Below are 55,057 nucleotides of genomic sequence, written 5' to 3'. Positions count from 1 at the left end.
GCGACGTTCACCACGGAGAGCTACAAGGAGTCCCTGCAAAGCGCGCTCGACCAGGCGGGGCTGTGACGCTGACCGCGACGACGTTCGCCAGCCCGGCGCTGATCGCGACGGTCCCGGCGCCCGTGCGGCGCGTCGAGGAGTGCATGGGGACCGTATTCTCGCTCGACATCCGCGGCGGCGGCGTGACACCCGAGGCGGTTCAGGCCGCGATCCGCTGGTTGCACTGGGCCGACGCGACGTTCTCCACGTACCAGCCGGGCAGCGTCGTCTCCCGGCTGAGCCGGGGCGAACTGACTCCCGCCGAGTGCCCGGCCGAGGTCCGCGAGGTGCTGGGCCTGGTCCGCGAGGCGTCCGAGGCCAGCGACGGTTACTTCACCGAGGCGCCGCACGGCTTCCTCGACCCGACCGGCATCGTGAAGGGCTGGGCGATCGAGCGGACCAGCGACCTGCTCGCCGCGGCCGGATCGACCAGCCACGTCGTGAACGGCGGCGGTGACGTCCAAGTGGTCGGCGAGGCGGCCGCAGAGCGCCCGTGGCGGGTCGGAATCGCCCACCCGCTCCGTTCCCGCAGGCTGGTCGCGGTCGTCAGCGTCCGGGACGCCGCGGTGGCCACGTCGGGCACCGCCGAGCGGGGGCGGCACATCGTCGACCCGCACCGGGGTACGCCCGCCGACGCCCTGGCGAGCGTGACGGTCGTGGGCCCGCGACTGGCTTGGGTCGACGCCTGCGCGACGGCGGCATTCGCGATGGGCCCCGACCGTGGCCTCGCGTGGATCGAGGAGCTCCCGGACGTCGAGGCCCTCGCTGTCCTGCCGAACGGCCGCACCCGCCACACGACGGGCTTCACCCACTGGGGCGAGCTGACGTAGTACGCCGGAAGCCGGCGACGAGGACGACGAACACCACCGAGTGCAAGCCGAGCAGGACGCCCTTGTCGGCGGCAGCGACGCCGGACGCCATTGCCGGGACCGACGACAGCAGGAACACGACGGCCGCGACGACACCCCAGATCAGGAACGGTCGGCGGGTCATGCGGGTGCGCCCCCGCCGCTTCGGCGAACCGGCGAAAGCGGTTCGTTCGGGAGTGGGAACCGGCTTCGACCTTGGTCGGTATCGCCGCGCCGATCGCGAACCTAGCCTGACCTCATGACCGCCACAGCCTGCGCCGACGCCGGGCAGGTCCGGAGTCGTGGACGCGGCTCCGGACTGCTCGTCCAGGCCATCGTCCTAGTCGTGATGGCCCTCCTGGTCGGCGCGACGATCTACGGCCTCCCCGAGGAAGCCCACCGCCACCTGCTCGTTCTCGACGTCCTCGTCGGCGTGCTCGGCTTGGCGCTGATGCCGGTTCTGGTGCGTTGGCCGGTACCGGCTGCGACCGTCCTGACCGTGCTCGCCGTGATCTCGCCGGCCGCGACCCCTACCGCGTCCGCCGCGGCGCTGCAGGTCGCGCAGTGCCGCCCGTTCCGGCTGGCCGCGGTGATCGGTACCGCCGGGGTCGCTGCGCACGCCGTCCAGGGTGCGTGGCGTCCGAGCGCCAGCCTGTCCTACCCGTGGTGGCTGGTGATGATCACGGTCGCGTACGCCGCGCTGGTCGGCTGGGGAACCGTGGGCCGGATCCGCCGGGAGCTGGTGGCGTCACTCCGGGAGCGGGCGCGCCGCGCCGAGGCCGACCAGGAGCGGCGGGTGGCCGAGGCGCGGCTGGCCGAGCGCACCCGGATCGCCCGCGAGATGCACGACGTGCTCGCCCACCGGCTGTCGCTGCTGGCCACCTACGCCGGTGCGCTCGAATATCGTCCGGACGCGGCGCCGGAGAAGCTGTCGGCCGCGGCCGGTGTGGTGCGAACCGGGGTCCACGAAGCCCTGGACGAGTTGCGTCAGGTGATCAGCGTGCTGCGTGAGGACGACGACACGGGCACGCGTCCGCAGCCGACCCTCGGTGACCTGGACCGGCTGGTCGGCGAGTCGCGGGACGCCGGTACTCCGGTCGCTCTCGACAACCGCGTCGGCACCGGGGAACCGCCGGCGGCCGTGAGCCGCACCGCCTACCGCATCGTCCAGGAGGGCCTGACGAACGCGCGGAAGCACGCGCCCGGAGCGCCGGTGACGGTCGTGCTCGACGGCGCGCCGGGGGAGGGGCTGCGGATCGAGCTGCGGAACCCGGTGCCGGTGCCGGCGGGCGCCGCTGTGGTGCCGGGGGCCGCTGTGGTGCCGGGCGCCGGTACGGGCCTTCTCGGCCTGACCGAGCGGGTCGGCCTGGCGCGCGGAGAGATCGAGCACGGGCTGTCCCCGAGCGGCGACTTCCGGCTGCGGGTGCGGCTGCCGTGGCCGACCTGACGCCTGCGCGCCCGCTCCGGGTGCTCATCGTCGACGACGACGCGATGGTGCGGGCCGGCCTGACGCTGATGCTGGACGGCGTCGAGAAGAACGGCCGGTCGGTCGCGGTCGTCGGGGCAGTCGGCGACGGCGTCGAGGTGCCGGAGGCGGTGAGCGCGCACTCCCCGGACGTCGTCCTGATGGACATCCGGATGCCGGGCGTGGACGGCGTGACCGCTACCCGGCGGCTGCGACGTCGTCCCGAGGCGCCGGAAGTGATCGTCCTGACCACGTTCGACACCGACGAGCACGTGCTGCAGGCGTTGCGGGCCGGGGCGGGCGGCTTCCTGCTCAAGGACACCCCGCCCGACCAGCTGGTGGACGCCATCCTCCGGGTCGCGGCCGGCGACCCGATCCTCTCGCCGCAGGTCACCCGCAAGCTCATCGACCGGGTCGCGGTGGAGGCCGGGGCGTTCGAGCGCGCGCGGGCGGCGCTGGAGACCCTCAGCCCCCGGGAGCGCGACATCGTGCTCGGGGTGGCGACCGGCCGGACGAACGCGCAGATCGCCGCCGAGCTGTTTCTCAGCGTGGCGACCGTGAAGTCGCACCTGACCCGGGTGATGGTGAAGCTCGGGCTCGACAACCGGACCCAGGTCGCGCTGCTAGCCCACGACGCGGGGCTGGCGTGAGACGGCTCTGACGTACCGTTCGCCAGTCGCGCGCACCAGCTCGATGAACTCGGGCGGACCGATCACCTCGAACTCGCCCCCGAGCCAGCCCAGCGACGCGACCGGCCACTCGAGGTAGTCGCTCCGGATGGCCACCCGGCAGACCCCGGGTTCGGTCTCGGTCACGTCGGCCTCGCGTCCGAACGCCATCCGGACGGCGTTCTCCGGCGCGTTCACGACGACCTCGATCGTGTACCGGTGCGGACGCTCGTTCAGCCGCCGCTTGACGAACGCGGCCGCGTCGTCCGCAGGCAGTTCGCGCTGCCGGAACCGGGCGCCGGTCGGCCGCGGGTCGACCAGCCGGTCGACGCGGAACGTCCGCCAGTCGCCGCGCTCGGTGTCCCACGCCACCAAATACCAGCGGCGGCCGAGCGAGACCAGCCGGTGCGGCTCCACCAGCCGCGTCGTGCGCTCCGCACCGCGCGCGGTGTAGTCGAACCGCAGCCGCTCGTCGTCCCGGCACGCGCTGGCGATCACCGCGAGCGCCTGTGCGTCCACCACCGGTCCACTGGTGAAGACCCCCGGCACGGTGTAGGAGCGCAGTGCCTCGACCCGGCGCCGGAGCCGCGGCGGCATCACCTGGATCACCTTCGTCAACGCGCGGACCGACGTCTCCTCGATCCCCTCGACCGCACCACCGGCCGCGGTACGCAGCCCCACCGCGATCGCCACCGCTTCCTCGTCGTCCAGCAGCAGCGGCGGCATCACGGTCCCCGACCGGAGTTGGTATCCGCCCGCCACCCCCCGGCTCGCGTCGACCGGGTAGCCCAGCTCGCGCAGCCGGTCGACGTCCCGGCGCAGGGTGCGCTCGCTGACCCCCAGGCGGTCGGCTAGATCGCCGCCTGGCCAGTACCGATGCGTCTGCAGCAGCGACAGCAGCCGCAGAGTCCGCTCACTTGTGTTCGCCATGAATTCAAGATTCCTCGAATTGAGGTCAGAAACTGGCCGGAATCATTTCTACCGTAGATCTCATGACGACGACGATGATCCACACCAGCGATCTGACCAGGAATTTCGTGGTCAAGAAGAAGACGGTGGAAGCGGTCCGCGGACTGAACCTCGAGGTTCGCCCCGGCGAGCTCGTCGCGCTGCTCGGCCCGAACGGGGCCGGCAAGTCGACCACGCTCCGGATGCTCACGACGCTGCTCAGCCCGACTTCGGGCACCGCATCGGTCGCGGGCTTCGACGTTGCGCGCGACCAGCGGGAAGTGCGGAAGCGGATCGGTTACATCGGCCAGGGCAACGGCGCCGGGCACAGCCAGCGCGGCCGGGACGAGCTGATCAGCCAGGGCCGCTCCTACGGACTCGACCGGGCCGCTGCGCGGCGTCGCGCGAACGAGTTGATCGAGTCGCTCGGGCTGGAGGCGGTCGCCGACCGGATCGTCTCCTCGCTCTCCGGCGGACAGCGGCGCCGGCTCGACATCGCGATGGGCCTGATCCACACGCCGCCGCTGCTCTTCCTCGACGAGCCGTCCACCGGCCTCGACCCGCAGAACCGGGTGAACCTGCAGGAGCACATCCGGCGGCTGCACGACGAGCACGGCACGACGATCGTCCTGACCACGCACTACCTGGAGGAAGCCGACCAGCTCGCGGAGCGGATCGTGGTCATCGACCACGGGCTGCTGATCGCCGACGACAGCCCGGAGCGGCTGAAGTCCGAGCACGTGGGTGACCGGATCGCGCTCGCGTTCGACACCGAGGCCTCCGCGACGCGAGGCGTCGAGCGGTGCGTGAACCTGATCGCCGGCGCCCGGATCGAGCGGCAGGGCGCGGAGCTCACGATCCGGGTTCCGGAGGGCACCCACCTGGTGCCGAAGCTGCTCCGCTGCCTGGACGAGGCCGACGCGACCGTGATCAGCGTCGAGGTCAAGCGGCCGACGCTCGACGACGTCTTCCTCGAACTGACCGGACGGAGCCTGCGCGAGGGCACCGTCACCACCGACACCACCAGCACCGAGCAGGAGGTCGTGGCATGAGCACCCTCGTCCGGGACACCACCGTGGTCTTCAGCCGCGAGCTGCGTCCGCAGCTACGCAACCCGTTCTCGCTGATCTTCACGATGGTCCAGCCGGTGTTCTTCCTGGCGCTGTTCGCGCCGCTGCTGCCGGACGCCGTCGGCGGAGGTTCGCCGCTGCAGTGGTTCGTGCCCGGCATCGTCGTGATGTCGTGCCTGTTCGGGACGTCGATCACCGGGTCGAATCTGCAGCTGGAGATGCAGACCGGGTCGCACGAGCGGATGCTGGTCTCGCCGTTGAGCCGGTCGTCGCTGCTGATCGGGCGGGCGCTCAAGGAGATCGTCCCGATGCTCGCGCAGACCGTGATCCTGATCCTGGCGACGATTCCGTTCGGCTTCCGGCTGCACCCGGTCGGGGTCGTGGTCGGGTTGTTGATCCTGTCGGTGTTCTGCGTCGGGCTCGGTGCGCTCTCCTACGCGTTGGCGCTGGTCAGCGAGGGCCAAGAGTGGATCTTCTGGACGGTGCAGCAGACGCTGCTCTTCCCGCTGCTGCTGATCGCGGGCATCCTGCTCCCGATCGACAACGGCCCGGGCTGGCTCAAAGCGCTCTCGCACGTGAACCCGCTGACCTATCTGGTCGACGCCGAGCGCGTGCTGTTCGCCGGCGAGGTCTGGTCGGGCACGGTCGCGGCCGGACTGGTCGCGTCGGTCGTGACCGGCGTCTTCGGCCTCTGGGTCGGCGTCCGAGCAGTCAACCGCAACGCGTCCTGAACCAGGCACACGACGGCCCGCCACCCGCGAGGGTGGCGGGCCGCGCCTTTACGGCCAGGCCACCGCCGGGATGCAGTCGGTGAGTCCGCCCTTGAAGTCGTCGTTGTCGATCAGCTCGCCGTCCGGTGTCTTCATGCACTTCGCCGAGCTGGTCGTCAGCTGTCTCCCGTCGGCGTCGTAGGCCCGCACCGTGACCTTCGTCGGCTTCGTGCGCGGCACGCCTGCTTCCTCGCCCGGCGCGCTCGTCTCCTCGGCCGCAGCGCTCGTCTCTGCGGTCGCGAGGAAGGTCCCGTTCTGCAGCTGAGCCTCGCTGACGTCGTCCGCCACCTGCACGGTCACCCGCGCGACCTCGTCGGTCGCCCGCCCGCCGACCAACACGGTCGTCGTGGCGATCCCGTCCGCGATCATGGTGCTCTGCTCGTGGTAGTCGACCCGGTAGGCGCCCGGGAGCCAGTGCAGCGACCCCACGCCACCGCCGCCGGCGTTGTACGCCATCACGTCGCCGCCGATCCGGCAGTAGATGTACATCGAGTCGGCGTAGATCAGCGCGACGCCGTCGGACGGCGTCCCGAGCAGGTTGTAGAGCCGCGCGCCCTTCGTCCGTGCCCGGTCCTCGGGCGGGCCGCCGTAGGCGTACGAGTCCACGCACCCCGGCACGATCGACTCCATCTGACCGGTCGGCTGCTCCACCGAGGGCGTCGGCGACGCCTGGGCGCTCGGCGTCACCGACGCGCTCGGCGGGTCGGACGCGACCGGCGTCACCTCGTCCCGGTCGGTGCTTCGGAGGACACCGACCACGGTGCCGAGCGTCACCACGACGGCCGCCGCCGCGGCGGCAGGCACCAGCCAGCGTCGCCGGGCGGTCCGCGGCCCGTTGACGATCTGGTCGACCAGCGCGGCCTCGATGTCGCGCGCCCGGTGGGGCGGCAGGTCCCGCTCCGGAGGAAGCTGGAGAGTCATTGGTGCTCCTCGAGTGTTGGGCTGGGCAGCTCGGCGGCGAGTCGGGCGCGGGCGCGGCTCACCCTGGCCCGGACGCTGCTCTCCGCGAGGCCGAGCGCGAGGGCTGCGTCCGCGTAGGAGACGCCGGACCAGAGACAGAGGGCCAGCGCTTCGCGCTCGGCCCGCGGTAACCGGCCGACGACCCGGAGCACCTCGGCCATCCGACGCTCGTCGTCGAGGCGCGCGGCGACGTCGTCCGCGTGGTCGACCTCGGGTGGATCAGCCGACAACCGCCCGACCAGCGCCAGCCGCCGACGGAGTGAGCGCTGCTGGTGCTGGCTGACGTTGGTGGCGACCGCCAGGAGCCAGGGCAGCGCCGAGTCGCGGGCGAGCCGGACCTCCTCACGGCGCCGCCAGGCCGTGAGGAACGTGACCGAGGTCGCGTCCTCCGCCACCGTCCACGATCCGGTGAGCCGGAAGCAGTGGTTGTACACCGCCCGCGAGTGACGCCGGAACAGCGCCCCGAAGGCCTCACCGTCCCGCTGCGCCGCGTCCGCCCATAACTGGCGGTCGGTCCGTACGTCGGAGATCGTCACACCCCGTCCGTCGCCGGCATCCGCGACCGTGTTGCATCAGAATTCCGCTTCACCGCGTACATCTCGGCGTCGGCCCGGCGGAGCAGCGCCTCCGGATCAGCGGCGCTACCCGCGGCGGCGCCGATGCTGGCGCCGATGGTGAGCAGCAGCGACCCGATCGCGATCGGGTCGGCGAGCACACCGCGGATCCGGGCGGCGAGCCGCTGGGCGGCGTCGAGCGTCGCGCCGGGCATCAGCACCGCGAACTCGTCCCCGCCCAGCCGGGCGGCGGTGTCGGTCGGGCGGACGCAGCGCCGGATCCGCTCGGCCACCGCGATCAGCACCGCGTCCCCGACGTGGTGGCCGTGCGTGTCGTTGATCGGCTTGAACCCGTCCAGGTCGATCGCGAGCAGCGCCACGCGGTCACCGGCCCCGGCGAGCCGTTCGGTGAACAGCCGCCGGTTCGCCAGCTGGGTCAGCACGTCGTGTTCGGCCTGGTAGCGGAGCTGGTCCTGCAGCTCGCGGGCTTCGGTGACGTCCCGGCAGTTCGAGACGATGCCGCGGATCGAGGGGACGTCGAGCAGGTTCGTGTTGACGGTCTCCAGCCAGCGCCAGCCCCGCTCTGCGGTTTTCAGGCGGACCTGGACGGTCCACTCCTTCCCCGGCGTCTCCTGCAGGGTCGCCCACCCCTGGCCGAGTCGCTCCAGGTCGTCGACGTGCATTTGATCGCGGAGGCGCACGCCGACGAGCTGCTCCGGACGCAGGCCGAGGACCCGTTCGGCCGCCGGAGAGGCGTACGTGATGACGTTCTGCTCGTCGAGCACGAGCGTCAGGTCCGACGAGTGAGCCACCAGCGAGCTGAACCACTCCTTCTGCGCGCGCTGCTCCAGCAGGCTCCGGTCGAGCTCGTCGATCAGCCGTGCGTTCTCGCTGACCGACAACAGCTGGCGGACGACGACCAGCGCGGTGGTCAGCGCCATCGCGACCAGCATCCCGTGGAACCGTAGGTTGAGTTCCGGGTCGACCAGAAGCGCGGTGAACAGCAGCAGCTGGACGATGCCGACGACCGCGTACGGCAGCAGGCTGTACGGGCGGCGCCGGAGGCCCGGCCGGGACGTCGGGTCGAGGCGGACGCGCAGTACCTCCATCCGCGGTCCGGCGGCGATCAGCACGGTCGGCAGCAGCTGGACGGCGAGCGAGGCGCCGTCGCTCAGCGGCACCGCGTAGATCGGCAGCACCGCGGTCTGCGCGACCTGCACGATGCCCGCGGTGATCATCGTGACCGCGGCCGGACGCGCGACCGGACTGTGGCCGCTGAGCACCAGCTTGACCGAGAGAAACCCGACCAGCATGACGCCCGCGCCGATCACCAGGCCGCTGACCACGCCGCTGCTGCTCGCGGACGCCGCCCGCGGGTCGGTGACGAGGAACCAGACGATCGCACCGGCACCGGCGAACACGATCGCGGCGTCGAGCAGGAACCGGTGCCGGGCGGCGCCCGCGCCGATCAGCATCGGGAAGCCGGCCAGCGCCACGACGATCGCGGTCTGGCCGATCGCAAAACACGTGAGCTGGACCGGCCCCGGCTCGGTCGTCTCCAGGCCGAGCAGGCCCTCCACCGTGCGGAGGAGGTCGGCGGTCATGAACGCGGCCGCGGCCAGCGTGAACAGGCGCCAGAACCGATGCGGACGCCGATCGCCGCGGAAGTGCCGGGTGAGGTACAGCGCGCTGACGAAGAACAGCAGGTCACCGGGGAACTGCACGGCCCAGAACACGGTCGTGCGGCCCGGCTCCGGGGTGGTGCCGAAGAGCAGCCACGCGGAGACCAGCAGATACCCGCACCCGAGGGCGAGCAGCCCGCGGTCGGTGAGTGCGGCCCTGAGCAACGCATGACGCTGCATGCCGCTCTCCTCCGCGAGCCGGATCCCGTTTCACCCTGATCGGCATCCGACCGGGCCTGCTGAGCACCCAACGGCTTCTGCTCGGCCAGAGCGCGCGGGCATAAGCGGCACCGTTCCGGGCACCACCGTCCGGGTCCGACGATACGACGGCACCGCGGAAGGGGCAGCAATGCGCGCATTGACCTGGCAGGGGACCGAGAAGGTATCGGTGGAGACGGTCCCGGACCCGGAGATCCGGGAGCCGACGGACGCGATCGTCCGGATGACGTCCACCGCGATCTGCGGCTCCGACCTGCACCTCTATGACGTCCTGGGGATGTTCATCGACGCCGGCGACATCCTCGGACACGAGCCGATGGGCATCGTCGAAGAAGTGGGGCCCGAGGTCACCCACATCAAGGCCGGCGACCGGGTCGTGATCCCGTTCAACATCTCCTGCGGCCACTGCTGGATGTGTAGCCGCGGCTACTACGCCCAGTGCGAGACCACGCAGAACACCGAGCAGGGTAAGGGCGCCTCGCTGTTCGGCTACACCAAGCTCTACGGGCAGGTGCCCGGCGCGCAGGCCGAGCTCCTCCGGGTGCCGCAGGCCCAGTTCGGGCCGATCAAGGTGCCCGAGGAGCACCCCGACGAGCGGTTCCTCTACCTCTCCGACGTGCTGACGACGTCCTGGCAGGCGGTGCGGTACGCCGACACGGCACCCGGCGACACGGTCGCGGTCATCGGGCTCGGGCCGATCGGGCAGATGTCGTCTCGAGTGGCGCGGTACCTCGGGGCGGAGCAGGTGATCGCGGTCGACAGCGTCCCGGAGCGCCTGGAGATGGCCCGCCGCCACGGCATCGAGGTGATCGACACCCGCGACTGCGACGACGTGCCTGGCGCGATCGCCGACCTCACCGACGGACGCGGGGCGGACGGCGTCATCGAGGCGGTCGGCATGGAGGCACACGGGACACCGTTCCAGGAGTTCGCGCAGAGGGCGGCGGGCAAACTCCCGGACGCGCTCGCGAAGGTCGCGATCGACAAGATCGGCGTGGACCGGATGGCGGCGCTGCGAACCGCGTTCGCGAGCGTCCGGCGCGCCGGGACCGTCTCGATCATCGGCGTCTACGGCGGCCAGGCCGACCCGTTCCCGATGATGGACCTGTTCGACAAGGGCGTGACGCTCCGGATGGGGCAGGCGCACGTCAAGCGCTGGATCGACGAGATCATGCCCGCGCTGACCGGCGACGGCGACCCGCTGGGCACCGAGGACCTGCGCACGCACGCGCTTCCGCTGGAGCAGGCGCCGCAGGCCTACGAGATGTTCAAGGAGAAGAAGGACGGCTGCGTGAAGGTCGTCCTCAAGCCCTGAGCGGATGGCCCCTGAGCGGACGAGCCCGGCCCCACCGGGGCCGGGCCGTCGCTTCAGTCGTCCGCGGAGCCGGGCTCGGCCATCCGCCGGTGCATCTCGGCCTTGAGACGGTCCGGCATCAGCTTCGCCGCCGCCTCCTGCGCCTTGGTGGAGAACGACGCCGCGACGACGCGCGGCTCGCCCTTCATCAGCGCCTCGAACCCCTGCCGCGCGACGTCGGCCGGGTCGTCCTTGCTGTCGCTGGCACCGACCCTGGTGTCCTGCATGTCGGCGCGTTCGAAGAACTTCGTGTCGGTGGGGCCGGGCATCAGCGACGTGACGGTCACACCGCTGTCGTTCAGCTCGGCCTGCAGCGCCTCGGCGAACGACTGCACGAACGACTTCGAGGCGTTGTAGACGGCCTGGTAGGTGCCCGGCATCGTCGACGCGATCGACGACGTGAACAGAACCCGTCCCGCGTTCCGCCGGACCATGTCGGGCAGAACCCGCTTGGCCAGGTGCACGGTCGAGCGGACGTTGACGTCGATGACCTCTAGTTCGTCCTGGAGGTCGGTCTCCCTGGCGAAGTCACCGCCCGCGCCGCGTCCGGCGTTCAGCGCGATGGCGTCCACCGGCCGTCCGACCGCCTCGATCGCCCGGTACAGCTGCTCGACGCCGGCCGACGTGGCGAGGTCGACCTGGACCGCCTCGACCCTGTGGTGGGCATCCCGCCGCAGGTCGATCGCTGCGACGGTGATGTCCTCGTCCTCGGCGGCGATCAGCAGGTCGAACCCGTGTGCCGCGAATTGCCGGGCCAGCTCGTAGCCGATCCCGCTCGATGCGCCGGTCACCACCGCGAACGGAGTACCGCTGGGGGCTGTCGTCATCAGTGCTACCTCCTCGACGACCGCGGGTGCTCCCCCGGCGGTGCCCGGGGAACCGGTGACCTATACGTCGATCGACCGGGCGATTGCCCGAATTCCGACCACGGGACCCGCGGACGGGTCGACGACCCGCCGCCGCCCGGCTGGGTTACACCGCGGGATGCGCGCGGAGGCGGAACGCGGGCCGGGACGCCACCGACGCCCGGTGGGTGGTCGCGGCCAGCAGCCCGAGGCTCACGAGCGCCAGCACCGCGTAGCCGACCGTGCTGCCGATCGAATCCCAGGTCGCGTGCAGTCCGACCGCCACCGCGAACACCCCGGCGAACCGCGCGAGGGCAGCCGCGTGCCAGCGGTGCTCGGCGGCGTACCAGAGTGCGGCGGCGGTCAGGCCGGTCCACGCCATGTGCGCGGCCGGGCTCAGCACGCCGCGCAGGAACAGGACGTCGTCCACCGCGCCGATGTTGCCGTTGCTGCGGATCAGCTCGACGAACGCGTACCCCATCGTCTCCAGCGTCGCGAACCCCGCACCGGACGCGACGCCGATCAGCAGCCCGTCCGCGGGTCGCCGCGGCTTCAGCAGGAACACCAGCAGGAGCGGCACCAGGAGCTTCGCGCTCTCCTCGATCAGACCCACCGCGACCATCGGGAGCACGCCGAGGTCGTGCAGCGTGTCGTACTCCAGCACCCCGGCCGTGACGACACCGATGACGCCGCCGATCAGTGCGGTCAGCGCGAGCGTGCCCCCGGTGACGGCGTAGACGATCCGCCGGCCGGCCAGGAACGCGACGAACGTCATCGGGACGACCGCGGCGCCGAGCAGGATCAGGGACGGGATCAGGTTCGGGTTACCGGTGTCGAGAGTGGCCCTGCGAACGGCGTAGAAGAGCGCCAGCCCGATGGCCAGAACGGCCACCCAGGACCAGCGACGTGCGAACCCCATGACCGACGTCCCTTCGTGTGGTTGTCGCGAGCAACCTTCCCCGGGACCGGGGGTTCTATGAGCACATGTCGCGCACCAGACAGGTTCAGTTCGCGAAGTCGTGGGTGAGCCACACGGTGCCGTCGGCTTCGCGGATCACGTCGATGCCGATTCGGGACAACTCGGGATTCAAGATGTTCTTCCGGTGGCCGTCGTCCGGCGGGACCTCGGCCAGCATGCTGTTGGTCAACCCGACCGCCATGTCCGCCTGGGCGCTCTCGGAGTTGTCGACCGGACCGCCGGTGCCGACGTTCTCGGCCACCCTCGACCAGCTCGTACCCTGCGCGCTGATCCGGTCGCCGAGCCCGGCCTCCCCGCCGCACTGGTGCGAGAGCCCGCACCCGCCTGCCATCTCGAGGTTGTGCGCGTGGGCGGCGGCCACCAGCGGTGCGCTCATCGTCACCGGCCCGAGCCCCGCGTCGGCGCGGGCGGCGTTGATCCGGGCCAGGACCTGCTGCTCGGCGTCGCCGGTTCCGCTGCTCGGCGCGCTCGTCTTCCGGCGCGGCGACGGCGAGGCGCTGCTCGGCTTCGGGCTGGGCTGCTGACCGCCGGCCGCCTGTGGGGCGCCGCCGGGTAAGCGGGGCCGGGCGGTCGCTGTCGGCGGCGCGGGCGCGGACGTCGAGGGCTCGGCCGACGGCGTCGGATCCGCGGGGGGCTCGAACGTCTCCGCGGCCTGGATCGCGGCGCTGTCCCCGGCCGAGCCGTCCGCCGCCATTCCTGCCGCGGCGACGCCCGCCGTGGCCGTCGCGGCAAGGATCGCGACCCCACCGATCCAGAGCTTGGTACGGGAGATGGGAGCTCGACGACGGCGCACGTCGTACAGCCTCACCGGTCACAGCGGTCCCGCGAGCCTCGTTCATTCGCGCTTAAGGCGACGTTGCGGCCGAGCTAATCCGGTCTTGTTCACGAGCCCGCCATCGCGGGTTCGCGCAAGCTCGGCGCGCTTGCCGAGTGGCCGCCGGACGCTGCGAGCCGAGGTGGGCGGTCCGCGGAAGGGCAGCTCGCACGCGACGAACCGAGGTGGGAATGAGACCGATCCGAGTGGTTTCCGCAGCAGTCGCCGGCGCCGTGGCGCTCGCGCTCGCGACGGCCGGGACGCCGACCCAGGCCGCGACCGGCGGCGGCACCGTGCTGAAGACGGCGACCCTGCCGGACATCCCGCTCGCGCAGTTCAGCAACGCGCTGCTGCCCGGCAGCGTGGCGTCGGACCGGGGCGTCGACCTCGGCGGCATCGGCAGTGACCTGTACCCGACCGGCGTGCCGGGGGAGTTCTGGACGGTCACCGACCGCGGGCCGAACGGTCAGATCAAGGTCGACGGCAAGAACCGCCGCACGTTCCCGGTGCCCGGGTTCGACCCCGCGATCGTCAAGATCAAGGTCACGGGCTCGAAGATCGAGGTCCTGAAGGCCATCCCGATCACGAACCGGAGCGGCCGGGGCGTGACCGGGCTGTCGAACCAGGCGACGCACGACGAGGCGCCGTACGACTACCGCGCGCAGACCCCGCTGGCCTACAACCCGGAGGGCCTGGACACCGAAGGTCTGGTGCGGGCGGAGGACGGCTCGTTCTGGCTGGCGGATGAGTACGGGCCGTCGCTGGTCCACGTCTCGTCGAGCGGCCGGGTGCTGGCCCGTTACGTCCCGAAGGGCTTGAACCTGACCGGGACGGACTACCCGGTGATCGAGGTGCTCCCGGCGATCTTCGCGAAGCGGAAGGTCAACCGGGGTTTCGAAGGGCTCGGCCTGCTGCCCGGCGGTGACCTGGTCCTCGTCCTGCAGAGCCCGCTGTCCAACCCGGACGCGGCGACCGGCGAGGCGTCTCGCACCACCCGCCTGGTGCGGTTCTCCCCGCGGAAGAAGAGGGTCGTCGCGGAGTACGCGTACGGCTTCGACGCGGTCTCGACCGTCGACCCGTCCGAGGACGACCAGAACGAGATGAAGTCCTCCGCCGTGATCGGTATCGGCCGGAACACGATCCTGGTGGAGGAGCGCACCGACGTCGCGGCCCGCGTGTACCGGGTCGACTTCAAGCGGGCGACGAACATCCTCGGCACCAAGTGGGACGACCCGGCGACGGCGCCCACGCTGGAGCAGTCCGCCACCGGCGTGACGCTGCCGACCAAGAAGCTCGTGATCGACCTCGGCGCCACCGCAGGCGTCCCGAAGAAGATCGAGGGCATCGCGGTCGTCGACCGGAAGACGATCGCGATCATCAACGACAACGACTTCGGGATGACCGACGGCGCCGCGGCGTTCGACGCGAACGGCCAGCTGGTGGACAGCGGCATCGAGACCAAGCTGCTGTACGTGCGGCTGCCCGGCTCGTTGTAGGCCTGGACACCGGGTTCATGCTGACTGAATAATCAGTCAGCATGAACTCGGTCGCCGACGTGCTCGGGCGGGTGGGGTTACCGGCGCCGATCGCCGAACTCGCCGCCCGGCACTGGGACGTCGTCGTGGTCGGCGGCGGGCACAACGGGCTGACCTGCGCCGCCTACCTGGCCCGCGCGGGCCAGGACGTGCTGGTCCTGGAGGCACGCGAGCGGCTCGGCGGGGCCGCGACGCTGGAACAGCCGTTCCCGGACGACCGCTTCGTGATCAGCCCCTGCGCGTACGTCGTCGGGCTGCTGGACGACGTCGTGATCCGGGAGCTGGAGCTGGCCCGCCGGGGGCTGGAGGTCTTCGTCGCCGACCCGCAGCTGTGGGTGCCGTTCGACGACGGCACCGCGTTCGGGCAGTGGATGGACGACGCGCGCACCCAGGCCGGCCTGGAAGCCTTGAGGCTGTCGGCGAAGGACATCGACGGCTACTGGGCCTACGAGCACTTCTTCGACGACATGCGCAAGCGGCTGCGCACCGGGCCGCGGGACACCTGGATCGGCGCCAGCCCGTCCCGCGCGGAGTTGGAGGAGCTGCTCGGCCACGACCGGCTGATGATCGACGCGCTGTTCGAGGCCTCGATCGCCGACGTGCTCGACGAGTTCGTCACCGACCAGCGGCTCAAGGACGCGCTGTTCGGCCAGGGTGTGATCGGCACGTACGCCGGGCCGAACGACCCGGGGACGGCGTCGGTGAAGCTCATGCACTTCCAGGGTGACCTGCTCGGACACGGCCCGATCTGGGGCTACGTCAAGGGCGGTATGGGCATGATCAGCTTCGCGATCGCCGAGGCAGCGCGCGACGCCGGCGCGGTGCTGGCGGCGGGCGTGCCGGTTGGAGCCGTGCGCCCGGGGGAGGGCGTCGAGCTGGAGGACGGGACGTTCATCCGGGCGACGACCGTGGTCAGCAACGCCGACCCCAAGCGGCTGCTGAACCTCCTGCCGGTCGAGGCGGTTCCGGTCGGCTACCGGCGGCGGCTGGAGGACTGGGACATCCGCAGCCCGGTTGTGAAGTTCAACGCGGCGCTGCGGCGGCTGCCGTCCTGGACCGCCGCGCCCGGCGAGACGTTCATGGCGCTCGGCACCGTCGACGTCACGACCGGCCTCGCCGCGGCTCAGGAGGCGTTCGCCGCGTGCGAGACCGGGCACCCCGCGGTCGGCTTCGGTGAGATCTACGTCCAGACGCTGCACGACCCGTCGCCGGCGCCGCCCGGACGGCACCTGTTGAGCGTCTTCGGGCAGTACGCGCCGTACACGCTGGTCGGCGGCGGCTGGGACACCCGGCGCGACGAGGTCGCGCGGCAGTTCATCGACCTGATCGGGCGGTTCGCGCCGGACTTCGAGGACTGCCTGGAGGCGTACGAGGTGCTGGGGCCGCCCGACATCGAGGCGAAGGTGGGCCTGACCGGCGGGCACATCTTCCAGGGTGAGGTTCGGCCGAGCCAGATGTGGGAGCACCGGCTGACCCCGCGGACCGAGGTGCCCGGCGTTTACCTCTGCGGCGCGGCGACCCACCCAGCGGGCAGCGTCATCGCGCTGAACGGCCGCAACGCCGCGCACGCCGTGCTCGACGACCTCAGACGAGCCCGGTGACCCCGCGTTTGGCGAGCTGATCGGCGACGATGAGCCGCTGTACCTCGGAGGCGCCCTCCCAGATCCGCTCCACCCGCAGCTCCCGGAACAACCGCTCGGCCACGTTCTCCCGCATGTAACCCCGTCCGCCGAAGATCTGCACCGCCCGGTCGGCGACCCGGTTCGCCATCTCCGAGGCGAACAGCTTCACCATCGAGCAGCGGGCGTGGGCCAGCTTGAGATCGGTGTCGATCTCTCGCGCGGTCTCGTACACCATCGCCCTGGCCGCGAACAGCTCGGTCACGCTGTCCGCGAGCATCGCCGCGACCAGCTGCCGGTCCCGCAGCGGTTCGCCGCCGACGATCCGGGTCGCGGCGAACGCGTCCGCCTCGTCGATCAGCCGTTCCGCGGCACCGAGGCAGCGGGCCGCCACCATCAGCCGCTCGAACCGGAACCAGGCGTAGGAGAAGGCCATCCCGTCCCCCTCGGCCCCGACCAGGTGGCTGACCGGCACCCGTACTCCCTCGAACGCCACGATCGGATGCCGATGCGTGAGCGTGTGCGTGTACTCCGGCGTCCGCACCACCCGCACGCCCGGCGACGGCAGGTCGACCACGAACAGCGCGTGCTCCCGGGACTCCAGCTTGGCCTGCACGAACGCGTAGGCGGCGTGGTCGTAGGAGGTGACGTGCCACTTCACGCCGTCGATCAGATACGCGTCGCCGTCCCGCCGGGCGGTCGCGGTGATCGCGTCCACGTCGGACCCGGCGCCCTCCTCGGTGATCGCGTAACACTCCTGCATCTCGCCGCGGACGGTCGGCAGCAGCCAGCGCTCCCGCTGGTACGGCGTGGCCACCTCGGCGAACCACGCGGCCGGCGTGTGCATGACCCAGCCCAGCCCGTTCGTCACCCGGCCGACCTGTTCCTGCACGAGCACCTGCTGGAGCAGCGTGTACCCGCCGCCGCCCAGGTCGGTGGGCATGTTCGTCGCGTACAGGCCGAGTTCCAGCGCCCGGCGGTGGTGCGATTCGGCGACCTTCGGTTCGAGCTGACCTCCGGCGAGTTCGGCTTCGACCTCGTACGGGATCAGCTCGTCGGCGAACGCGCGAGCCCTGGCGCGGATCTCCAGGTCGGTGGGGGAGAGGCCGTACATCACTGCTCCTGTCTGCGCTCCAGGTGGACGTCGACCGCGACCGCGCCGTGCGGCCCGGCGAGGATCGGGTTGACGTCCAGGGCGGTGAGGTGATCGCCGAGCTCCAGCGCGAGCTGACCGAGCCGGACGATCGCCGTGGCGAGTGCGTCCCGGTCGGCGGCGGGGCGACCGCGGACGCCGTCCAGCAGGGGACGGATCGTGAGCCGGTCGAGCAGCGCGTGGGCCCGCCCGCGGTCGAGCGGGGGCAGCGCGACCGCCCGGTCGTGCAGGAGCTCGACCAGCACCCCGCCCGCCCCGACGACCACCAGCGGCCCGAGCTGCGGATCCCGCACCAGCCCGAGCGCGATCTCCACACCGTCCGGGGCAGCGCCGCTGACCAGCACCTGCGGCCCGAGCCGGGCCGCGAGGTCCAGGTAGGCGGAGGTGACGGCCTCGGCCGTGTGCAGGCCCAGCCGTACCCCACCCACATCCGTTTTGTGGACGACGTCCGGCGCGGCGGTTTTGAGCACGACCGGCCACCCGACCTCCGCGGCGGCGCGCAGCACGGTTCCCAGGTCGTCGGCGGCGCGCACGTCCGGCGTCGAGATGCCGTAGTCGCGGAGCAGCGCGAACGCGTCGGCCGGGCGCAGCGGGAACCGGGCCGCCCAGCGGTCGCGCCGCTCGTGGTCCACGTCCGTCTCGGTGATCGGGGGCCGAGCCCGGTAGTCGCGATCGGCCAGCAGGTGACCCAGCGCCCGCAGCCCGGTAGGGAGCCCCTCCAGTACCGGGATGCCCGCCGCCCGCAGACTGAACGCCGCCCGGGGGTCGATCGCCGACGCCACCGACGACAGCACCGCGAACGGCTTGCTCGTCGCCGCGGCCGTGTCGAGAGCGGCGTCCACGTACGACTCATCGCCGTCGAACTCCGGCACCAGATCGACCGCGAGCGCGACCGCCGCCACCCCCGGATCGTCGTGCAGCGCGCGCAGGCAGGCCCCGAACAGCCCCCGGGTGTCGGCGCCGGTGCCCCAGACGTCCAACGGGTTCTCCGGGCGCAGCCCGGCATCCAGCAGGGGCTCGAGCCGTTGCCGGGTGCCGTCCGTCAGGGCTGCGAACGGCACGCCCAGCCGGGCCGCGACGTCGACCGTGAGCGCGCGCTCGGCGCCGGAGTCGTGCACGGTCGCCAGCGCACCGCGGCCCGCACGGCGTCCGGCCGCGAACAGTTCCAGCGTGTCGACGAGCTCGTCCAGGTCGTCGACGCGGTGGACGCCGTACGCGTCGAACAGCGCCTCCCACGCCCCGTCGGCGCCGGCGAGCGCTCCGGAGTGAGCGGCGACCATCGCGCGGCCGGCCGACGAGGTGCCGACGGTGAGCGCCACCACCGGCACGTCCCGCACGGCCGCGATCGCCAGCGCGGAGCGGAATCGCTCGGCGTCCCGCAGCGTCTCGAGCAGCAGCGCGATTACCCGGGTACCGGGCATCTCGAGCGCGGCGCCGAGGTAGTCGGCCGTGGTCGTGACGAGTTCCTGGCCGGAGGAGACCGCCAGCGTGAAGCCGAGTCCGCGCCGGGTCCGCAGCAGCGCCGAGAACGCCGAGCCGGAGTGGGTGACCAGCGCGACCGGGCCGGCCGGCAGCGGATCGGGCTCCAGGTACCCCAGGGCCCGCAGCCCGTACGGCACGTTGACGAACCCCATGCATCCGGCTCCGCAGAGTGCGGTGTCGGCGGCGCGGGCGACGATCCGCTCCCGGAGGCCCGGCTGCGATGCGCTCCCGAAGATCACGGCGCCCCGATCACCCCGGCGAACCACTGCGTCGACCTGGGACTCCAGCGCGCGGTCCGGCACGCCCAGCAGCACCAGGTCGACGGCGCCGGGGACGTCGTCCAGGCTCGGGTGGCAGCGCTGCTCGCCGATCCGGTCGTACCGGGGGTTGACCAGGTACGTGCGGAGGCGAGCGGGGCTGCGGGCCAGCTCGGTGAGCATCCGTCCGCCGAAGCTGTCCGCGTTCGGGCTCGCGCCGACCACCGCCACCGACCGGGCATGCAGCATCGCCCACAGCGCGTCGGTCACCGGCGGAACGTCCGGCGGAGCCGGGACCGGCGCGCGGCCTCGCGGCGGTCGGCGATCGCGGCGCGCGCGGCCTGCCAGCCGGGGATACCGCAGACCCCGCCGCCGCCGTGGGTGGCCGAACTCGCGTTGTAGAGCCCGCGGATCGGAGTGCGGTAGTCGGCGTATCCCGGCGCGGGGCGCAGGTGGAACAGCTGGTCCAGCGACAGCTCGCCGTGGAAGATGTTGCCGCCGATCAGCCCGTACTCGCGCTCCATCTGGTACGGCCCGACGACGTCCCGGTGCAGGATCGACGCCTTGAAGTTCGGCGCGACCGCGTCGTAGAGGTCGACGACCCGGTCGGCGTAGGCCGCCAGCTCTTCGGTGTGCGGCGTGGTGCTCCAATCGGCCGGCACCCACTGGGTGAACAGCGACATGAGGTGGACGCCGTCCGGCGCCAGCGTCGGGTCGAGCGTGCTGGGGATGACACCGTCGCTGAACGGCTGCGCGGCCGGCCGTCCGGTGCGGGCGTCCTGGAACGCGCGCTCGATGAAGTCCATCGTCGGTGCCATCTCCACCGACCCGGTGTGGTGCTCGTGGATGCCGGTGCCCGGATCGGCGGTGAAGTCCGGCAGCTCGGCCAGCGCGAGGTTGATCTTCACGACGCCGCTGCGGGACCTCCACCGCTCGATGTCGGTGACGAACTCGGCGGGCAGCTCACCGCGCGGGACATGGTCGAGGAACGCGGTCTTCGGGTGCAAGCTGGTGACGACGAGCGGCGCGCGCAGTTCGGTGCCGTCCGCGAGTACCGCCCCCTGGACGTGGCCTGATCGCACCAGTAACCGGCAGACCCGGGCCTCCGTGCGGACGACCGCGCCGAACGACTCCGCCGAACGCCGGATCGCGTCGCTCACCGCGCCCATTCCGCCGCGCGGGTACCCCCAGCTCCCGAGGTTCCCGTCGCCGACGTCGCCGATCGAGTGGTGGGCCATCACGTACGCGGTGCCCGGCTCGTACGGCCCGGCCCAGGTGCCGATCACGCCGTTGACCGCGAGCGCGCCCTTGATCTGCGGGGACTCGAACCAGTCGTCGAGCAGGTCACCGATGCTCATCGCCATCAGCCGGGTGACGTCGGCGACCGTGCGGACGGTGAGGCCGCGGTGGTTCCAGGCGAGGCGGAGCAACTCGGCGAGGTCACGCGGACGCTTCGCGCCCAGGTGTGGGGGCACCGTGGTCAGCAGCGGCCCGAGGACGTCGGCCAGTCCACCGATCCAGGCGTTCCAGTCGCCGATCGCGTCCGCGTCGTGGCGGGACCACTTCGCGAACTCGTCGTACGTACGCTTCGGGTCGTCCTCGTGGATCAGGAGCGAACCACCGTCGGGAAACGCCTGGTAGTACGGCCCCATCGGGGTGACGTGATACCCGTGCTCCGCCAGCCGCAGGTCACGGACGATCGTCGGCGGCATCAGGCTCATCACGTAGGAGAGCCGGGTGACCTTGAGGTCGGGCGCGTCCGGCCAGGGCGTCTCGGTGGTCGCGGCACCACCGGTGGTGCGGCGGGCCTCGAGGACGATCGTGCGGGCGCCCGCGCGGGCGAGGTAGGCCGCGGCCACCAGGCCGTTGTGGCCGCCACCGACGACGATCGCGTCATACTGATTTGTCATGGCACGGCTCCGACCAGCGGGTTCGTGTTGACTGAACGTTCAGTTTAGGTGGCTGATAGGATGCGGACAAGAGCCCCTGCTTCTCCGACGACGAGGTCGCCCGCGCCGATGGCCAGCCCGAAACAAAGCTCTGACGTGCCGGTTCCCGACCAGCGCCGGGAGCAGATGCTGCAGGCGGCCGTCGAGGTGATCTGCGAACGGGGTTTCTCCGACACCCGCATCGCCGACGTCGCGAAGCGCACCGGCGCGAGCCCCGCGCTGGTCATCTACTACTTCGGCACCAAGGACGGCCTGCTCACCGCCGCGTTCCGGTACTCCGAGGACCAGTTCTACTCCCGCACCGCCGACGTGCTGGAGCAGCTGGGCACCGCCGCCGCGCGGCTGGAGACGCTGGTGCGGCTCACCTGCGTCCGGGAGGGCGCCGGTGAGGACCCGGGGGCGTGGGGGCTCTGGTTCGACCTGTGGGCGCAGGCGTTCCGGCACCCCGAGGTGGCGCGCGACCGGGTGGAGTCCGACCAGCGGTGGCGCGACACGATCGCCCGGGTCGTCCGGGACGGTCAGCGCACCGGTGAGTTCGCCGAGCTCGACGTCCTCGAGTTCGCGGTCACGTTCTCCGCGCTGCTCGACGGGCTGTCGATCCAGGTCGCGCTCTCCGACCCCGAGGTGGATTCCGACCGGGCGACCGCGATCGCGATGCGGTTCGCGTCGGACGCGCTGGGCTTCGAGTGGGCCGCCCCGACCCGCCGCGGACGCTACGCGGCCAAACGCCGCCGCTAGGGCGCTAACAGCCGCGCGGCGTCCGGGGCGACGAAGGCCGTGACCGGATCACCCGCCGCGTACTTCACCGACGCCGGACCCGCCTGGTTCGGAACCGCGGCCAGCAGCGTCTGTCCGTCGGCGAGCCGCACCAGCACCTGCGTGGTCGGTCCGGTGTAGACGACCCGGTCGACCAGCCCGTTGAGCGCCGCCGCACCGTGGCGCGGCTCGGCGCCGGTCGGCCCGAGCGTCACCCGCTCCGGCCGGATCACCAGCTTCCCGGCGCCCTCCGGTGCCTCCGCCGTCGGCACGGCCTGCAGCACGTGCGGGCCGAGCCGGCAGGTGGCCGTCTCCTCGACAGCCACGACCTCCACGTCGACGACGTTGGCCGAACCGAGGAATCCGGCCACATACGCGCTGGCCGGTTCGGAGTAGACCTGTTCCGGCGTGCCGACCTGCTCGATCAACCCGTCGGCGAGCACCGCGATCCGGTCCGACATCGTCAGCGCTTCCTCCTGGTCGTGCGTGACGTAGACGAACGTGATCCCGACCTCCCGCTGCACCGCCCGCAGCTCGCCCTGGAGCTCCTTGCGCAGCTTCGCGTCGAGCGCACCGAGCGGCTCGTCCAGCAGCAGCACCGACGGGCGCAGCACCAGCGCCCTGGCCAGCGCGACCCGCTGCTGTTGCCCACCGGACAGCTGCGCCGGGCGGCGGCTCGCGAACGACGACATCCGCACCAGCGCGAGCGCCTCGTCGACCCGCCGAGCGGTCTCCGCCTTGCCCAGCTTCAAGTACTTCAGCCCGAACGCGACGTTGCGCCGGACGTCGAGGAACGGGAACAGCGCGTAGTTCTGGAAGACCGTGTTGACCGGCCTGCGGTGCGGCGGCATCGCCACCAGGTCGACGTCGTCCAGGGTGATCGCGCCGCGGTCGGGCTGCTCGAACCCGGCGATCATCCGCAGCGTCGTGGTCTTGCCGCAGCCGGACGGGCCGAGCAGCGAGAAGAACTCCCCGGCGTCGATGTCGAGGTTGATGCCGCGCACCGCGGGCAGCCCGCCGAACGACTTGTGCAGCTCGGTGAGCCGGAGCCCGCTATTCACCGGGCAGCGTCCAGCGCGGCCACGAACAAACCGACGTTGTCCACGAACCGGTCGACGTCCGCCTCGTCGTGCTGCACCGAGATCAGCCACTGTTCCGACTTCCCCCAGGGCGGCAGGAAGACGCCGTTGTTGTGCTGGACCAGCCAGTGCGCGTGGGACAGCGCTCCGTCGACGCGGAGGAAGTCGCGGTAGTCGCGCGGCGTCTCGGGTGCGAACGTCAGGCAGCCCTTGGCGCCGACCACCACCACCTGCCACGGTTGCCCGGCGATCTTCGTCCGGATGCCGGCCGCCAGCCGCGCGCTCAGAGCGTCCAACCGGGTGTAGGCGGCGGGCGTCAGCACGTCGGTCAGCGTGGCACGGGCCGCGGCCATCGCCAGCGGGTTTCCGTTGAACGTCCCCACCTGGTCGTACCGGCCGTCGGCGATCGCGCCCATCACGGCGTCGCTGCCACCGATCGCCGCGGTCGGCACGCCACCGCCGAGGGCCTTGGCGAGGCAGATCAGGTCCGGGGTCACGCCGTAACGCTCGGTCGCGCCGCCGGCGGCCACCGTCAGTCCGGTCTTCACCTCGTCGAACGCGAGCAGCGCGCCGTGGGCGTGCAGCAGGTCGGCGAGGCCGGCGAGGTAACCGGGCAGCGGCGGGATGATGCCCGCGTTCATCATCACCGGCTCCAGGATCATCCCGGCGACCCGGCCCGGGTGCTCGACCAGCGCGCGGTGCACGGCGTCCAGGTCGTTGAAGCCGACGACGATCACCAGGTCGCGGATCGCCTGCGGGATGCCGCTGTTCGACGCGCTCGCCGCCGGACGGCCGGCCGGGCCCACCTCGTCGGCGTCGGGTAACACCGAGACCTGCACCGAGTCGTGGTGGCCGTGGTAACAGCCCTCGACCTTGAGGATCAGGTCGCGTCCGGTCACCGCGCGCATCAGGTGGACGGCGTCCATCGTGGCCTCGGTACCGGAGTTCGCGAACCGCCACAGTGGCTGCCCGAACCGGCGGGCCAGCTCCTCGGCGACCACGATCGCGTCCTCGGTGGGCTGGGCGAAGTGCGTGCCGCGGCCGGCGCGCTCGCGGATCGCGGCGGCCACCGCCGGGTGGGCGTGCCCGACGACCGAGACGCCGTAGCCGCCGTGCATATCGACGTACTCGGTGCCGTCGACGTCGTAGACGTGCGCGCCGACGCCGTGGCTGAGCCAGACCGGCTGCGGTGCGGCGATCTGCCAGCTGGACGTGGCTCCACCGGCGAGCCGCTGCCGGGCGCGCTCGTGCAGAGCCCGGCTCCGGGGCTGTCGTACCAGGAATGCTTTTTCCTGCGCGGCGATAAGTGTGGTGACGGGAGTGACCGCAACGCTCATTGCTGAATCCTTCAGCGGCAGCATTGACTGAGCGTTCAGTCTATGCCACGGTGCTCAGCACCGGCAAGGTCGCCTCGGCCTCCCGGCCGCACGTCCTCGCAGGTGAGAGCCGATGTTCCGGCCACGGCGGGAGGACACATGCCCGAAACCCCGCACCGTCGACGGTTCCCGATCGACCGCCGCTCGTTCCTCCGTCGCGCGGCGCTGGTCGGCGGGCTCGGTGTCGCGGCGCCGCAGTTCCTGATCGCGTGCTCCCGGGACGAGAGCAACTCGTCGACCGCACAACTGACGATCGCGACCCCGGACAACCCGGTGAAGTGGCCGATCACCGAGGACAACGCGCCGATCCCGGCCGGGCGGGAACCCGAGCGGAACGCGACGCTGCAGCTCTACAACTACGCCGACTACATGGATCCGGCCGCGATCAAGTCGTTCGAGAAGAAGTACGCCGCGTTCGGCGTCAAGGTCGCGCTCTCGACGTTCAATGACACCGACGAGGCACTGACCAAGATCCGCGCCGGTGGGACGCCGTTCGACCTCTTCTTCCCCAGTTACGACCAGCTCTCCCGGCTGGTCACGGCCAAGCTGATCCGGCCGCTGACGCATGACTACGTGCCGAACATCAAGAACGTCTGGCCGCAGTTCACCGACCCCTGGTACGACCAGGGCTGGCAGTACACGGTGCCGTACACGGTCTACACGACCGGCATCGGCTGGCGCACCGATCAGGTCCGCGAGGACGTCGCGGCGCGCGCCAACCCGTACGACGTCCTCTGGGACCCCAAGTACCGGGGCCGGACCGCGGTGCTCGACGACTGGCACACCTGCATGGCGATGGCGCTGCTGCGCTCGGGCAGCTCGGAGATCAACTCGGGCGACCAGAAGGTGCTGGACGAGATCGCCGCGCAGCTCACCGCACTTCAGAAGGCGACCAAACCCAAGGTCACGATCACGATGTACAACGACCTGCCCGCCGGGCAGCTCGGCGTCGCGCAGATGTGGTCGGGTGACGTCGTCAACGCGGTGTCCTACCTGCCCAGCGGCGTGGGGCCGGAGATTCTGCGGTACTGGTTCCCGTCCGACGGCAAGGGCTCGGTCGACAACGACCTGATGGTCGTGCTGCGCGGCGGCAAGAACCCGGTGCTCGCGCACCTGTTCGTCAACCACATGCTCGACAACGCGACCGCGCTGGCGAACTTCTCGTTCATCGGTTACCAGCCGCCGCAGACCTCGATCGAGCCGACGACGCTGGTGCAGGACGAGTACCTGCCGTCGAACCTGGCGTCCGCGACCGTGTTACCGAAGTACTTCGACGTCGGATACCGGCTGCTCGAGCTGCCCACCGACGTGGACGCGAAGTGGCACACGGTCTGGCAGGAGTTCAAAGCCGGTGCGTAGGTGGCTCTGGCCGACGCTGGCGCTTCCCGGGATCATTTGGTTGGTCGCGCTGTTCCTGGTTCCGCTCTACGTCGTCCTGGCGATCGCGTTCGGCACCGTCGACCCGATCTTCCGGACGCCGATCCCGGAGTGGAACCCGGCCTACTGGAACGGCGAGCAGTTCGTGTACGTGTTCGACAACCTGGCGCTCTACGGCCCCGCGATCCTGCGGACGTTCGGATACACGCTGCTGGCCAGCGCGCTCTGCCTGGTGATCGCGTACCCGGTGGCGTACTTCACCGCGCGGCTGGCCGGCCGGTGGCGCGGTGTCCTGCTCGCGCTGCTGATCGCACCGTTCTGGATCAGCTACATGATGCGGATGCTGGCCTGGGTGAACCTGCTGCAGAACGACGGGCTGGTCAACCGGGCGCTCGGTACGCAGGTCACGTGGTTGTCGGGCAACGGCTACGTGGTCGTGCTCGGCCTCGTCTACGGGTACGTGCCGTACGCGATCCTGCCGCTCTACGTCGGTCTCGACCGGCTACCGGCGCACGCGATCGAGGCCGCCCGCGACCTCGGCGCCGGCCGGGTGCAGACGTTCTGGCGGGTGACGCTGCCGCTCAGCAGGCCCGCGCTGCTGGCAGGCGGGCTGCTGACGACGCTCCCGATGCTCGGTGACTACTTCACCAACGACCTGCTCTCCGCGTCGCCGCAGACCTCGATGGTCGGCAACCTGATCAACAACGCGGTGCTCGCGCCGGGCCAGACCGGGCAAGCCGCCGCGTTCGTCCTGCTGGTACTGCTGGTCTCGATCGTCCCGATGCTGCTGTACGTGCGGTCGACCCGCGACACCGAGGGGACCCGGTCGTGAGGCGGCCGTACGTGCTGGGCACGGTCACCGCGGTCTACCTGGTCTGGTCGCTCCTGCCGGTGGCGATCGCGGTGTTGTTCTCGTTCAACGCCGGCCGGTCGCGGACGAACTGGCAGGGCTTCTCGACGCGCTGGTACTACGGCGATCCGACCCGCTCGGTGTGGCACGACGACTCGCTGCACACCGCGCTGACGCACACGCTGTGGCTGGGCCTGCTGACGACGCTGATCACGGTTCCGCTCGGCGTCGCGTTCGCGCTCGGCGTCGACCGGTGGCGGGGACGGCTGCCCGCCGGCGCGAGCTTCCTGATGCTGCTCTCGTTCGTGCTGCCCGAGACGCTGCTCGCGGTCGCGCTGCTCTTCCTCGTCACGCAGGTCGCGACGCCGCTGACGCTCGGGACGTCGGCGCAGGTGGCCGGGCTGGTGACGTTCCAGGTGTCCTACCCGGTGATCATCGTCAGAGCTCGGCTGGCGACGATCGGCAAACAGTACGAGGAGGCCGCGCAGGACCTGGGCGCGTCGTCGTTCGGGGCGCTGCGCCGGGTGCTGCTGCCGCTGCTCGCCCCGGCGGTGTTCGCCAGCGCGGTGCTGGTGTTCGCGGACGTCATCGACGACTTCGTGATCGTGCGCTACCTGTCGGGCAGCGCGTCGAGCGAACCGACCGCGGTGAAGATCTACAACACCGCGCGGGCGGCACCGACCCCGGCGCTGAACGCGCTGGCGACGCTGATGCTGGCCGCGTCGCTCGTGGCGGTGGTCGTCGGCGTCGTCGCGTACCGCCGTCTCACCAGGGGGGAGAAGAAATCCCAGCCCACGATCGGGGCCTTCACGGGGGAGACCTGAGCACCTACCGTTGACTGCATGTTCAATCAAGAACATCTCGCGGCGAGCCTGGCCGAGCTGGGGCAGGCCCGGATGCTGCCCCGCGCGGCCTATCTGGACGACGACGTGCTGGCCTGGGAACAGCGGCACTTCTTCGGCGGCTGGACGTGCGCCGGCCGCGCCGAGGACCTGGCCGAACCCGGTGCGCACCGCGCGGTCGCGGTCGGCCCGACCGAGGGTGTGCTGCTCACGAGGGCGCGGGACGGACGGTTACGCGCGTTCGTCAACGCCTGCCGTCATCGCGGCCACGAACTGCTGCCGTGCGGTGGTTCGGCGGTGAAACGGGTGCTCACCTGCCCGTACCACGCGTGGACGTACGACGTGGACGGTGCGCTCCGGGCCGCACCCGGATTCCGCGACCTCGACAAGTCCGGCTTCGGGCTGATCGAGCTGCCGAGCGCGGAGTGGCACGGCTGGGTGTTCGTCGCCCTGGACGCCGACCCGCCGCCGTTCGCCGAGCACGTCGGCGCGCTCGAGGACACCGTCGCCCCCTACTCGCCTGCCGAGCTGACCACGGTCACCAGCCACGAGTACGTCGTCGCGGCGAACTGGAAGACGATCGTCGAGAACTATCAGGAGTGTTATCACTGCGCGCTGATCCATCCCGAGCTGTGCCAGGTCAGCCCGCCCGAGAGCGGCGAGAACCTGGACCTGCCCGGCGACTGGGTCGGCGGCTGGATGGACCTCCGCGACGGCGCGGCCACGATGTCGCTGGACGGGCGCAGCGGCGGCAGCCCGATCCCCGGGCTCGACGAGCACCGGCTGCGCACCGTGATGTACGCGGCGATGTTCCCGAACCTGCTGATCAGCCTGCATCCCGACTACGTGATGACGCACCGGCTGACGCCGCTGGCGCCCGGCCGGACGCGCGTGGAGTGCGCCTGGCTGTTCCCCGCCGAGGTCGCATCTCGTCCGGGCTTTGATCCCGCGTACGCCGTCGATTTCTGGGACCTCACGAACCGCCAGGACTGGGCTGCCTGCGAGTCGGTCCAGCGGGGAATCGCAGCGGCGCGGTACCAGCCCGGCCCGCTGGCACCCGACGAGGACGGCGTCCACCAATTCATCCGGATGGTGGCGCTGAAGTACCTCGGCGAGCCGTAACGGTTATCGAGTAGGCCTTGACACTCGCTACTGCCGCGCAAGAACCTGTGTTGCACTCCGTGCGATTTATTGCATGATGCGCAACGAGCGGGGCGTGAGGAGCCAGCGACGTGACGGCATCCACTGCAGAAGCATCCCCACCCGCGCGCGCCACCGACGACGCCCGCACCGATGCCGACATCAGCGTCCGGCACCTCTGGAAGGTCTTCGGGCCCAGGGCCGAGCGGATCCCCGCCGACCCGGAACTGGCGGCGCTGCCGCGCGCCGCGCTCAAGGAGAAGACCGGCTGCCTGGCCGCGGTGTGCGACCTGAGCTTCGACGTCGAGCCCGGCCAGGTGTTCGTCGTGATGGGACTGTCCGGGTCCGGTAAGTCGACGCTCGTCCGCTGCCTCACCCGGCTGATCGAGCCGACCGCCGGCGACCTGTTGATCCAGGGGCAGAACATCCGCGACGCCGACGACAAAGCGCTGCGCGAATTGCGTCGGCACCGTGTCGCGATGGTGTTCCAGCACTTCGGATTGCTGCCGCACCGGCGCGTTATCGACAACGTCGCCTACGGACTGGAGATTCGCGGTGAGAAGAAGGCCGATCGGCTCGCCAGAGCGCAGGACGTCATCGATCTGGTCGGGCTGAGCGGCTTCGAGAAGTCGCTGCCCAGTCAGCTCTCCGGCGGCATGCAGCAGCGGGTCGGGCTGGCACGCGCGCTGGCCGGTGATCCGGGTGTGCTGCTGTTCGACGAGCCGTTCTCGGCGCTCGACCCGCTGATCCGCCGCGACATGCAGAACGAGGTCATCCGCCTGCACCGCGAGGTCGGCAAGACGATGGTCTTCATCACCCACGACCTGTCCGAGGCGCTGAAGCTGGGCGACCGGATCCTGATCATGCGCGACGGCCGCCAGGTCCAGGTCGGCACCGGCGCGGAGCTGGTGGGGAAGCCCGCCGACGACTACGTCCGCGACTTCGTCCGGGAAGTGCCGAAGGCCAACGTCCTGACGCTGCGCTGGATCATGCGGCCGCACCGGCCCGACGAGCCGCTCGACGGCCACGAGCTCGGCCCCGACGTCCTGGTCAAGGACGCGGTCCGCGCGGTGCTGGAGGCGTCAGCCCCGGTGAAGGTGGTGGAGAACGGCGAGCTGATCGGTGTGGTCGGCGACCACGAGGTGCTCGGCGTGGTGGCCCAGTCATGAGCATCGCGGTACCCCGAGCGCGGTTGGCGGTGAGGCTGAACCGGGGCTGGGCCGTCGTCGGCATCCTCGTGGTCTGGCTGGTCGGCTTCGGACTCTTCCACGGCAAGCAGACGCTCGCGCTGGCACCGGCCGACATCACCGGCTTCCAGGCCCGGCTCAACGAGTTCAACGACTCGATCGGCGCCGACCGGAACTCCAACCCGCTGTTCCTCTACTTCTTCAACGAGATCAAGGTCGCGATCGACGAGGTCGTCGTGTTCCTGCAGGGCCTGATCTCCCAGCCGGTCGGCGACCGGCCGCTGCCCTACCTCGGGTGGCTCGGCGTCGTCGCCCTCGGGACGTACGCGGCGTGGGCGTTCGGCAACTGGCGCGTGGCGCTGCTGACGCTCGCCGGGCTGCTGTTCCTCGGGGCGCAGGGGCTCTGGCAGGAGAGCATGGACACGCTCGCGCTGACCATCACCGCGGTGCTGCTCTCGCTGCTCGTCGGCATACCGCTCGGCATCTGGGCCGGCCTGTCCGACCGGTTCAACACCGTCGTCACCCCGGTGCTCGACCTGATGCAGACGATGCCGACGTTCGTCTACCTGGCGCCGCTGACCCTGCTCTTCCTAATCGGCCCGGCCGCCGCCACGATCGCGACGCTGATCTACGCGGTGCCACCGGTGATCCGGCTGACCGCCCACGGCATCCGCGAGGTGCCCAGGGACAGCGTCGAGGCCGGTGAATCGCTCGGATCCACGGGCGGACAGCTGCTGCGCAAGGTCCTGCTCCCGATGGCCAAACCCACGATCGTGATCGGCATCAACCAGACGATCATGGCCGCGCTGTCGATGGTGACGATCGCGGCGCTCATCGACGCGCCAGGGCTCGGGCAGGTCGTGGTGCGCGCGCTGCAGACCCTCGACGTCGGCACCGCGTTCAACGCCGGCTTGTCGATCGTCGTCCTGGCTGTGGTTCTGGACCGGGTCACGACGGCGGCGAGCGTCCGGGTGAAGGACGAACCGGGCTTCGGCGCGAGGACGCGCCGCTACGGGCTGATCGGAGGCGGCGTAGCCGCCGCGGTGTGCGCCTACCTCTCGTACACCTACCTGTGGGCGGCGGAGTTCCCGTCGAGCCCGGACTTCGGCGGCCCGATCAGCCGCGCCGCCACCGCGGTGAGCGACTGGTGCCAGCTGCACCTCGCAGGCCTCACCGGCGGCCTCAAGGACGGCTTTACGGCCGGGGTGATCGACCCGCTGGAGGCGCTGCTCAGCGAGTCGCCGTGGTGGCTGGTGGTCGCGGTGGTCACCGCGCTCGCGTACGTGCTCGGCACCTGGCGGACGGCGGTGCTGTCGCTGGTCCTGCTGGCCCTTCTGATCGGTACCGGCGTCTGGTCGGACGCCATGGTGACGCTCGCCGCGACGCTGGTCGCCACCGTCTTCGTGACGCTGCTCGGCCTGGCATTCGGCGTCTGGATGGGGCGCAGCGATCGGATCGACGCGGTGATCCGGCCGGTGCTCGACGCCGCCCAGACCATGCCCCCGTTCGTCTACCTGGTGCCGTTCCTCGCGCTGTTCGCCCCGAGCCGCTTCACCGCGATCGTGGCCGCGGTCGTCTACGCGGCGCCGGTGACGATCAAGATCGTCGCGGACAGCATCCGGGCCGTCTCGCCCACCACGGTCGAAGCGGCGACGTCGGTCGGGTCGAGCACGTGGCAGGTGATCACCAAGGTCCAGGTTCCGATGGCGCGGCACGGGATCACGCTGGCGGTGAACCAGGGCCTGATCTACGTGCTGGCGATGGTCGTCGTGGGCGGGCTGGTCGGCGCGGGGGCGCTGGGCTACGACGTCGTCGCCGGGTTCGTCCAGGTCAGCCTGTTCGGCAAGGGCCTGGCCGCGGGCGCGGCGATCGTTCTGCTCGGCATCCTGCTCGACCGGATCACCCGCGCCGCGGCACACGAACGCTCGTTCCCAACCCCCTAGGAGCAGCAGTGGCCAGAACGTCCAGCAGGCTCAAACTCCTCGCTCCGCTCGCCGCGTTGCTGGTGCTGGCGGCGGCGTGCGGTGGTGAGAAGGTCGGTGAGGATTCCGGTAGCGACGCCGTGGCCGGCGGCAACTGCGGAACCGTGAACCTCGCGATCAACCCGTGGGTCGGCTACGAGGCGAACGCGGCGGTCGTCGCGTACGTCGCGGAGACCGAACTCGGCTGCAAGGTCGTCAAGAAGAACCTGCTGGAGCAGGTCTCCTGGCAGGGCTTCTCGACCGGTGTCGTCGACGTGATCATCGAGAACTGGGGCCACGCCGATCTGGTCAAGAAGTACATCACCGACGAGCAGGTCGCGGTCGACGCCGGCCCGACCGGCAACAAGGGCGAGATCGGCTGGTACGTGCCGCCGTGGCTGGCCAAGGAGCACCCCGACGTCCTGGACTGGAAGAACCTCAACAAGTACGCGGCGCAGTTCAAGACGTCGGAGTCCGGTGACAAGGGCCAGCTGCTCGACGGCGACCCGTCGTACGTCACGAACGACGCGGCACTCGTGCAGAACCTCAAGCTGAACTTCAAGGTGGTCTACTCGGGGTCGGAGACCGCGCTGATCACCGCACTGCGGCAAGCCGAGCAGCAGAAGAAGTGGCTGCTCACGTACTTCTACTCGCCGCAGTGGTTCCTCAACGAGGTTCCCGCGGTGAAGGTGAAGCTGCCCCCGTACACGGAAGGGTGCGACGCCGACCCGAAGAAGGTGGCGTGTGACTACCCGTCCTACGACCTGAACAAGATCGTCAGCAAGAAGTTCGCGGACTCCAAGAGTCCGGCGTGGACGCTGGTGAAGAACTTCACCTGGACCAACGAGGACCAGAACGAGGTCGCGAAGTCGATCGCCGTCGACAAGCTGTCGGCCGAGGACGCGGCGAAGAAGTGGGTGGAGGCGAACAAGGACAAGGTCGACGCCTGGCTCAAGCAGTAGGTGCCGCGGCGGCGAGGTGCTCTTTCGCGCGAGCCACGAGGGCGCGGGGGTCGTCGGCGAAGAAGCTGACCGCGACGACCTCCCGCTCGCCCTTCGGCGTGCGGACGACGGTCGGGCGCCGGAGTGCGACCCGCACGTTCGTCTCGTTGTTCACCGCGACGTGCAGCTCGTCGTCGGTCTCCCGAAGCGTCTTGAGCGACGACGGGAGCTCCTTCCGTACCGCGGTGACGCTCTCGACGGCGTCCCAGGGCAGCACCAGATCGACGTTGCCGCCGTGCCGAACGCGCAGCGCCGGGGGCGTCAGCAGGTGCGGGTAGGCCCGCATCCCGGCGAGGAACCCGAGCATCCAGAGCAGGCCCCAGATGCCGAGGATGTCGGCGACCAGCCGGATGCCCTCCCACGGCAGCAGGAAGTGCAGGACCACGGTCTCGGTCGCCGACCCGAAGATCCACAGGCACAGCACCGGCGTGACCAGTTGCGCGTATCCGAACGGCTCGACGCCGTCTCCGCGGACGTCCGGCCGACGGAAGATCCACCGCAGCAGGCTCCGGTAGATCCGCAGCTCGAACAGCACCGCTCGGCGGGCCAGTGACCAGATCATGGGTTGCCTCCTTCTTCGGCGGCGGCTAGTGCTGCGCGGAGCCGGTCGAGCACTCCGGACATGCTTTTCAGGAAGTTCGTCAGCTCGTCCGGCGGCATCGGGCCGAAGAGCTGCTCGGCGGCATCTCGCTGACCGTCCTGGAGCGATTTGACCGTCTCGGTGCCGTGCTCGGTCATCGTGACGAGCGTCGCGCGCCGGTCGCCCGGGTGCGGCTCGCGCGTCACGAAGCCGGTCGCCACCAGCCCGTCCACCAGCCCGGTGATGTTCCGGGCGCTGACGTGCATCGCCTCGGCCAGGCTCTTCTGGGTGCTCGGCCCCTGCGCGGCGAGAACCCACATCAGGTGGACGCGCGACTCGCTGAGGTTGTGGCGCGCGAGGCCCTGCGTCAGATCCTCGCTCATGAGGACCGTGAACTGCAGCACGAGGTCGAATGCGGCGATGGCGGGCGAGGAGTCGGCAGGGGCGGCAGGGTCGGCGGGGGTGGTCATATAGTGAATGTACTTCATTATTACCGAACTTCACAGAGTGTTTACCGCCGCGCGGGCCGGGAAGCCGAGAGCAACATCCGGTACTCGACCCAGGAGCGGAAATGAGCCAGCCCGCGCAGCAGCAGGACGTTCCCGGCATCCAGTCGGCGATGACACCCCGCCCGGACTGCGGCGAGACCAGTTACCAGGGCTCGGGCCGCCTCGTCGGCAAGGCCGCGATCATCACCGGCGGCGACAGCGGCATCGGACGAGCCGCCGCGATCGCGTACGCACGCGAGGGGGCCGACGTCCTCATCTCGTACTTGAACGAGCACAGCGACGCGGAGGAGACCGCGAAGTACGTCGAGGACGCCGGCCGCAAGGCCGTGCTGGTGTCCGGCGACGTGTCGAAGCCGCAGCACTGCCGGGACATCGTCGCCCGGGCCGTCGAGGAGTTCGGCAAGGTCGACATCCTGGTGAACAACGCCGCGTTCCAGATGACGCACGAGTCGCTGGAGGAGATCCCGGACGACGAGTGGGACTACACGCTCGCGACGAACCTCTCGGCGTTCTTCCACCTGGCCAAGGCCGCGGTCCCGCACATGAAGCCGGGATCGTCGATCATCGGCAGCTCGTCGGTGAACTCGGACATGCCGAACCCGACGCTGGCCCCGTACGCGGCGACCAAGGCCGCGATCGCGAACTTCTGCGCGAGCCTGGCGCAGATGCTCGGCGAGAAGGGGATCCGGGTGAACAGCGTCGCGCCGGGACCGATCTGGACGCCGCTGATCCCGGCCACGATGCCGCCCGAGAAGGTGGAGAAGTTCGGCGAGAACACGCCGCTCGGGCGGGCGGGTCAGCCGGTCGAGCTGGCGCCGGTCTACGTGCTGCTCGCCTCCGACGAGGGCAGCTACATCTCCGGCGCCCGCGTCGCCGTGACCGGCGGACGCCCGATCCTCTGATCTCAGCCGTGCAGCGCGCGGCGGGCCAGCGCGTCGCCGGCCGCGCGCAGGGCCGCCAGGTCGTGGTCGACCAGGTGGCCGTCCCGCTTCACGACCCGGCCGTCGACCAGCACCGTCCGGACGTTCGCCGGCCCGAGCGCGGTGACGACCGCTCCAGCGACGCTGCCGCTCCCGGTCAGGTGGGCCAGACCGTCGAGCAGGACGACGTCCGCCCGGCGGCCGACCGTGAGCGTGCCGACCTGCTCGCCGAGCCCGATCGCCCGTGCGCTGTCGCTGGTGACCGCCGGGAGGAAGCGCGCCGCAGGCACGAGCGTGCCGGTGCGCAGCCGCTCGGTGCGCAGCGTGTCGCGGAGCGGCTCGAACAGGTCGGGTGCGGCGTTCACGACGACGTCGACGCCGAGCCCGGCCCGGCCGCCGGCGTCGCGGAACCGTCCGTACGGCGACCCGCCGTGCCCCATAGTGGCCTCCACGACCGGCGTGATCGTCACGCCCGCTCCGGCCGCGACCAGCCGGGCGGCGTCCGCGTCGGTCATCGCGTTCAGGTGGACGAGGTGCAGGTCGGGGCCGAGTAACCCGGCGGCCTCCAGCAGGTCGACGGCACCGCCGGGACCACCCGCGGCGTGAAACGACACGGTGAGGTCCAGCTCGCGTCCCAGCTCCAGGTGGCGGACCACCGCGTCCCAGTCGTCGTACTCCGGTCCCAGGATCGCCAGCCCTCCGGTGACCCGCCCCGTGAGCTTCGCCAGCCGCCGGACGTCGTCCGTGCGGTCGGGCGAGCCGGACGCGACGACCGCGCGGACACCGGCGGCCGTGTACGCGTCGACGACCGCGTCGGTGTGCTCGGCGGACACCGTCGTGTTGCTCCAGTCGAACAGCGACGTGATCCCGGCGTCGAGTGCTTCCACCGCCCCGAGCAGCGCCGCCGCGCGCGCGTCCTCGGGGCCGTAGGCGGAGAGCACGCGGCCCTGCACCACGCGGAGGTACTCGGTCAGCGCCATGTCGGCGCCGATGCCGCGGAGCGGTGCCTGCCAGACGTGCCGGTGGCCGTCGACCAGGCCCGGTATCGCGACCAGGCCGTCCGCGTCGATCACGTCCGCGTCGGACGGCGCTTCGATCCCGGGACCGCGCGCGGTGATCACACCGTCCTCGATCAGCACGGTCGCCGAGGGCAGTTCGAGGCTGTCGTCGCCGGGGACGACGTGGGCGTTGAGAATCGCGGTGCGCACAGATGCCTCCCTAGAAAGCTTTTCACAAAGCTATCGAGAAAGCTTTTTGGGCGCAAGTACGATGAGCGGGTGAGCAAGGACTTCGCCGACCTCGTCGTCGAGACCTGGGCGCAGGAGCTGCCCGGCGTCGTCGGCGACGAGCTGGCGCTGGCGAAACGCGCCTCCCGGGTGTCGGGCCTGCTCGCCGAGCGGGTGGACGCCGAACTCGCGCGGATGGGTCTCACCAAGGCGGAGTACGAGATCCTCGCGGTGCTCCGGTCGGCGGGCGAACCGTACCGGCTGCGCCCGTCCGACCTGGCCAAGCGTCTGATGCTGTCGTCCGGGGGCACCAGCAACCTGCTGCGGCGGCTCACCGCCGCCGAGCTGGTCGACCGCGACCCCGACCCGGACGACGCCCGCAGCTCGTGGGTCGCGCTGACCCCGCACGGCGTGAAGACCGCGGAGGAGGCGGTGCGGGCGGCGTCGAAGGCCCAGGCCGCGCTGCTGCGCTCGGTGCCCGCGGAGACCACCGCCGAGGCGATCCGGGCGCTGCGGGCCCTGCTGATCGCGCTCGGCGATACGCCCTGATCAGATCAACGTGCCGCCGGAGACCTCCAGGCGCTGGTTCGTGACGAACGCGTTGCGGTCGCCGAGCAGCGACGCGATGACGCCGCCGACGTCGTCCGGCTCGCCGATCCGGCCGAGCGCGTTCTCGCTGCCGAGGTGCTCCCGCAGCCCCGGGGTGTCCCGGACCACTCCGCCGCCGAAGTCGGTCGCGGTCACTCCCGGCGCGACGACGTTCGCGGTGATCCCGCGCGGCCCGAGCTCCTTCGCGAGGTAGTGCGTCAGCACCTCGACCGCGCCCTTCATCGCCGCGTACGCGGCGTACCCCGGGCGGGTGAAGCGCGTCAGGCCGGTCGAGATGTTGACGATCCGGCCGCCGTCGGCGAGCACCGGCAGCAACTGCTGGGTGAGGAAGAACAACCCTCGGAAGTGGACGTTCAGCAGCTCGTCGAAGACCTCGACCGTGGTCTCGGCGAACGAGCCGGCGAGCCCGACGCCGGCGTTGTTGACCAGGTAGTCGAACGTGTCCCGGCCCCACTGCTCGGCCAGCGCCGTCCGGACCTGAGCGACGAAGGCGGCGTGGTCGGCGAGCACACCGACGTCGAGCCGGAGCGCGACCGCGGTGCGGCCGAGCTTCGTCACCTCGTCGACGACGTCCTGCGCCTCCTGGGCGTTGGTGCGGTACGTGAGGATCAGGTCGACGCCGTCTTCGGCGAGGCGGAGTGCGGTGTTGCGGCCGAGGCCACGGTTCGCGCCGGTCACGAGGGCGATTTTGGACATGGCTGTCTCCATTCACGGTGCGAAAAGGGAAAACTTCAGACGTCGACGCGGTCGCCGAGGACCGAGAGGAGCTGCAATTTCTCGTAGCTCTCGGTGCCCGGCGGTGCGGTGAACACCAGGAGGGTCTGCGACTGGTCCGGGTCGACGAGCGTCTGGCAGTGCAGTTCGAGGACGCCCAGCTCGGGGTGGCTGATGCGCTTGTACTCGGGGTGGGCGGCGCTGATGTCGTGCTCGGCCCAGACCTCGGCGAACTCGGGGCTGGCGGTCAGCAGCGCATTCACGATCGCCGCGGACCGGGAGCCCTTGCCCTCGAGCAGGTAGGCCTCCCGCAGCTTCGCGGTGAACGCGCGACCGTGGATCGGGTGGTCCTCGGCCGGGTAGACGGCCCGCGACGCCGGGTCGGTGTACCAGCGGTAGACCGTGCTGCGGGCCATGCCGGTGAACCGTGTCTGGTCACCGAGCAGCGCCTTCGCCATCCGGGTCTGGCGCAGCGTCTCGCCGAGGCGGGTGATGACCTGCGCCGGGGTGTCGTCGAGCCGGTCGAGGATCCGCATCATCCCCGGGTTGAGGTGGTCGGTGCGCAGGGCGCGCTGCGGAGCGGAGTACCCGGCGATGCGGAACAGGTGGTCCCGCTCGTCGAGCGAGAGGTGCAGTCCGCGGGCGATCGCCGCGAGCATCTGCTCCGACGGGTTCGGGCCGCGCTGCTGCTCGATCCGGGTGTAGTAGTCGGCCGACATGCCGCACAGCGTGGCGACCTCCTCGCGGCGGAGCCCGCCGGTGCGGCGCCGCGGTCCGCGGGGGAGCCCGACGTCCTCCGGCTGGAGAGCCTGGCGCCGCGAGCGGAGGAACTCCGCGAGCTGGGCCCGGTCCGCCATCGTGGTCCTCCTTCCGTCGTCGGTTCCCAGCATGACCCCGCGACCGTGGAACAGGTAGGACGCGTTGATCCGGGGATTATTTGTCCCTGGCTGAGCCCCAGTCCTCGGTTGGGACCCATCCGATCGGCCGTCGGCTGCGAATGTCCTTCGGGATCCCGGTCACCGAGGAGGCATCGCACGTCATGGATCGCTGGAAACGCAGTCGCGCCCCCGCGCAGCCGCCCGCGGGTGACGAGACCGGGAACGCCGACACGCTGGGGCTGCTCCTGACCGAGGTGGGCCGTGGCGACGACGAGGCGTTCGCCCGGCTGTACGACGAGGTCTCGCCGCGCGTCTACGGGCTGGTCCTGCGGGTGGTCCGGGATCCTTCCCAGGCCGAAGAGGTGACCCAGGAGGTGCTCGTCGAGGTCTGGCGCACGGCCACCCGGTTCGATTCGGCGCGCGGGACGGCGTCCGGATGGATTTTGACGTTGGCGCACCGGCGGGCGGTCGACCGGGTACGGGCCGCGCAAGCGGCGACCGACCGGGAGCGACGGACGTCGGTGCCGGAGGCACCGGCCTACGACGTGGTGGCCGACGAGGTCGCCGGGCGCCTGGAGCAGCAGCAGGTGCGGCGCTGTTTACGCGGGCTGACCGACGTGCAGCGGGAGGCGATCACGCTGGCCTACTACGGGGGCCGGACGTACCGCGAGGTGGCGGCGACGCTCGACCTCGCGCTGCCGACCGTGAAGACCCGCATGCGGGACGGCCTGATCCGGCTGCGCGACTGCCTGGGAGTGGGCCGATGAGCGAGCACCTGGAACTGCTGAACGGCGCGTATGTGCTCGATGCGGTGGACGACGTCGAGCGAGCCGCCGTCGAGCGGCACCTGCGCGGCTGCGAGCCGTGCGCGATCGAGGTGGCCGAATTCCGCGAAGCCGCGGCCCGGCTCGGCGTGGCGGAGGCCGTGGCGCCACCGCCCGACCTGCGCGGGCGGGTGCTGGCGCGGGCCAGAGCCACCCGGCAGAGCGCTGCCCCGGCGCTCCGGCCGCCGGCCCGGCCACGCCGGTTGGTGGTGGCAGCCGCGGCGGTCGCGGTGCTGGCCGGAACCGTCGGAACGACGTGGTGGGTGCAGGAGAACCGGGTCAGCGACGAGCGTGCCCGGGTCGTGGCGGCGCGGCAGGAGGCCGAGCGGACGCGATCGGTGCTGGCGGCGCCGGACGCGAAGCTCAAGGTGTCCACCGATGCCAGGGCCGGCCGGTTCACCGCCGTGTACTCGGCGGTCGAGGGAGCCGCGGTGCTGTCCTACGACGGCCTCGCCGATCCGCCCGCGGGCAAGACGTACCAGCTCTGGGAGATCATCGACGGCGCCCCACGGTCGCTCGAGGTGTTGCCCCCGAGCGCGCGGGGCGGATCGCGGGTGGTGGACGGCCTGGATCCGGTCGATCAGCTGGCGGTGAGCGTCGAGAACGAGGGGGGCGCCGCCCAGCCCACCGACATCTACGCGACGGTGGCGATGAATTGAATTCTTTTCGACCGACCCCTGCGGACGGCGCTCAGTCTGCAGAGCGTCATTCGAAGGCGGCGAGCAGGCCCGTTCCCGGACGGCAGTCCACGTACTCGAAGTACTGCTCGTCGGCGGTCGCCACCGAGACCTCGTGGTAGAGGCGCACGCGCGCGGCCGGGCCGACGGTGGTCAGGTACTTCATCGCGGCGCCGAAGATCGCGACGTGGGTCGGGTGCGATTCGGCCCAGCGCTCCAGCGCATCCAGGCTGCGCCACCAGCTCAGCCCGTAGCTGCGGTCGACCGGTGCCCCGTCCTCCAGCACGGTGACGTACCGGTTGCTGTAGCAGCCGATCGCACTGCCCTCGTCGCGGAGGTAGTCCATACCCGCCCGCAGGACCGGCTCGACGTCCCGCAGGTACAGCTCGCGCTCCTCGCCGTCGGTGTCGGCCCAGTCCTGACCGGAGCGGATCAGGCACAGCCCGTGCTGTGGCCGGACCCGCACCCGGCCGCCGTCGTGCTCGAGGGCCAGGCCACCCGCGGCTGCCATCGGATCGGTCTGGGAGAGCGGGATCCGATCCCGCATGCCGCCCCAGTACGCGTGCTCCTGCACCGGGCCGGAGAACTCGTCGGCGAGCACCGCGACGCCTTCCGGCCGGCCGAGCGAGGAGAACAGCGTCTCGTGTGCCTCGACGGTGGGGCGCAGGATCTCGACCCAGCGCCCGACGCCGGGCTCGCGGACGGCGTCTCCCAGCCACTCCGCGCGGTGGGCGGCGAACCAGCGGTCGAAGGCTGCCGGATCGTCCCAATATGCCGTGGCGATGAGGTCTTCGCCGCGGGCGTATTCGACGTGACCCGGGCCGTCCGGGCCGGGGAACGTGGCCGGCTCCGCCGCGCCCTGCACCCCGAAGTAGGCCATCACCACCTGCTTGACCGAAGGCGCCGGCCGGGCGACGAACGACGGGTACGGCGGTGCGTAGTCGTCGGGGATGCGACGAGTCCGGGTGCGGTCGGTGGTCAGGTGGGGAGGGATCGCCGACTCGATGCTCATGGGCACAGCGTGCGGCGGCGGATGAATGCCTGATGGTCCCTGTGTGTCATCTTTGTTGACTCTCTGATGCAGTCTTGAGCGCGCTGGGTTCCGTTCCTACCGTCGAAGTCATGGCGCGCGTTTTCACTACCGACGCGGTGGCCGCGCGCGAGCGGCTGGAGTACTGGAATGCGGTTGTGTCGGACGCGTATGTGCCGCTGCGGTGCCGAACGCCGGACAACAACGTGACCGGCTCGATCCGCGTCGACTCACTCGCCACGCTGGAGCTGTCGCTGGTGACGTCCACACCGCAGAACGTCGTGCGCTCCCCGTCGCTGATCGCCCGCTCCGCCGAGGACTACTTCCTGGTCAACATCCAGACCGAGGGCACCGGCCTGGTCAGTCAGGACGGTCGCACCGTCGAGTTACGACCCGGCGACTTCGCGCTCTACGACTCGACGCGGCCCTACGAGCTCGGGTTTCCCGGCGCGTTCCAGCAGTACGTGTTGATGCTGCCCGGCCCCGCGCTGCGGTCACAGCTCGGCGACCCGACCCGCCGCACGGCTCGGGGCGTGCGCGGTGCGCAGGGGGCCGGCCATCTGCTGATCGAGATGATCCGGACGCTCGCCGCCGACATCACCGTGCTCGAACCGGCCGCCGCCGTCGCGGTGGCCCGCGGCGTCGAGCACCTGGTCGTCGCCGGGCTGAGCGCACTGGCCGGCGACGCGCGGCCGGAACCGTCGGCGGCCACGCGTCGCGAGCAGGTCATGGCCTGCGCCCGGGCGCGGCTGCGCGATCCGGGCCTCACGGTCGCGTCGATCGCCGCCGAGCTGCACACCTCGGTGAGCACGCTGCACCGGGCGTTCGCGGGCGAGTCGTATTCGATCGCGGAGTGGATCTGGGTTCAGCGTCTGGAGCGGGTCCGCGCCGAGCTGCTCGACCCGGCGCAGCGCCACCGCACGATCAGCGACCTGGCGTTCGGCTGGGGATTTGTTGATGCTTCGCACTTCAGTCGCGCTTTTCGACAGCGGTACGGCTGCACTGCGCGAGAGTTGCGGGTGTGAAAACGTGGCTCACGTGGGTGGTGTTCGCCGTCACAACAGTGACCACCGCACTGGGGTACGCCGTTCCCGCCGTCGTCGACGCGCTGGCCAGGGATCCGGGGTTCTTCGACGGTGAGGTCTGGCGACTGGTGACGCCGATCCTGGTGAACCCGCAGGGCTGGGGCCAGATCTTCAACAACGGCATCGGGTTGCTGATCTTCGGGGCGCTCGTCGAGCAGGTCTACGGTCGGGCGCGCTGGCTCGTGCTGTACCTGACGGGCGGCGTCGTCGGCGAGGTCTACAGCTACGCGAGCGAGTACTACAACGCGGGCTCGTCGGTGGCGGTCGCCGGGCTGCTCGGGGGAGTCGCGGCGTGGCTTTTGGTCGGGCGGCCGGGGACGCCGTCCGCGATGCGCGCCGGGGCCGGTGCGTTGTTGGTGGGGGCGTTCGCGCTGGCGGTGAGCGGCGACAACCATGGCGCGCCGCTGCTGGCCGGTGCGGTGGTGGGTGGGGTCATGATTAGGTTTCCCCATGGGAGTGACCGTGGCGGAGATGCGCGCGCTGGCACTGGGGTTGCCTGAGGCGACCGAGGTCGAGGCATGGGGGCACCCGACGTTCCGGGTGCGCAACAAGATGTTCGCCACCTGCGCGTCGGACGACACCCCCGACCCCACCGCGTCGTTCAAGGCGACGCTGGAGGAGCAGGCGGAGCTGATCGCGTCCGAGCCCGACGCGTACAGCGTCCCCGCGTACGTCGGAAAGCACGGGTGGGTGCAGGTGCGGCTCGGCGCGGTCGGCGCCGACGTCCTGCGCGAACATCTCGTCGACGCCTGGCGCCGCATCGCCCCGAAGCGACTGGTGGCTTCGTCGGGGCTCTAGCACCCCAGGAGTTTGTCGAGGCGCACCGGGAGATCGCGGACGCGGACGCCGGTCGCGTGCCAGATCGCGTTGACGATCGCGGCCGGTGACCCGACGATGCCGATCTCGCCGATCCCCTTCACCCCGAGCGGGTTCACCGTCGGATCGTCCTCGTCGAGCCACGCCGCCTCGATCGACTCGACGTCGGCGTGCGCGGGCACGTGGTACTCGGCCAGGTCGTGGTTGACCCAGTCGCCGGTGGTGGCGTCCAGCACGCTCTCCTCGTGCAGCGCCATGCCCATCCCCATCGTCATGCCGCCGATGAACTGGCTGCGGGCGGTCCGCGGGTTGAGCACACGCCCGACCGCGTACATGCCGAACAGCCGCGACACCCGCACCTCACCGGTGTCCGCGTCCACCCGGACCTCCGCGAAGTGCGCCCCGAACGCGTGCTTCCCGGCGTCCTCGCGTGCCTTCACCGCGGGGCCGGCGTCGAACGTGGCGGTCAGCCCCTCCGGCGGAACGGGCTCGGTCAGCCGTTCGCGCAGGGCGCGGCACGCGCCGTCGACCGCCCAGCTCCAGGACGCGCTCCCCGACGACCCACCCGCGATCGACGCCTTCGGTAGCGCGCTGTCGCCGATCCGCACGGTCACCCGCTCCAGCGGGATCCCCAGTGCGTCCGCCGCGACCTGGTGCAGGATGGTGCGCGACCCGGTGCCGATGTCCACTGCGGCCACCGACACCTCCACGTTCCCATCCGGTTCGATCCGGGCCGACGCCGTCGATGGCATCACCATCGACGGGTAGATCGCGCCGGCGACACCGGTGCCGATCCACCAGTTGCCCTCCCGCCTCTGCCGCGGCCGGGGATCCCGCGACCCCCACCCGAAGCGGGCGGCGCCCTCCCGCAGGCACTCCACGTACTGACGGCTGCTGAACGGCGTACCGTCCTCCGGCTCGACGTCCGGCTCGTTGCGGATCCGCAGCTCGATCGGGTCGATCGCCAGCGACGCCGCGAGCTCGTCGATCGCGCACTCCAGCGCCACCATGCCCGGCGCCTCGCCGGGCGCGCGCATCCAGCGCGGCGTCGGCATGTCCAGCCGCGCCATCCGGTGCGACGTCCGGCGGTTCGGGGCCGCGTACAGGTGCCGGGTGACGACGGCCGTCGCCTCGGCGTACTCGTGCAGCGTCGACGTCTGCTGCACCACGTCGTGGGCGATCGCGGTCAGCACCCCGTCGGCGGTCGCACCGAGCCGCACCCGCTGGATGGTCGGCGTCCGGTGCCCGACCATCGTGAACAGCGCCTGCCGCGGCAGCGCCAGCCGCACCGGGATGTCGACCACTCGCGCGGCCATCGCGGCCAGGATCGCGTTCGGCCGCGCACTGCCCTTCGAGCCGAACCCGCCGCCGACGTGCTCGGCGACTACGTGCACCCGGGCGACGTCCAGACCGAAGACGCCCGCGACCTGCTTGGCGATCGCCGACGGGCCCTGGTTGGAGTCGTAGAGCACCAGGTCGTCGTCGACCCAGAACGCGGTCGTCGCGTGTGGCTCCATCGGCTGGTTGTGCAGCGCGGGCGTCCGGTACGTGACGTCGACGGTCGTCGCCGCCTCCCGGAGCGCGGCGTCCACGTCGCCCTGCGACGTGTCGGTCGGGTCACCCGTGTTGAGCTTCTCCGGCGTGTAGAGGTGCGGGTGGTCCGCCGCGAGTTCCGCGTCGTGCGTCTCTACCTCAATGCTCAGTCGGACGCTCTGCGCTGCGTGTCGTGCGGCTTCCAGCGTCCGGGCGACGACCAGCGCGACGACTTGCCCCCGGTAGCTGATCCGCGGCGACTGGAGTACCAGCAGTTCCGGGTCTCTGCTCTTCGCCAGCTTCGGCGCGTTGCCGTGCCAGAGCGTCGCGAGGACGTCCTCGTCGTCCGGGGCGTCGATGCCGGTGAGCGTGCCGCGCGGCACCGGCGACTGCACCACCCAGGCGTAGGCGACGTTCTCCACCGGGTACTCGACCGCGTACCGGGCGGCGCCGGTGACCTTCAGGGGGCCCTCGATCCGGGCGACCGGCGTGCCGATCGAACCGGTGCGGGTGGGGGTCGTCATCGCGGGCCTCCGGTGAGGTCGGTGAGGACCGCGGCGACGAGGTTGCGGATCAGCGTCACCTTGAAACCGTTGTCGCGCAGCGGCTCCGCGGCGGCCAGTTCGGCGTCGGCCGCGGCCAGGAACTCCTCCCGGGTCGCCGGGCGCCCACGCAGCTCCTCCTCGGCTCGGTGGGCCCGCCACGGCTTGTGCGCGATGGCGCCGAACGCGAGCCGGACGTCGTCCACGGTGCCGTCCGACCAGACCTTCACGGCTGCGGCCACCGAACCGACCGCGAACGCGTAGGACGCGCGGTCGCGGGCCTTGCGGTAAGCGCTGGGGTAGTTGTCGGGCAGCGGTGGGAGGTCCACGGCGGTGATCAGCTCGCCGCGGCCCAGGACGGTGTCGCGATGCGGCTCGTCACCGGGCAGGCGATGCAGCTGCTCGACCGGGACCGTGCGCTCGCCGTCCGGCCCGGTGATCCGGGCGACGGCGTCCAGCGCGACCAGCGCGACGGCGAGGTCCGACGGATGGGAGGCGACGCAGTGCTCGGACGCGCCGAGGATCGCCAGGTTGCGGTGGTCACCGTCGCGCGCCGGACAGCCGCTGCCCGGCGTCCGCTTGTTGCAGTTCTTCGTCGCATCCATGAAGTACCGGCAACGGGTGCGTTGGAGCAGGTTCCCGCCGGTCGTGGCCATGTTGCGCAGCTGACCGGACGCGCCGGAGAGCAGCGCCTGCCCGAGCACCGGGTAGTGCCGCCGCACGACCGGGTGTGCCGCGAGCTCGCTGTTCCGGACGCCGGCGCCGATCCGCAGGCCCCCGTCGGGCCGGCGGACGACGTCGTGCAGCGGCAGCCGGTTGATGTCGACGAGAGTGTCCGGCGTCTCGACGCCGAGCTTCATCAGGTCGACGAGGTTCGTGCCACCGGCCAGGAACGTGCCGTTCGCGGCGATGGCTTCGTCGATGTCGGTCGCCGAGCGGTAGGCGAACGTCTTCACCGGGCCGCCCCCAGGATCGCGTCGACGATGTTCGGGTAGGCGCCGCAGCGGCAGAGGTTCCCGCTCATCCGCTCCCGGACCTCCGCGCGGTCGAGGGCCGGCTCGCCGGTGCGGGTGACCGCGCTGGGCCAGCCCTGCGCGACCTCGTCGAGCATGCCGACGGCCGAGCAGACCTGGCCGGGCGTGCAGTAACCGCACTGGTAGGCGTCATGTTCGAGGAACTCCCGCTGCACGGGGTGCAAGTCGTCGCCGAGGCCTTCGACCGTCGTGATCAAGGCGTCCTGCTGGGAGATCGCCAGGATCAGGCAGCTGTTGACCCGGCGGCCGTCGAGCAGCACCGTGCAGGCGCCGCACTGACCGTGGTCGCAGCCCTTCTTGGCGCCGGTCAGCCCCAGGTGTTCGCGGAGCGCGTCGAGGACGGTGGTGCGTGGATCGACGGTCAGGTGGTGGGTGGTGCCGTTGACTGTCAGCGGGAAGGTCTCACGGGCAGAATCGGGCATAACGCCGACCTACCCGCGGCGGGGTCCGTTAACTCGTGAGAGTCGACGCGTGGTCCGGGACGAACCGCTGGGTGTCGCGCGGCGGACGCTTGTACCCGGACGACCTCGGACGCTTCGGCAGCGCGATGTCCGGCTCGTCGAGCTGCTCGTACGGCACCGTCGAGAGCAGGTGGGCGATCATGTTCAGCCGCGCGGAGCGCTTGTCGTCGCTCTCCACGACGTGCCACGGCGCCTCGGGGATGTCGGTGTGCACGAACATCTCGTCCTTGGCGCGGGAGTAGTCCTCCCAGCGGGCGATCGACTGCACGTCCATCGGCGAGAGCTTCCAGCGGCGCAGCGGGTCGGTGAGCCGGGACTCGAACCGGCGCTGCTGCTCGGCGTCGCTCACCGAGAACCAGTACTTGCGCAGCTCGATGCCGTCCTCGACGAGCATCCGCTCGAACAGCGGGCACTGGTGCAGGAAGCGGCGGTACTCGTCCTCCGTGCAGAAGCCCATCACCCGCTCGACGCCGGCCCGGTTGTACCAGGAACGGTCGAAGAGCACGGCCTCACCAGCGGTCGGCAGGTGCTGGATGTATCGCTGGAAGTACCACTGGCCCTTTTCCCGCTCGGTCGGCGCGGGCAGCGCGACCGTGCGCGCGTAGCGGGGGTTGAGGTACTGGCCGACACGGCTGATCGTGCCGCCCTTGCCCGCGGCATCGCGTCCTTCGAAGATCACGAGCAGCCGGGTGCCGGACTGGCGTAGCCAGGCCTGCATGGTCACCAGCTCGGTCTGCAAGCGGAGCAACTCGGCCTCGTACGGCTTCTTCGAAATCCGCGGAGGCCGGGTCGCTTCGTCGATGTCGGGGCTGCGCTTCGCCATCCGTTCACGGTACGGGGTTGCGCGGCGGATCTCCCGCGAGGACGGCGAGGATGTTGTCGACGGCCAGCGCGGTCATCGCCGCGCGGGTCTTCGCGGTGGCGCTCCCCACGTGCGGTGTCAGCACTGCGCGCGGACCGCAGGCGAGCAGATCGGGATGGACGTCAGGCTCGTTCTCGAACACGTCCAGCCCCGCGCCCGCGATCTGTCCGGACTGCAGCGCCGCCGCCAGGTCGACCTCGCTGACCAGCCCGCCCCGGCCGGTGTTGACCAGGATCGCGTTCGGCCGCATGAGGGACAGCGACTCCCGGTTGATCAGGTGCCGCGTCTCGTCGGTCAGCGGAGCGTGCAGGCTCACGACGTCCGACTGAGCTAGTAGTTGTTCGAGCGGGAGCCGCTCGGCGGCGAACCGCTCCTCGGCGGCCGAGTGCTGCGAGCGGGCGGTATACAGGATCTTCATCCCGAAGCCGAAGTGCGCGCGTTGCGCGACCGCCTCACCGATCCGGCCGAGGCCGACGATGCCGAGCGTAGCGCCGGAGATGTCGATGCCCATCGGTTCGTGCAGCAGCCGGAACGGCCCGGTGGTGCCGGAGCGGACCGTCGTGTCGGACTCGGGGATGTGCCTGGCGACCGCGAGCATCAGCGTCATCGCCAGGTCCGCGGTCGCGTCGGTCAGGACGTCCGGCGTGTGGGTCACGACAACGCCTGCTTCGGACGCCGCGCGCGCGTCGATGTTGTCGTAGCCGGTGGCGATCGTGGCGACGATCCGCAGCGACGTCTTCTCGAACACGTCGGCGGTGAGCCGGTCGGTGAGCTGGCTCAGCAGCGCGTCGGCGCCGTCGGTTGCTTTTCGCACCTCGTCCGCGGGGAGCCCGCGCGGCGAATCCAGCGCGACGACCTCGTGCCCTGCGGCCCGCAGCCGGTCGAGCGCTTCGGGGTGAACCGGTTGGGTGACGACGATCTTTGCTGCCATGCCACTTGCATACCAGCTACTCGTCAGCCCGCTCGGCGCGGAGTTGTTCGGAGACGGCGACGACGGCGTCCTCCCAGTCGAAACGTTCGTCTCTCGTGGGGTCGTAGGGCGGCAGATCGGGCCGCTGGACGCCGAGCTCGTCGAGCAGCGCGCCGACCTGGTCGAGCTCGAACCGGTGGACGAACGGTTCGCCCTCGCCCCAGGCCCACCGGTAGGCGGCCACGGCGTTGCGGGTCGCCTGGTCACGATTGCCGATGGCCCACCAGAGCCGGGCGAGGTCCAAGGACCGGCCGGGGTACTTCTTGGCGAGCCGACGGGCTTCCTCGTCGGCGTCGTCGAGGTCACCCGCGTGCAGGCGGGCGAGGGCGAGACGGAGCTCTGCGGTGGAATCGGACAGACCGGCCTCGTGGGCGAGCCGGATCGCTTCGCGGTAACTGTCCGCGGCCGACGCCCATTTCTGCTGTTGTGTCAGCCAGTCGCCGCGAAGCCGATGAAGTTCGCGGACGAGGATCCGGCTGCGTCCCTGCCTCGCCAGGCGCTCGGCCTGGGTCAAGAGGTCGTCGGTGAGACGTCCCCGGACGAACTGGAACTGGGCGTAACGCACCTCGGCAGAGCCCGGCCGGTAGCGGTTCCGCTGCCAATCCCTGCCCATCGGCGCGAGGGCCTCCCAGACGGCCAGCGCTTCGTCGACCTTGCCGAGCCACGCGAGGACCTCGAAGCGGTAGAAGCGCGCCATGAAGATGCCCTGTTCGTCGCCGACGGCCTCGTTCAGCCACAGCGACAGCACCGAGATTCGATCCGCCGCGGCACGCCGGCCCAAACCCCAGAGGCTGATCGTGACGTCGTCCAACGCCGTCGCCAGGTTGTGCCAGCTCCGGAGCCGGAGATTGATCTCGAGCCTTCGCTGGCAGAGTCGGAAAACGGCATTTCGCTCACCGAGTCCATTGAGTGCGATCGTTGCGGCGCTCAGCAGATACGATTCCCAGGCGTCTTCGATGTCCACCGGTTCCCAGTCGTGGGTGAAGAACGGGCGGACCAGCGCCAGCGTCTCGGCATAGGCTTCGAGATTGATCGCCAGCGCGGTCGACAGACGGTCGCGATACGCCGGATAGGCCTCCTTGGTTCGACCCATCCGGAGTAAGGTCTTCATCAATATCAACGCGTCCTGCAGGTCCTCCAAGGATTCGACTTCCTCGAACGGGTCCTGGCTGCGCTGTGAGAAATGGTCGACGACTCGCTGGCCGAGCTCATCGCGGTCGTCGGCGCGGAGGCTGCCGATCGTGACGCCGCGAACCACCGGATGCAGGTCGTAGCGTTTGACCTGCCGGTCGTACTGCAGCAAACCCCGCCGCTCGAGATCCCGCACCGTTTCGGCGAGCCGACTCGGCGCCGCGGAGACATCCGGCTCAGTGACCAGGAAATCGTACGGCGCCCACGGAGCGTGCGGGTTGAGCGCCAGCAAGGTCTCGTAGTCCACCGACTCCGGGAGAAGCGCGAGAACCGCGAGTAGCTGGCGACTCTTCTCGGGCAGGGTGTTCAGTGCCGATTCGAGAATGTGGTTGCGCTTCTGAATGAGGTCCAGATCGGCGAGATCCAGCCGTCCGCCGTAGCCGGGATCTTCGGCCCACGCGTCGAAATTTCCGCGGTCGGGCAGGTAATCGTTGATGACCAGCCCGCCGATGATGCCGGTCACCAGCGGATGACAGTCGCAGTGCCGCTGCAAATAGGTGCGGATGCCGTGCGAGTCGCCGCGAACCCCGCAGGCGCGCAGCAGCTGCTCGGCGTCGGGCGGACGCAGGCCCGGAAGACGTTCGTGCAGCACACCCGGGATCGGCTGCCCCGACGGGTTGAGCAGGACGCGCGGCAGCAGCCGGGACGTGATCAGGATCTTCGACGGTGCGGCGCCGGCCAGGTAGCGCAGCAGGTCGTCGTCCTCGGTGCGGATGGCCGCGCACGGATCCCGCTCCGCGATCTCGTCGCTGGACCCGGCGTCCTCGTCGGCGATCTGCGCCGCGTCGTACCGGTGGTAGGCGACCAGCACCCGTTCCAACCCGTCCAGGACCAGCAGCCACGGGCGCGCCTGGAGGTGGTGCCGGAGCAGCTCGCTCAACTCCCGCTGCCGCTTCTTGCGGAACGCGTCCACCGGCTGGCCGGTCATGTACGCGAGCGCTCGCCGGCAGAAGTCGGACATCACGGCACCCTTCTCGTAGAAGGAGTACCAGAAGCGCCCGGCCCAATCGTCCCGGGCAGCGCTCGCGTGCCGCGTCGTCCATTCCCAGGTCAGCATGCTCTTGCCCGCGCCACCGATCGCCTCGAACAGCAGCACCGGGTGCGGATGTGATGCGGACGCCCAGTCGTTGAGCGTGGTCAGCTGCGCGTTTCGTCCGACGAAGTCGTGCGAGCCGATGTAACGGGGCTCGGCATAAAGGTCGGGCGGGCGCGGAATTCGGTCGTCCGTATTCGCCGGGGCTTCCTCCACGCCGGTCGTCGGGTGAAGCAGGCGATGCAGCGTCGCGGCGGACTGGACGGCTCGCGTTTCGAACTCCTCAACGCTGCTGAACGTCGCGTAGACCCGCTCGGCCGATCCGTCGCTCGCACGCTTGGCGTCCGCGCGGAACGCGGCGAGTTTGAGCATCTTTTCAGGATCGGTCTCCACTGCGCCGCGCGTAACGCGGTGGTCGTCGGTCATGACAAAGAGCAAAATCGGTCGGCCGAGTCGCCGGGCTTCGCGAAACTCGAGTTCGGTCAACGAAAGGCGATCCGGATTGGCGGAAGTGTCCGGAATGGTCCCGTATCGATGGCTGATGATCGCCGCATAGGCCGCGGCCTCGCGCACTTTCCGTAGCGACGAGTCAATAACGGTTCCGGCCGGCAGCGCTGCGTCGTTCTCCATGGCCACCGGGAACATGCCCTGCCCCTGAATGGCCCTCATCAGAGCTTCGCGATGTTCCGTCAAATCGTCGAAGGTGCTGGACACCATCACGCCCCGGTAGTGAAGGGGCGCTTGATTCGCGTCGTCGATCATCGCTCACTGCCGCAGTGGGGAAAGGACTTCCACTGTAGGTGAGGAGTGTCTTTCCCCGCAGCGATCGACGGTTCGGCCGAGCCTTTCCGGCCTTTCGGCCGCGGTCGCGTCAGGCCTTGCGGGGAGGGGCGCCGACGGTCAGGGCTTCCAGGCCGGGTCGCGGCCGGTGAGGCCGAGGAGACGGTCGAGCCACGGCGCGTCGGCCGGCACCGGCACCTCCGGTCCGTAGATGCCCATCTGCCTGCCCTGCTCGGCGGTCGCGGCCGCGCCGTCGTGGATGGCGCGCAGCACGTCGTCGTCCCAGCGCGGTGACTGCCCGGTGGCGCGGCCGAGGTCCCATCCGTGCACGACCAGCTCGCCCAGCGTCATCCCGCCGATCATCGGCGCGGGCAGCTTCATCGGGCCGCCCATCTGCGTCACGCCTTCCCAGGCGTCCGGCGTGCTCCAGGCCGTCACGAGCTCGTCGAGATGGGCCTCCAGTGACTTGGCCCAGTCTCCGGCGGTCAGGTCGGCGTCCTGCTCGCTGGGCGCCGGCGGCGGGACGGACTCCTTGCGCGCCGCGCCGACCAGCGACGGCCCCCAGAACAGCAGGTGGTTGACGAGCGCCCGGACGTCGTATTCGCTGCACGGCGTCGCGGCGCCGAGCTGATCCGGCCGGATCCCGCGGATGACGTCGATGGTGGGCTGAGCGGTCGTCGCGACGATCGTGTGCATGCCTCGACGCTAGGGTCGCTGGTCAGCGGTGTCTTGAAGAAACGCGACTAGCATTCGTGCGTGGACACCCGTGGGCTCCGCGGCGGCTGGGCGGACTTCCAGCGCCACTGGTACGGGCAGCCATCGGCGGATCTCGCGCCGTTCGTCCAGCACTACTGGGTCGTGCATTGGGACCTCCGCGGCCAGGAGCCGTTCCGGCAACTGCTGCCGCCGGGCGTCAACGTCCACCTGTCGTTCGTCGACGACCAGCCGGGTACCGTCCGTGGGCCGATGCGCTCGTTCTCGCATCGCACCCTGGAGGGCGCGGGCCGAGTGCTCGGGGTGGCGTTCCGGCCCGGGTGCTTCCGCCCTTTCCTCGGCCACCCGGTCTCCGACCTGGTCGATCGCGCGGTTCCCGCGCGGTCGGTCTTCGGCCGCGACCTGTCACTTACTGACGAAACTGCCCTGGTGGACGCCGTGGAGAGCTTCCTCCGCGCCGACCTGCCGCCCGTCGATCCGGCCGCCGACTCGGCAGCGGACGCGGTCGCGTTGATCGCGGCGGAACCGGCCGTCACTCGCGTGGACCAGCTGGCCGACCGGCTCGGGGTCGGCGTCCGCCAGCTGCAGCGATTGTTCGTGGAGTACGTCGGGGTGGGGCCGAAGTGGTGCATCCGCCGGTACCGGATCGCCGAGGTGACCGCCCGCCTGGCCGCCGGGGCGGTCGTCGACTGGGCGAGCCTCGCCGCCGAGCTGGGCTACGCCGATCAGGCGCACTTCAGCCGGGACTTCACCGCGATCCTCGGCGAACCACCTACCCGGTACGCGCTGCGGTATCCGTGAACAGCCACGCCGGGTCGAACGTCCGGGCGTTGTCGTCGCCGGTGCCCGCGTCGACCGGCTGCGGGTCGCCGGTCCGTCCGGTGCGGACGTCGACGAACGTCACCCCGGCGGAGCTCAGCGTCGCCAGGTGCCCGGCCCAGGCCGGGTGACCCCAGAGCGCGTCGCTCACCATCGGGACGATCGTCAGCGGGGTACCGCTCGCCAGCGCCTCGCAGACCAGGCCGGCGGCATAGTTGTCCATGATTCCGGTGGCCAGCTTGTTGATCGAGTTGAACGTCCCCGGGCAGACGACGACGCGCCCCGGCGTGGGAAACCGCTTCGGCTCGCCCGGACGCCGCTGCTCGACCAGCGGCGCGAACCCGGTGACCCGCTCGACCGCGGCGGCGTCCACCCAGTTCATCGCCGAGGCGGTGGCGACGACGCGGACGCGCCAGTGCAGTTCGGCTGCCGCTGCTGCCACGTCGTGGACGCGCGCGGCCAGCGGAGCACCGCAGGCGACCAGCGCAAGGTAGTCACTCACGGATCGAAGGGTACGGTTCGGCGGTGGGACGCACGGTGACCACCGAGAACCTCGGCGCATGGGTCCTGAAGGGCAACGCCGACCACGTCGATCTGGCTGGCCGATTCGCGGTCGCGCCCGGCGTCGATCAGTGGTGTGTGCGGGCGGGTTACCGCGCTCGGCTGATGCAGGCCGGCCAGCCGGTGGTGTTCTGGGCCAGCGGCCGTCGGGCGGGCGTCTGGGGCATCGGGCGACTGACCGGTCCGGCCGAGGCTCACGTTGACGGCGGCCTGCACGTGCCGCTGGACCTCACGATCGCGCCGGAGCCGCTGCGGGTGCCGCGAGCGGCGTTGCGGGACGATCCGCGGCTCGCCGACACCGAGGTCTTCCGCCAACCGCAAGCGTCCAACCCGTCGTTCCTCACCGTCGAGCAGTTCGACGCCGTTCTGTCGTACTGGACGCAGATGGGTTTGCACGCTCGCAGGGGCTGACGACACTCACAGTCGTAGCTGTGCTACGGGTGGTGTGTCGGAGGGGTGCTCACCAGCCTGGCGCTTTTCCGGCGGCGATGCTGTCGCGGTCCACGCTCGAGGGGGGCTCGAGTGCGTGACGGCGGAGTCCCGGAGAGGCGCCCGTCATTGGCATGTCCGCCCCTCACAGGAAGGCTCTGCCTCCGATGTCTGAGAACAAGGCTGGCTTCGAGGACTACTTCCGTCGCGACTTCGTACCGCTGACCCGGTGGATGATCTTCTCGGGCGCGACCATGGCCGAGGCCCAAGATGCCATCCAGGTGGCGATGCTGGCCGCCTACGGGTGCTGGGCGGCGATCGACGCGCCGCGGGCGTTCGTGCGGACCGTGGCGCTGCGCCACTTCCGCAAGGAGCGCGCCCGCGCACAACGCGCGCAGGACGCCGCCGCGCACGTCAGCGAGCTCTACGCGACGCCGCACTTCGAGTTCCGCGCCGAGGTGGAGACGGTGCGGAGGGCGCTCGCCGCGCTCCCCGCCGCGCAGCGCCACGCGATCGCGCTGACCATCGACGGCTACAGCCCGGCCGAGATAGCCGGCATCCTGGCGCAACCGGCTGCCACCGTTCGCTCGAATCTCCGCCACGCGCGCAAGGCGCTCCGCCGCCAGCTCGGCCGTGGTTATGACCGTGTCATACGAGAGGAGGCGCACGATGGTCCCTGACGAGGACTCGACTCTGAGTGCGTCGTTGCAACGAGCAGCAGCGTCCGCGGACGTGACGCTGAGCGCTGCGGTCGACGTGGAGCAACGCCTGCGAGACTTCTACGAGTGGATGGGAAGCGACCTCCCCCGCGAGAAGCCCCTACTCGGATAAGTCGCCGTCCAGGAAGTGCTCGGCGAGGTCCGGCCGGCCGCGCAGGCACTGGATGCTGGTCAGCTGCCGGAGCAGAAGCTCGGCCTCGGCCGGCAGGTCCTCGCAGGTCTGGTTGCGGGCCGCGGCCAGGATCGTGAGCTGTGTGCCTTCGGTGGCCCTGTTCCACTCCTCGTGGAACTGCTCGGCGATCCTGACGACCTCGAGAGTCAGCGCGTAGTCCATGTCCGTCCCCTGGTGGGTTGCTACCGGGACAGAGCACGCGGAGCGCCGGTTGATACCTCACCCGCCGTCGGATGCTGGACCTCGCCGTGGGTGGGGCGCACGGGGCCTCGCGAGAAGTTGTGCCCTCGGGCAGATTCGAACTGCCGACACCCGCTTTAGGAGCGGACGTCGCTTCCTCGCACGAAAGGGCCGCTGACCTGCTCTTTGCCGTACTGCAGAAGGTGTCACAGGTCAACTTGCACGTGTATCGCACGTACAGCCCTCGTTGGTCGCCCTCTACGGCTGCTGCGCCGGTACGGTCAGAGCAGGCGGGAAATCGGTCGCGCCACGCACTGAGCCTTTTTCAACCTCTGTCCACTGAGGTCAGGGCGGTGGGATGACGCGAAGGAGCCCCTGGTAGGACGGGCGATTGCTGAAGTCGTTCCGCC

56 protein-coding genes and 1 tRNA gene (1 of these 57 cut by a window edge) are annotated in these 55,057 nt (G+C 70.8%); 28 read left to right on the top strand and 29 right to left on the bottom strand.

Annotated features, from left to right (window positions below; all coding sequences use genetic code 11):
• Together BUB75_RS07105 and BUB75_RS07100 are read left to right on the top strand one after the other, a co-directional pair.
• Positions 1-66: the 3' end of an FMN-binding protein gene (locus tag BUB75_RS07105; RefSeq protein ID WP_073253086.1), read on the top strand. 423 nt of this gene lie to the left of the window's left edge; 66 of the gene's 489 nt are visible here — the last part of the coding sequence; the start codon falls outside the window, past its left edge; its stop codon occupies positions 64-66.
• A 77-nt stretch (positions 67-143) separates the two neighbouring features.
• Complete coding sequence (locus BUB75_RS07100) at positions 144-869, top strand: FAD:protein FMN transferase (RefSeq protein ID WP_084740728.1); 726 nt, start codon at positions 144-146, stop codon at positions 867-869.
• Here the strand turns inward: BUB75_RS07100 and BUB75_RS07095 are convergent.
• A complete protein-coding gene (locus tag BUB75_RS07095; RefSeq protein WP_073253083.1) occupies positions 844-1,032 on the bottom strand; it encodes a DUF6069 family protein in 189 nt (62 codons plus the stop codon). The genes BUB75_RS07100 and BUB75_RS07095 overlap by 26 nt on opposite strands.
• Before the next feature lie 204 nt (positions 1,033-1,236).
• Here BUB75_RS07095 and BUB75_RS07090 point away from each other — a divergent pair, with 204 nt between their 5' ends.
• Together BUB75_RS07090 and BUB75_RS07085 are read left to right on the top strand one after the other, a co-directional pair.
• Positions 1,237-2,334 carry a sensor histidine kinase gene (locus tag BUB75_RS07090; protein ID WP_342761122.1) on the top strand — a complete coding sequence of 366 codons (1,098 nt, stop codon included), beginning with the start codon at positions 1,237-1,239 and terminating at the stop codon, positions 2,332-2,334.
• Positions 2,322-3,002 (top strand): response regulator transcription factor, encoded by a 681-nt coding sequence (locus tag BUB75_RS07085; RefSeq protein WP_073253079.1) that lies wholly within the window; start codon positions 2,322-2,324, stop codon positions 3,000-3,002. Before BUB75_RS07090 ends, BUB75_RS07085 begins: the two co-directional genes overlap by 13 nt.
• On the opposite strand, the gene BUB75_RS07080 is transcribed toward BUB75_RS07085, so the two are convergent.
• Entirely contained in the window at positions 2,976-3,950 is a 975-nt protein-coding gene (locus BUB75_RS07080) for a helix-turn-helix transcriptional regulator (protein ID WP_073253076.1), read from the bottom strand. The genes BUB75_RS07085 and BUB75_RS07080 overlap by 27 nt on opposite strands.
• A 74-nt stretch (positions 3,951-4,024) precedes the next feature.
• Here BUB75_RS07080 and BUB75_RS07075 point away from each other — a divergent pair, with 74 nt between their 5' ends.
• Positions 4,025-5,020, top strand: coding sequence for an ATP-binding cassette domain-containing protein (locus tag BUB75_RS07075; protein WP_073255070.1), 996 nt, complete (start codon positions 4,025-4,027; stop codon positions 5,018-5,020).
• Positions 5,017-5,769, top strand: a complete 753-nt coding sequence (locus BUB75_RS07070) for an ABC transporter permease (RefSeq protein WP_073253073.1) — start codon at positions 5,017-5,019, stop codon at positions 5,767-5,769. Before BUB75_RS07075 ends, BUB75_RS07070 begins: the two co-directional genes overlap by 4 nt.
• 48 nt (positions 5,770-5,817) lie before the next feature.
• Here BUB75_RS07070 and BUB75_RS07065 read toward each other — a convergent pair whose 3' ends face one another.
• From BUB75_RS07065 to BUB75_RS07055, 3 genes are read right to left on the bottom strand one after another with little or no spacing between them, the layout of a single operon-like run.
• Complete coding sequence (locus BUB75_RS07065; RefSeq protein ID WP_073253070.1) at positions 5,818-6,729, bottom strand: hypothetical protein; 912 nt, start codon at positions 6,727-6,729, stop codon at positions 5,818-5,820.
• The gene (locus BUB75_RS07060; protein ID WP_073253067.1) at positions 6,726-7,304 is read right to left on the bottom strand and encodes an RNA polymerase sigma factor; all 579 of its coding nucleotides are present in this window, start codon (positions 7,302-7,304) and stop codon (positions 6,726-6,728) included. The genes BUB75_RS07065 and BUB75_RS07060 overlap by 4 nt, the downstream gene beginning before the upstream one ends.
• A complete protein-coding gene (locus BUB75_RS07055) occupies positions 7,301-9,184 on the bottom strand; it encodes a sensor domain-containing diguanylate cyclase (RefSeq protein ID WP_073253063.1) in 1,884 nt (627 codons plus the stop codon). Before BUB75_RS07055 ends, BUB75_RS07060 begins: the two co-directional genes overlap by 4 nt.
• A 169-nt stretch (positions 9,185-9,353) precedes the next feature.
• On the opposite strand from BUB75_RS07055, the gene BUB75_RS07050 reads away from it, so the two are divergent.
• On the top strand, positions 9,354-10,538 hold the full coding sequence (locus BUB75_RS07050; RefSeq protein ID WP_073253060.1) for a zinc-dependent alcohol dehydrogenase: 1,185 nt from the start codon (positions 9,354-9,356) through the stop codon (positions 10,536-10,538).
• 53 nt (positions 10,539-10,591) lie between these two features.
• On the opposite strand, the gene BUB75_RS07045 is transcribed toward BUB75_RS07050, so the two are convergent.
• The 3 genes from BUB75_RS07045 to BUB75_RS07035 form a co-directional block, all read right to left on the bottom strand.
• The gene (locus tag BUB75_RS07045; RefSeq protein WP_073253058.1) at positions 10,592-11,404 is read right to left on the bottom strand and encodes an SDR family NAD(P)-dependent oxidoreductase; all 813 of its coding nucleotides are present in this window, start codon (positions 11,402-11,404) and stop codon (positions 10,592-10,594) included.
• A 145-nt stretch (positions 11,405-11,549) separates the two neighbouring features.
• A complete protein-coding gene (locus tag BUB75_RS07040) occupies positions 11,550-12,341 on the bottom strand; it encodes a PrsW family intramembrane metalloprotease (RefSeq protein WP_073253055.1) in 792 nt (263 codons plus the stop codon).
• 85 nt (positions 12,342-12,426) lie between these two features.
• Positions 12,427-13,194, bottom strand: a complete 768-nt coding sequence (locus BUB75_RS07035) for a CAP domain-containing protein (protein WP_143175068.1) — start codon at positions 13,192-13,194, stop codon at positions 12,427-12,429.
• A 212-nt stretch (positions 13,195-13,406) separates the two neighbouring features.
• Here BUB75_RS07035 and BUB75_RS07030 point away from each other — a divergent pair, with 212 nt between their 5' ends.
• Complete coding sequence (locus tag BUB75_RS07030) at positions 13,407-14,711, top strand: esterase-like activity of phytase family protein (RefSeq protein WP_073253049.1); 1,305 nt, start codon at positions 13,407-13,409, stop codon at positions 14,709-14,711.
• A 41-nt stretch (positions 14,712-14,752) separates the two neighbouring features.
• Positions 14,753-16,351 (top strand): phytoene desaturase family protein, encoded by a 1,599-nt coding sequence (locus BUB75_RS07025; RefSeq protein WP_073253047.1) that lies wholly within the window; start codon positions 14,753-14,755, stop codon positions 16,349-16,351.
• Here BUB75_RS07025 and BUB75_RS07020 read toward each other — a convergent pair.
• From BUB75_RS07020 to BUB75_RS07010, 3 genes are read right to left on the bottom strand one after another with little or no spacing between them, the layout of a single operon-like run.
• On the bottom strand, positions 16,335-17,483 hold the full coding sequence (locus tag BUB75_RS07020) for an acyl-CoA dehydrogenase family protein (protein WP_073253044.1): 1,149 nt from the start codon (positions 17,481-17,483) through the stop codon (positions 16,335-16,337). The genes BUB75_RS07025 and BUB75_RS07020 overlap by 17 nt on opposite strands.
• Positions 17,483-19,531: an acetate--CoA ligase family protein gene (locus tag BUB75_RS07015; RefSeq protein ID WP_218617348.1), complete on the bottom strand. Its 2,049-nt coding sequence runs from the start codon at positions 19,529-19,531 to the stop codon at positions 17,483-17,485. The genes BUB75_RS07020 and BUB75_RS07015 overlap by 1 nt, the downstream gene beginning before the upstream one ends.
• Positions 19,528-21,171 (bottom strand): phytoene desaturase family protein, encoded by a 1,644-nt coding sequence (locus BUB75_RS07010; protein WP_073253041.1) that lies wholly within the window; start codon positions 21,169-21,171, stop codon positions 19,528-19,530. The genes BUB75_RS07015 and BUB75_RS07010 overlap by 4 nt, the downstream gene beginning before the upstream one ends.
• 135 nt (positions 21,172-21,306) lie before the next feature.
• On the opposite strand from BUB75_RS07010, the gene BUB75_RS07005 reads away from it, so the two are divergent.
• Positions 21,307-21,948, top strand: coding sequence for a TetR/AcrR family transcriptional regulator (locus BUB75_RS07005; protein ID WP_073253038.1), 642 nt, complete (start codon positions 21,307-21,309; stop codon positions 21,946-21,948).
• Here the strand turns inward: BUB75_RS07005 and BUB75_RS07000 are convergent.
• Together BUB75_RS07000 and BUB75_RS06995 are read right to left on the bottom strand one after the other, a co-directional pair.
• Entirely contained in the window at positions 21,945-23,027 is a 1,083-nt protein-coding gene (locus BUB75_RS07000) for an ABC transporter ATP-binding protein (RefSeq protein WP_073253035.1), read from the bottom strand. The two genes, BUB75_RS07005 and BUB75_RS07000, sit on opposite strands and share 4 nt — an antisense overlap.
• Positions 23,024-24,382: an aspartate aminotransferase family protein gene (locus tag BUB75_RS06995; protein ID WP_178379791.1), complete on the bottom strand. Its 1,359-nt coding sequence runs from the start codon at positions 24,380-24,382 to the stop codon at positions 23,024-23,026. Before BUB75_RS06995 ends, BUB75_RS07000 begins: the two co-directional genes overlap by 4 nt.
• Positions 24,383-24,520: 138 nt before the next feature.
• On the opposite strand from BUB75_RS06995, the gene BUB75_RS06990 reads away from it, so the two are divergent.
• From BUB75_RS06990 to BUB75_RS06960, 7 genes are all read left to right on the top strand, one after another.
• Positions 24,521-25,780: a polyamine ABC transporter substrate-binding protein gene (locus BUB75_RS06990; protein WP_073253029.1), complete on the top strand. Its 1,260-nt coding sequence runs from the start codon at positions 24,521-24,523 to the stop codon at positions 25,778-25,780.
• A complete protein-coding gene (locus BUB75_RS06985; RefSeq protein WP_073253024.1) occupies positions 25,773-26,630 on the top strand; it encodes an ABC transporter permease in 858 nt (285 codons plus the stop codon). Before BUB75_RS06990 ends, BUB75_RS06985 begins: the two co-directional genes overlap by 8 nt.
• On the top strand, positions 26,627-27,472 hold the full coding sequence (locus tag BUB75_RS06980) for an ABC transporter permease (protein WP_073253020.1): 846 nt from the start codon (positions 26,627-26,629) through the stop codon (positions 27,470-27,472). The genes BUB75_RS06985 and BUB75_RS06980 overlap by 4 nt, the downstream gene beginning before the upstream one ends.
• A gap of 18 nt (positions 27,473-27,490) precedes the next feature.
• Positions 27,491-28,612 (top strand): aromatic ring-hydroxylating oxygenase subunit alpha, encoded by a 1,122-nt coding sequence (locus tag BUB75_RS06975; RefSeq protein WP_073253016.1) that lies wholly within the window; start codon positions 27,491-27,493, stop codon positions 28,610-28,612.
• Positions 28,613-28,722: 110 nt separating this feature from the next.
• A complete protein-coding gene (locus BUB75_RS06970; RefSeq protein ID WP_073253012.1) occupies positions 28,723-29,799 on the top strand; it encodes a quaternary amine ABC transporter ATP-binding protein in 1,077 nt (358 codons plus the stop codon).
• The gene (locus BUB75_RS06965) at positions 29,796-31,760 is read left to right on the top strand and encodes an ABC transporter permease (protein WP_073253009.1); all 1,965 of its coding nucleotides are present in this window, start codon (positions 29,796-29,798) and stop codon (positions 31,758-31,760) included. The genes BUB75_RS06970 and BUB75_RS06965 overlap by 4 nt, the downstream gene beginning before the upstream one ends.
• Positions 31,761-31,768: 8 nt before the next feature.
• Complete coding sequence (locus tag BUB75_RS06960) at positions 31,769-32,740, top strand: ABC transporter substrate-binding protein (protein WP_073253006.1); 972 nt, start codon at positions 31,769-31,771, stop codon at positions 32,738-32,740.
• On the opposite strand, the gene BUB75_RS06955 is transcribed toward BUB75_RS06960, so the two are convergent.
• Together BUB75_RS06955 and BUB75_RS06950 are read right to left on the bottom strand one after the other, a co-directional pair.
• Entirely contained in the window at positions 32,730-33,341 is a 612-nt protein-coding gene (locus BUB75_RS06955) for a hypothetical protein (protein ID WP_073253003.1), read from the bottom strand. The genes BUB75_RS06960 and BUB75_RS06955 overlap by 11 nt on opposite strands.
• A complete protein-coding gene (locus BUB75_RS06950) occupies positions 33,338-33,829 on the bottom strand; it encodes a MarR family winged helix-turn-helix transcriptional regulator (RefSeq protein WP_084740390.1) in 492 nt (163 codons plus the stop codon). Before BUB75_RS06950 ends, BUB75_RS06955 begins: the two co-directional genes overlap by 4 nt.
• 101 nt (positions 33,830-33,930) lie before the next feature.
• Between BUB75_RS06950 and BUB75_RS06945 the strand changes: the two genes are divergently transcribed.
• Positions 33,931-34,770: a glucose 1-dehydrogenase gene (locus BUB75_RS06945; RefSeq protein ID WP_073253000.1), complete on the top strand. Its 840-nt coding sequence runs from the start codon at positions 33,931-33,933 to the stop codon at positions 34,768-34,770.
• 2 nt (positions 34,771-34,772) lie between these two features.
• On the opposite strand, the gene BUB75_RS06940 is transcribed toward BUB75_RS06945, so the two are convergent.
• A complete protein-coding gene (locus BUB75_RS06940) occupies positions 34,773-35,996 on the bottom strand; it encodes an amidohydrolase family protein (RefSeq protein WP_073252997.1) in 1,224 nt (407 codons plus the stop codon).
• A 69-nt stretch (positions 35,997-36,065) separates the two neighbouring features.
• Here BUB75_RS06940 and BUB75_RS06935 point away from each other — a divergent pair, with 69 nt between their 5' ends.
• Positions 36,066-36,563 (top strand): MarR family winged helix-turn-helix transcriptional regulator, encoded by a 498-nt coding sequence (locus tag BUB75_RS06935; RefSeq protein WP_073252994.1) that lies wholly within the window; start codon positions 36,066-36,068, stop codon positions 36,561-36,563.
• On the opposite strand, the gene BUB75_RS06930 is transcribed toward BUB75_RS06935, so the two are convergent.
• Both BUB75_RS06930 and BUB75_RS06925 read right to left on the bottom strand, forming a co-directional pair.
• Complete coding sequence (locus BUB75_RS06930) at positions 36,564-37,319, bottom strand: SDR family NAD(P)-dependent oxidoreductase (RefSeq protein WP_073252991.1); 756 nt, start codon at positions 37,317-37,319, stop codon at positions 36,564-36,566.
• Positions 37,320-37,354: 35 nt separating this feature from the next.
• The gene (locus BUB75_RS06925; RefSeq protein ID WP_073252988.1) at positions 37,355-38,194 is read right to left on the bottom strand and encodes a helix-turn-helix transcriptional regulator; all 840 of its coding nucleotides are present in this window, start codon (positions 38,192-38,194) and stop codon (positions 37,355-37,357) included.
• Between the two features lie 182 nt (positions 38,195-38,376).
• Here BUB75_RS06925 and sigK point away from each other — a divergent pair, with 182 nt between their 5' ends.
• Together sigK and BUB75_RS06915 are read left to right on the top strand one after the other, a co-directional pair.
• Positions 38,377-38,982 carry an ECF RNA polymerase sigma factor SigK gene (sigK, locus tag BUB75_RS06920; protein WP_218617347.1) on the top strand — a complete coding sequence of 202 codons (606 nt, stop codon included), beginning with the start codon at positions 38,377-38,379 and terminating at the stop codon, positions 38,980-38,982.
• Positions 38,979-39,698 carry an anti-sigma factor gene (locus tag BUB75_RS06915; protein WP_073252986.1) on the top strand — a complete coding sequence of 240 codons (720 nt, stop codon included), beginning with the start codon at positions 38,979-38,981 and terminating at the stop codon, positions 39,696-39,698. The genes sigK and BUB75_RS06915 overlap by 4 nt, the downstream gene beginning before the upstream one ends.
• A gap of 46 nt (positions 39,699-39,744) precedes the next feature.
• On the opposite strand, the gene BUB75_RS06910 is transcribed toward BUB75_RS06915, so the two are convergent.
• Positions 39,745-40,722 (bottom strand): phenylacetaldoxime dehydratase family protein, encoded by a 978-nt coding sequence (locus tag BUB75_RS06910; protein WP_073255059.1) that lies wholly within the window; start codon positions 40,720-40,722, stop codon positions 39,745-39,747.
• 116 nt (positions 40,723-40,838) lie between these two features.
• Between BUB75_RS06910 and BUB75_RS06905 the strand changes: the two genes are divergently transcribed.
• From BUB75_RS06905 to BUB75_RS06895, 3 genes are read left to right on the top strand one after another with little or no spacing between them, the layout of a single operon-like run.
• A complete protein-coding gene (locus tag BUB75_RS06905) occupies positions 40,839-41,771 on the top strand; it encodes an AraC-like ligand-binding domain-containing protein (protein WP_073252983.1) in 933 nt (310 codons plus the stop codon).
• A complete protein-coding gene (locus tag BUB75_RS06900; protein WP_073252980.1) occupies positions 41,768-42,331 on the top strand; it encodes a rhomboid family intramembrane serine protease in 564 nt (187 codons plus the stop codon). Before BUB75_RS06905 ends, BUB75_RS06900 begins: the two co-directional genes overlap by 4 nt.
• Positions 42,303-42,629 carry an MmcQ/YjbR family DNA-binding protein gene (locus tag BUB75_RS06895; RefSeq protein WP_073255056.1) on the top strand — a complete coding sequence of 109 codons (327 nt, stop codon included), beginning with the start codon at positions 42,303-42,305 and terminating at the stop codon, positions 42,627-42,629. Before BUB75_RS06900 ends, BUB75_RS06895 begins: the two co-directional genes overlap by 29 nt.
• On the opposite strand, the gene BUB75_RS06890 is transcribed toward BUB75_RS06895, so the two are convergent.
• The 7 genes from BUB75_RS06890 to BUB75_RS06860 form a co-directional block, all read right to left on the bottom strand.
• On the bottom strand, positions 42,626-44,704 hold the full coding sequence (locus BUB75_RS06890) for a xanthine dehydrogenase family protein molybdopterin-binding subunit (RefSeq protein ID WP_073252977.1): 2,079 nt from the start codon (positions 44,702-44,704) through the stop codon (positions 42,626-42,628). The two genes, BUB75_RS06895 and BUB75_RS06890, sit on opposite strands and share 4 nt — an antisense overlap.
• A complete protein-coding gene (locus tag BUB75_RS06885; RefSeq protein WP_073252973.1) occupies positions 44,701-45,678 on the bottom strand; it encodes an FAD binding domain-containing protein in 978 nt (325 codons plus the stop codon). Before BUB75_RS06885 ends, BUB75_RS06890 begins: the two co-directional genes overlap by 4 nt.
• Positions 45,675-46,178, bottom strand: a complete 504-nt coding sequence (locus BUB75_RS06880) for a 2Fe-2S iron-sulfur cluster-binding protein (RefSeq protein WP_073252970.1) — start codon at positions 46,176-46,178, stop codon at positions 45,675-45,677. The genes BUB75_RS06885 and BUB75_RS06880 overlap by 4 nt, the downstream gene beginning before the upstream one ends.
• Before the next feature lie 28 nt (positions 46,179-46,206).
• Positions 46,207-47,040 carry a polyphosphate kinase 2 gene (ppk2, locus tag BUB75_RS06875; protein ID WP_073252967.1) on the bottom strand — a complete coding sequence of 278 codons (834 nt, stop codon included), beginning with the start codon at positions 47,038-47,040 and terminating at the stop codon, positions 46,207-46,209.
• Between the two features lie 4 nt (positions 47,041-47,044).
• Positions 47,045-48,010, bottom strand: a complete 966-nt coding sequence (locus BUB75_RS06870; RefSeq protein ID WP_073252964.1) for a 2-hydroxyacid dehydrogenase — start codon at positions 48,008-48,010, stop codon at positions 47,045-47,047.
• Between the two features lie 16 nt (positions 48,011-48,026).
• Positions 48,027-51,035, bottom strand: coding sequence for a DUF4062 domain-containing protein (locus BUB75_RS06865; protein WP_073252959.1), 3,009 nt, complete (start codon positions 51,033-51,035; stop codon positions 48,027-48,029).
• A gap of 138 nt (positions 51,036-51,173) precedes the next feature.
• Positions 51,174-51,749, bottom strand: coding sequence for a TIGR03086 family metal-binding protein (locus BUB75_RS06860; protein ID WP_073252956.1), 576 nt, complete (start codon positions 51,747-51,749; stop codon positions 51,174-51,176).
• 60 nt (positions 51,750-51,809) lie between these two features.
• On the opposite strand from BUB75_RS06860, the gene BUB75_RS06855 reads away from it, so the two are divergent.
• Complete coding sequence (locus tag BUB75_RS06855) at positions 51,810-52,568, top strand: helix-turn-helix domain-containing protein (RefSeq protein WP_084740383.1); 759 nt, start codon at positions 51,810-51,812, stop codon at positions 52,566-52,568.
• Here BUB75_RS06855 and BUB75_RS06850 read toward each other — a convergent pair.
• Positions 52,540-53,088: a flavoprotein gene (locus BUB75_RS06850; protein WP_073252952.1), complete on the bottom strand. Its 549-nt coding sequence runs from the start codon at positions 53,086-53,088 to the stop codon at positions 52,540-52,542. The two genes, BUB75_RS06855 and BUB75_RS06850, sit on opposite strands and share 29 nt — an antisense overlap.
• Before the next feature lie 23 nt (positions 53,089-53,111).
• Between BUB75_RS06850 and BUB75_RS06845 the strand changes: the two genes are divergently transcribed.
• The 3 genes from BUB75_RS06845 (at position 53,112) to BUB75_RS46115 (ending at position 54,407) form a co-directional block, all read left to right on the top strand.
• Entirely contained in the window at positions 53,112-53,558 is a 447-nt protein-coding gene (locus tag BUB75_RS06845; RefSeq protein ID WP_073252949.1) for an EVE domain-containing protein, read from the top strand.
• 185 nt (positions 53,559-53,743) lie between these two features.
• The gene (locus BUB75_RS06840) at positions 53,744-54,256 is read left to right on the top strand and encodes an RNA polymerase sigma factor (RefSeq protein WP_073252944.1); all 513 of its coding nucleotides are present in this window, start codon (positions 53,744-53,746) and stop codon (positions 54,254-54,256) included.
• Positions 54,246-54,407 carry a hypothetical protein gene (locus BUB75_RS46115; RefSeq protein WP_178379790.1) on the top strand — a complete coding sequence of 54 codons (162 nt, stop codon included), beginning with the start codon at positions 54,246-54,248 and terminating at the stop codon, positions 54,405-54,407. The genes BUB75_RS06840 and BUB75_RS46115 overlap by 11 nt, the downstream gene beginning before the upstream one ends.
• On the opposite strand, the gene BUB75_RS06835 is transcribed toward BUB75_RS46115, so the two are convergent.
• Positions 54,396-54,629 (bottom strand): hypothetical protein, encoded by a 234-nt coding sequence (locus BUB75_RS06835; RefSeq protein WP_073252940.1) that lies wholly within the window; start codon positions 54,627-54,629, stop codon positions 54,396-54,398. The genes BUB75_RS46115 and BUB75_RS06835 overlap by 12 nt on opposite strands.
• Positions 54,630-54,749: 120 nt before the next feature.
• Positions 54,750-54,819, bottom strand: a tRNA-OTHER gene (locus BUB75_RS46110).
• Positions 54,820-55,057: the final 238 nt, after the last annotated feature.

The organism is Cryptosporangium aurantiacum (assembly GCF_900143005.1).
GTDB classification, from domain to species: domain Bacteria; phylum Actinomycetota; class Actinomycetes; order Mycobacteriales; family Cryptosporangiaceae; genus Cryptosporangium; species Cryptosporangium aurantiacum.
This window is presented reverse-complemented; position numbering and strand designations above follow the sequence as displayed.

What these genes read in the sequence shown, in the direction of transcription:
- BUB75_RS06990 (WP_073253029.1), top strand. Translation starts at nt 24,521, where the DNA reads ATGCCCGAAACCCCGCACCGTCGACGGTTCCCGATCGACCGCCGCTCG.
- BUB75_RS07080 (WP_073253076.1), bottom strand. Translation starts at nt 3,950, where the DNA reads ATGGCGAACACAAGTGAGCGGACTCTGCGGCTGCTGTCGCTGCTGCAG.
- BUB75_RS06975 (WP_073253016.1), top strand. Translation starts at nt 27,491, where the DNA reads ATGTTCAATCAAGAACATCTCGCGGCGAGCCTGGCCGAGCTGGGGCAG.
- sigK (WP_218617347.1), top strand. Translation starts at nt 38,377, where the DNA reads ATGGATCGCTGGAAACGCAGTCGCGCCCCCGCGCAGCCGCCCGCGGGT.
- BUB75_RS06870 (WP_073252964.1), bottom strand. Translation starts at nt 48,010, where the DNA reads ATGGCAGCAAAGATCGTCGTCACCCAACCGGTTCACCCCGAAGCGCTC.
- BUB75_RS07065 (WP_073253070.1), bottom strand. Translation starts at nt 6,729, where the DNA reads ATGACTCTCCAGCTTCCTCCGGAGCGGGACCTGCCGCCCCACCGGGCG.
- BUB75_RS06925 (WP_073252988.1), bottom strand. Translation starts at nt 38,194, where the DNA reads ATGGCGGACCGGGCCCAGCTCGCGGAGTTCCTCCGCTCGCGGCGCCAG.
- BUB75_RS06930 (WP_073252991.1), bottom strand. Translation starts at nt 37,319, where the DNA reads ATGTCCAAAATCGCCCTCGTGACCGGCGCGAACCGTGGCCTCGGCCGC.
- BUB75_RS06955 (WP_073253003.1), bottom strand. Translation starts at nt 33,341, where the DNA reads ATGATCTGGTCACTGGCCCGCCGAGCGGTGCTGTTCGAGCTGCGGATC.
- BUB75_RS07025 (WP_073253047.1), top strand. Translation starts at nt 14,753, where the DNA reads ATGAACTCGGTCGCCGACGTGCTCGGGCGGGTGGGGTTACCGGCGCCG.
- BUB75_RS07040 (WP_073253055.1), bottom strand. Translation starts at nt 12,341, where the DNA reads ATGGGGTTCGCACGTCGCTGGTCCTGGGTGGCCGTTCTGGCCATCGGG.
- BUB75_RS06965 (WP_073253009.1), top strand. Translation starts at nt 29,796, where the DNA reads ATGAGCATCGCGGTACCCCGAGCGCGGTTGGCGGTGAGGCTGAACCGG.
- BUB75_RS06840 (WP_073252944.1), top strand. Translation starts at nt 53,744, where the DNA reads ATGTCTGAGAACAAGGCTGGCTTCGAGGACTACTTCCGTCGCGACTTC.
- BUB75_RS06945 (WP_073253000.1), top strand. Translation starts at nt 33,931, where the DNA reads ATGAGCCAGCCCGCGCAGCAGCAGGACGTTCCCGGCATCCAGTCGGCG.
- BUB75_RS06950 (WP_084740390.1), bottom strand. Translation starts at nt 33,829, where the DNA reads ATGACCACCCCCGCCGACCCTGCCGCCCCTGCCGACTCCTCGCCCGCC.
- BUB75_RS07095 (WP_073253083.1), bottom strand. Translation starts at nt 1,032, where the DNA reads ATGACCCGCCGACCGTTCCTGATCTGGGGTGTCGTCGCGGCCGTCGTG.
- BUB75_RS06905 (WP_073252983.1), top strand. Translation starts at nt 40,839, where the DNA reads ATGGCGCGCGTTTTCACTACCGACGCGGTGGCCGCGCGCGAGCGGCTG.
- BUB75_RS07010 (WP_073253041.1), bottom strand. Translation starts at nt 21,171, where the DNA reads ATGACAAATCAGTATGACGCGATCGTCGTCGGTGGCGGCCACAACGGC.
- BUB75_RS06890 (WP_073252977.1), bottom strand. Translation starts at nt 44,704, where the DNA reads ATGACGACCCCCACCCGCACCGGTTCGATCGGCACGCCGGTCGCCCGG.
- BUB75_RS07100 (WP_084740728.1), top strand. Translation starts at nt 144, where the DNA reads ATGGGGACCGTATTCTCGCTCGACATCCGCGGCGGCGGCGTGACACCC.
- BUB75_RS07030 (WP_073253049.1), top strand. Translation starts at nt 13,407, where the DNA reads ATGAGACCGATCCGAGTGGTTTCCGCAGCAGTCGCCGGCGCCGTGGCG.
- BUB75_RS07075 (WP_073255070.1), top strand. Translation starts at nt 4,025, where the DNA reads ATGATCCACACCAGCGATCTGACCAGGAATTTCGTGGTCAAGAAGAAG.
- BUB75_RS06895 (WP_073255056.1), top strand. Translation starts at nt 42,303, where the DNA reads ATGCGCGCGCTGGCACTGGGGTTGCCTGAGGCGACCGAGGTCGAGGCA.
- BUB75_RS07020 (WP_073253044.1), bottom strand. Translation starts at nt 17,483, where the DNA reads ATGTACGGCCTCTCCCCCACCGACCTGGAGATCCGCGCCAGGGCTCGC.
- BUB75_RS06880 (WP_073252970.1), bottom strand. Translation starts at nt 46,178, where the DNA reads ATGCCCGATTCTGCCCGTGAGACCTTCCCGCTGACAGTCAACGGCACC.
- BUB75_RS07050 (WP_073253060.1), top strand. Translation starts at nt 9,354, where the DNA reads ATGCGCGCATTGACCTGGCAGGGGACCGAGAAGGTATCGGTGGAGACG.
- ppk2 (WP_073252967.1), bottom strand. Translation starts at nt 47,040, where the DNA reads ATGGCGAAGCGCAGCCCCGACATCGACGAAGCGACCCGGCCTCCGCGG.
- BUB75_RS06835 (WP_073252940.1), bottom strand. Translation starts at nt 54,629, where the DNA reads ATGGACTACGCGCTGACTCTCGAGGTCGTCAGGATCGCCGAGCAGTTC.
- BUB75_RS06995 (WP_178379791.1), bottom strand. Translation starts at nt 24,382, where the DNA reads ATGAGCGTTGCGGTCACTCCCGTCACCACACTTATCGCCGCGCAGGAA.
- BUB75_RS06865 (WP_073252959.1), bottom strand. Translation starts at nt 51,035, where the DNA reads ATGATCGACGACGCGAATCAAGCGCCCCTTCACTACCGGGGCGTGATG.
- BUB75_RS06915 (WP_073252986.1), top strand. Translation starts at nt 38,979, where the DNA reads ATGAGCGAGCACCTGGAACTGCTGAACGGCGCGTATGTGCTCGATGCG.
- BUB75_RS07045 (WP_073253058.1), bottom strand. Translation starts at nt 11,404, where the DNA reads ATGACGACAGCCCCCAGCGGTACTCCGTTCGCGGTGGTGACCGGCGCA.
- BUB75_RS07090 (WP_342761122.1), top strand. Translation starts at nt 1,237, where the DNA reads ATGGCCCTCCTGGTCGGCGCGACGATCTACGGCCTCCCCGAGGAAGCC.
- BUB75_RS07055 (WP_073253063.1), bottom strand. Translation starts at nt 9,184, where the DNA reads ATGCAGCGTCATGCGTTGCTCAGGGCCGCACTCACCGACCGCGGGCTG.
- BUB75_RS07070 (WP_073253073.1), top strand. Translation starts at nt 5,017, where the DNA reads ATGAGCACCCTCGTCCGGGACACCACCGTGGTCTTCAGCCGCGAGCTG.
- BUB75_RS06860 (WP_073252956.1), bottom strand. Translation starts at nt 51,749, where the DNA reads ATGCACACGATCGTCGCGACGACCGCTCAGCCCACCATCGACGTCATC.
- BUB75_RS46115 (WP_178379790.1), top strand. Translation starts at nt 54,246, where the DNA reads ATGGTCCCTGACGAGGACTCGACTCTGAGTGCGTCGTTGCAACGAGCA.